Origin of the sequence: Streptomyces sp. NPDC048496 (assembly GCF_043200055.1) — a bacterium.
Lineage (GTDB): Bacteria > Actinomycetota > Actinomycetes > Streptomycetales > Streptomycetaceae > Streptomyces.
This window is the reverse complement of sequence record NZ_JBICXB010000001.1, coordinates 1-57,671: the sequence shown is the minus strand read 5'-3', so window position 1 is coordinate 57,671 and position 57,671 is coordinate 1. Positions and strand designations below refer to the sequence as shown.

General features: G+C 69.6%; 47 protein-coding genes, 4 tRNA genes and 2 pseudogenes (1 of these 53 running past the window's edge). 27 read left to right on the top strand and 26 right to left on the bottom strand.

Going from position 1 to position 57,671, the window contains the following annotated elements:
- The 3 genes from cydB to ACGFSA_RS00255 all read left to right on the top strand — a co-directional run.
- Positions 1-460: the end of a cytochrome d ubiquinol oxidase subunit II gene (gene cydB / locus ACGFSA_RS00265; protein ID WP_393297431.1), read on the top strand. The gene continues 542 nt to the left of window position 1, outside the view; only the last 460 of its 1,002 coding nucleotides appear in the window; the start codon falls outside the window, past its left edge; its stop codon occupies positions 458-460.
- Positions 461-576: 116 nt separating this feature from the next.
- Positions 577-4,077, top strand: a complete 3,501-nt coding sequence (cydD, locus tag ACGFSA_RS00260; RefSeq protein WP_393297428.1) for a thiol reductant ABC exporter subunit CydD — start codon at positions 577-579, stop codon at positions 4,075-4,077.
- Positions 4,078-4,183: 106 nt separating this feature from the next.
- On the top strand, positions 4,184-5,890 hold the full coding sequence (locus tag ACGFSA_RS00255) for a GAF domain-containing sensor histidine kinase (protein WP_393297425.1): 1,707 nt from the start codon (positions 4,184-4,186) through the stop codon (positions 5,888-5,890).
- A 30-nt stretch (positions 5,891-5,920) separates the two neighbouring features.
- Here the strand turns inward: ACGFSA_RS00255 and ACGFSA_RS00250 are convergent, their stop codons facing one another.
- The 7 genes from ACGFSA_RS00250 to ACGFSA_RS00220 form a co-directional block, all read right to left on the bottom strand.
- Positions 5,921-6,787 carry an HAD hydrolase family protein gene (locus ACGFSA_RS00250; protein WP_393297422.1) on the bottom strand — a complete coding sequence of 289 codons (867 nt, stop codon included), beginning with the start codon at positions 6,785-6,787 and terminating at the stop codon, positions 5,921-5,923.
- A gap of 144 nt (positions 6,788-6,931) precedes the next feature.
- Complete coding sequence (locus ACGFSA_RS00245; protein ID WP_393297419.1) at positions 6,932-7,840, bottom strand: LLM class flavin-dependent oxidoreductase; 909 nt, start codon at positions 7,838-7,840, stop codon at positions 6,932-6,934.
- A 30-nt stretch (positions 7,841-7,870) separates the two neighbouring features.
- A complete protein-coding gene (locus tag ACGFSA_RS00240) occupies positions 7,871-8,104 on the bottom strand; it encodes a hypothetical protein (RefSeq protein WP_393297416.1) in 234 nt (77 codons plus the stop codon).
- Positions 8,105-8,198: 94 nt separating this feature from the next.
- Entirely contained in the window at positions 8,199-8,741 is a 543-nt protein-coding gene (locus ACGFSA_RS00235; RefSeq protein ID WP_393297413.1) for an RNA 2'-phosphotransferase, read from the bottom strand.
- Between the two features lie 147 nt (positions 8,742-8,888).
- A complete protein-coding gene (locus ACGFSA_RS00230; RefSeq protein ID WP_393297410.1) occupies positions 8,889-9,863 on the bottom strand; it encodes a MerR family transcriptional regulator in 975 nt (324 codons plus the stop codon).
- Positions 9,860-11,641, bottom strand: coding sequence for an SDR family oxidoreductase (locus ACGFSA_RS00225; RefSeq protein ID WP_393297407.1), 1,782 nt, complete (start codon positions 11,639-11,641; stop codon positions 9,860-9,862). Before ACGFSA_RS00225 ends, ACGFSA_RS00230 begins: the two co-directional genes overlap by 4 nt.
- Positions 11,638-12,489, bottom strand: a complete 852-nt coding sequence (locus ACGFSA_RS00220) for a M24 family metallopeptidase (RefSeq protein WP_393297404.1) — start codon at positions 12,487-12,489, stop codon at positions 11,638-11,640. The genes ACGFSA_RS00225 and ACGFSA_RS00220 overlap by 4 nt, the downstream gene beginning before the upstream one ends.
- 313 nt (positions 12,490-12,802) lie before the next feature.
- Between ACGFSA_RS00220 and ACGFSA_RS00215 the strand changes: the two genes are divergently transcribed.
- From ACGFSA_RS00215 to ACGFSA_RS00190, 6 genes and pseudogenes are all read left to right on the top strand, one after another.
- Positions 12,803-13,777 carry an ABC transporter ATP-binding protein gene (locus ACGFSA_RS00215; protein ID WP_393298333.1) on the top strand — a complete coding sequence of 325 codons (975 nt, stop codon included), beginning with the start codon at positions 12,803-12,805 and terminating at the stop codon, positions 13,775-13,777.
- The gene (locus ACGFSA_RS00210; protein ID WP_393297401.1) at positions 13,767-14,675 is read left to right on the top strand and encodes an ABC transporter permease; all 909 of its coding nucleotides are present in this window, start codon (positions 13,767-13,769) and stop codon (positions 14,673-14,675) included. Before ACGFSA_RS00215 ends, ACGFSA_RS00210 begins: the two co-directional genes overlap by 11 nt.
- Positions 14,672-15,583, top strand: coding sequence for an ABC transporter ATP-binding protein (locus ACGFSA_RS00205; protein ID WP_393297398.1), 912 nt, complete (start codon positions 14,672-14,674; stop codon positions 15,581-15,583). Before ACGFSA_RS00210 ends, ACGFSA_RS00205 begins: the two co-directional genes overlap by 4 nt.
- 30 nt (positions 15,584-15,613) lie before the next feature.
- Positions 15,614-16,333, top strand: coding sequence for an ABC transporter permease (locus tag ACGFSA_RS00200; protein ID WP_393297395.1), 720 nt, complete (start codon positions 15,614-15,616; stop codon positions 16,331-16,333).
- A gap of 293 nt (positions 16,334-16,626) precedes the next feature.
- Positions 16,627-16,936 (top strand): annotated as a pseudogene (locus ACGFSA_RS00195) (hypothetical protein); the annotation flags it as partial.
- A gap of 2 nt (positions 16,937-16,938) precedes the next feature.
- Positions 16,939-17,025, top strand: a tRNA-Ser gene (locus ACGFSA_RS00190).
- Positions 17,026-17,124: 99 nt separating this feature from the next.
- Here the strand turns inward: ACGFSA_RS00190 and ACGFSA_RS00185 are convergent.
- The 9 genes from ACGFSA_RS00185 to ACGFSA_RS00145 form a co-directional block, all read right to left on the bottom strand.
- Positions 17,125-17,922: an HAD family hydrolase gene (locus ACGFSA_RS00185; protein WP_393297392.1), complete on the bottom strand. Its 798-nt coding sequence runs from the start codon at positions 17,920-17,922 to the stop codon at positions 17,125-17,127.
- Positions 17,919-19,208 (bottom strand): serine--tRNA ligase, encoded by a 1,290-nt coding sequence (serS, locus tag ACGFSA_RS00180; RefSeq protein WP_393297389.1) that lies wholly within the window; start codon positions 19,206-19,208, stop codon positions 17,919-17,921. Before serS ends, ACGFSA_RS00185 begins: the two co-directional genes overlap by 4 nt.
- Before the next feature lie 653 nt (positions 19,209-19,861).
- Complete coding sequence (gene pheA / locus ACGFSA_RS00175; RefSeq protein WP_393297386.1) at positions 19,862-20,797, bottom strand: prephenate dehydratase; 936 nt, start codon at positions 20,795-20,797, stop codon at positions 19,862-19,864.
- 27 nt (positions 20,798-20,824) lie between these two features.
- A complete protein-coding gene (efeB, locus tag ACGFSA_RS00170; RefSeq protein WP_393297383.1) occupies positions 20,825-22,135 on the bottom strand; it encodes an iron uptake transporter deferrochelatase/peroxidase subunit in 1,311 nt (436 codons plus the stop codon).
- Positions 22,136-22,143: 8 nt separating this feature from the next.
- Positions 22,144-24,090 carry a copper resistance protein CopC gene (locus tag ACGFSA_RS00165; RefSeq protein WP_393297380.1) on the bottom strand — a complete coding sequence of 649 codons (1,947 nt, stop codon included), beginning with the start codon at positions 24,088-24,090 and terminating at the stop codon, positions 22,144-22,146.
- A 14-nt stretch (positions 24,091-24,104) separates the two neighbouring features.
- Positions 24,105-24,554 carry a copper chaperone PCu(A)C gene (locus tag ACGFSA_RS00160; protein ID WP_393297376.1) on the bottom strand — a complete coding sequence of 150 codons (450 nt, stop codon included), beginning with the start codon at positions 24,552-24,554 and terminating at the stop codon, positions 24,105-24,107.
- Positions 24,551-25,204 (bottom strand): SCO family protein, encoded by a 654-nt coding sequence (locus ACGFSA_RS00155; RefSeq protein WP_393297373.1) that lies wholly within the window; start codon positions 25,202-25,204, stop codon positions 24,551-24,553. Before ACGFSA_RS00155 ends, ACGFSA_RS00160 begins: the two co-directional genes overlap by 4 nt.
- A 143-nt stretch (positions 25,205-25,347) precedes the next feature.
- On the bottom strand, positions 25,348-26,094 hold the full coding sequence (locus ACGFSA_RS00150; protein WP_393297370.1) for a YcnI family protein: 747 nt from the start codon (positions 26,092-26,094) through the stop codon (positions 25,348-25,350).
- A 181-nt stretch (positions 26,095-26,275) separates the two neighbouring features.
- The gene (locus tag ACGFSA_RS00145; protein ID WP_393297367.1) at positions 26,276-27,097 is read right to left on the bottom strand and encodes a hypothetical protein; all 822 of its coding nucleotides are present in this window, start codon (positions 27,095-27,097) and stop codon (positions 26,276-26,278) included.
- A gap of 227 nt (positions 27,098-27,324) precedes the next feature.
- Here ACGFSA_RS00145 and ACGFSA_RS00140 point away from each other — a divergent pair, with 227 nt between their 5' ends.
- Positions 27,325-27,864: an ATP-binding protein gene (locus ACGFSA_RS00140; protein WP_393297365.1), complete on the top strand. Its 540-nt coding sequence runs from the start codon at positions 27,325-27,327 to the stop codon at positions 27,862-27,864.
- A gap of 40 nt (positions 27,865-27,904) precedes the next feature.
- On the opposite strand, the gene ACGFSA_RS00135 is transcribed toward ACGFSA_RS00140, so the two are convergent.
- Positions 27,905-29,368, bottom strand: coding sequence for an aminopeptidase P family protein (locus ACGFSA_RS00135; protein ID WP_393297361.1), 1,464 nt, complete (start codon positions 29,366-29,368; stop codon positions 27,905-27,907).
- A gap of 125 nt (positions 29,369-29,493) precedes the next feature.
- Positions 29,494-30,981 carry a PP2C family protein-serine/threonine phosphatase gene (locus ACGFSA_RS00130; protein WP_393298330.1) on the bottom strand — a complete coding sequence of 496 codons (1,488 nt, stop codon included), beginning with the start codon at positions 30,979-30,981 and terminating at the stop codon, positions 29,494-29,496.
- A gap of 475 nt (positions 30,982-31,456) precedes the next feature.
- Here ACGFSA_RS00130 and ACGFSA_RS00125 point away from each other — a divergent pair, with 475 nt between their 5' ends.
- Positions 31,457-32,140: a bifunctional DNA primase/polymerase gene (locus tag ACGFSA_RS00125; protein WP_393297358.1), complete on the top strand. Its 684-nt coding sequence runs from the start codon at positions 31,457-31,459 to the stop codon at positions 32,138-32,140.
- A 399-nt stretch (positions 32,141-32,539) separates the two neighbouring features.
- A complete protein-coding gene (locus tag ACGFSA_RS00120; protein WP_393297355.1) occupies positions 32,540-33,019 on the top strand; it encodes a hypothetical protein in 480 nt (159 codons plus the stop codon).
- Between the two features lie 250 nt (positions 33,020-33,269).
- Here the strand turns inward: ACGFSA_RS00120 and ACGFSA_RS00115 are convergent, their stop codons facing one another.
- From ACGFSA_RS00115 to ACGFSA_RS00105, 3 genes are all read right to left on the bottom strand, one after another.
- Positions 33,270-34,235 (bottom strand): DUF5926 family protein, encoded by a 966-nt coding sequence (locus tag ACGFSA_RS00115; protein WP_393297352.1) that lies wholly within the window; start codon positions 34,233-34,235, stop codon positions 33,270-33,272.
- 247 nt (positions 34,236-34,482) lie between these two features.
- Entirely contained in the window at positions 34,483-35,082 is a 600-nt protein-coding gene (locus tag ACGFSA_RS00110) for an ATP-binding protein (protein ID WP_393297349.1), read from the bottom strand.
- Positions 35,083-35,135: 53 nt separating this feature from the next.
- Positions 35,136-35,963 (bottom strand): glycerophosphodiester phosphodiesterase, encoded by an 828-nt coding sequence (locus ACGFSA_RS00105; RefSeq protein ID WP_393297345.1) that lies wholly within the window; start codon positions 35,961-35,963, stop codon positions 35,136-35,138.
- Between the two features lie 197 nt (positions 35,964-36,160).
- Here ACGFSA_RS00105 and ACGFSA_RS00100 point away from each other — a divergent pair, with 197 nt between their 5' ends.
- A complete protein-coding gene (locus ACGFSA_RS00100; RefSeq protein ID WP_393297342.1) occupies positions 36,161-37,630 on the top strand; it encodes a S1C family serine protease in 1,470 nt (489 codons plus the stop codon).
- A 315-nt stretch (positions 37,631-37,945) separates the two neighbouring features.
- On the opposite strand, the gene ACGFSA_RS00095 is transcribed toward ACGFSA_RS00100, so the two are convergent.
- Positions 37,946-38,215, bottom strand: coding sequence for a hypothetical protein (locus tag ACGFSA_RS00095; RefSeq protein WP_393297339.1), 270 nt, complete (start codon positions 38,213-38,215; stop codon positions 37,946-37,948).
- 480 nt (positions 38,216-38,695) lie between these two features.
- On the opposite strand from ACGFSA_RS00095, the gene ACGFSA_RS00090 reads away from it, so the two are divergent.
- Positions 38,696-38,780: transfer RNA gene (locus ACGFSA_RS00090), tRNA-Ser, on the top strand.
- Between the two features lie 86 nt (positions 38,781-38,866).
- Here ACGFSA_RS00090 and ACGFSA_RS00085 read toward each other — a convergent pair.
- Positions 38,867-39,742: a bifunctional DNA primase/polymerase gene (locus tag ACGFSA_RS00085; protein WP_393297336.1), complete on the bottom strand. Its 876-nt coding sequence runs from the start codon at positions 39,740-39,742 to the stop codon at positions 38,867-38,869.
- A gap of 367 nt (positions 39,743-40,109) precedes the next feature.
- Here ACGFSA_RS00085 and ACGFSA_RS00080 point away from each other — a divergent pair, with 367 nt between their 5' ends.
- The 8 genes from ACGFSA_RS00080 to ACGFSA_RS00045 all read left to right on the top strand — a co-directional run bounded on the left by ACGFSA_RS00080 (position 40,110) and on the right by ACGFSA_RS00045 (position 48,456).
- Positions 40,110-40,421, top strand: a complete 312-nt coding sequence (locus ACGFSA_RS00080) for a hypothetical protein (protein WP_393297334.1) — start codon at positions 40,110-40,112, stop codon at positions 40,419-40,421.
- Between the two features lie 212 nt (positions 40,422-40,633).
- Positions 40,634-41,905, top strand: a complete 1,272-nt coding sequence (locus ACGFSA_RS00075; RefSeq protein ID WP_393297331.1) for an acyl-CoA dehydrogenase family protein — start codon at positions 40,634-40,636, stop codon at positions 41,903-41,905.
- Positions 41,902-42,855 carry a bifunctional MaoC family dehydratase N-terminal/OB-fold nucleic acid binding domain-containing protein gene (locus ACGFSA_RS00070; protein WP_393297328.1) on the top strand — a complete coding sequence of 318 codons (954 nt, stop codon included), beginning with the start codon at positions 41,902-41,904 and terminating at the stop codon, positions 42,853-42,855. The genes ACGFSA_RS00075 and ACGFSA_RS00070 overlap by 4 nt, the downstream gene beginning before the upstream one ends.
- Position 42,856: 1 nt before the next feature.
- Positions 42,857-43,975, top strand: coding sequence for an acyl-CoA dehydrogenase family protein (locus tag ACGFSA_RS00065; protein ID WP_393297325.1), 1,119 nt, complete (start codon positions 42,857-42,859; stop codon positions 43,973-43,975).
- Complete coding sequence (locus ACGFSA_RS00060; protein WP_393297322.1) at positions 43,972-44,367, top strand: MaoC family dehydratase; 396 nt, start codon at positions 43,972-43,974, stop codon at positions 44,365-44,367. The genes ACGFSA_RS00065 and ACGFSA_RS00060 overlap by 4 nt, the downstream gene beginning before the upstream one ends.
- Positions 44,364-45,530 carry a lipid-transfer protein gene (locus tag ACGFSA_RS00055; RefSeq protein ID WP_393297319.1) on the top strand — a complete coding sequence of 389 codons (1,167 nt, stop codon included), beginning with the start codon at positions 44,364-44,366 and terminating at the stop codon, positions 45,528-45,530. The genes ACGFSA_RS00060 and ACGFSA_RS00055 overlap by 4 nt, the downstream gene beginning before the upstream one ends.
- Before the next feature lie 168 nt (positions 45,531-45,698).
- On the top strand, positions 45,699-46,343 hold the full coding sequence (locus tag ACGFSA_RS00050) for a SigE family RNA polymerase sigma factor (protein ID WP_393297316.1): 645 nt from the start codon (positions 45,699-45,701) through the stop codon (positions 46,341-46,343).
- Between the two features lie 460 nt (positions 46,344-46,803).
- Complete coding sequence (locus ACGFSA_RS00045) at positions 46,804-48,456, top strand: long-chain fatty acid--CoA ligase (RefSeq protein ID WP_393297314.1); 1,653 nt, start codon at positions 46,804-46,806, stop codon at positions 48,454-48,456.
- Between the two features lie 317 nt (positions 48,457-48,773).
- Here ACGFSA_RS00045 and ACGFSA_RS00040 read toward each other — a convergent pair whose 3' ends face one another.
- Together ACGFSA_RS00040 and ACGFSA_RS00035 are read right to left on the bottom strand one after the other, a co-directional pair.
- A complete protein-coding gene (locus ACGFSA_RS00040; RefSeq protein ID WP_393297311.1) occupies positions 48,774-52,820 on the bottom strand; it encodes a PAS domain-containing protein in 4,047 nt (1,348 codons plus the stop codon).
- 206 nt (positions 52,821-53,026) lie between these two features.
- Positions 53,027-53,506 (bottom strand): SSI family serine proteinase inhibitor, encoded by a 480-nt coding sequence (locus tag ACGFSA_RS00035; protein ID WP_393297308.1) that lies wholly within the window; start codon positions 53,504-53,506, stop codon positions 53,027-53,029.
- A gap of 197 nt (positions 53,507-53,703) precedes the next feature.
- Between ACGFSA_RS00035 and ACGFSA_RS00030 the strand changes: the two genes are divergently transcribed.
- The 3 genes from ACGFSA_RS00030 (at position 53,704) to ACGFSA_RS00020 (ending at position 54,774) form a co-directional block, all read left to right on the top strand.
- Positions 53,704-53,794: transfer RNA gene (locus ACGFSA_RS00030), tRNA-Ser, on the top strand.
- Between the two features lie 205 nt (positions 53,795-53,999).
- Positions 54,000-54,072: transfer RNA gene (locus ACGFSA_RS00025), tRNA-Arg, on the top strand.
- A 441-nt stretch (positions 54,073-54,513) separates the two neighbouring features.
- Positions 54,514-54,774, top strand: a complete 261-nt coding sequence (locus tag ACGFSA_RS00020; protein WP_393297306.1) for a hypothetical protein — start codon at positions 54,514-54,516, stop codon at positions 54,772-54,774.
- Here the strand turns inward: ACGFSA_RS00020 and ACGFSA_RS00015 are convergent.
- The gene (locus ACGFSA_RS00015; protein ID WP_393297303.1) at positions 54,765-55,550 is read right to left on the bottom strand and encodes an alpha/beta fold hydrolase; all 786 of its coding nucleotides are present in this window, start codon (positions 55,548-55,550) and stop codon (positions 54,765-54,767) included. The genes ACGFSA_RS00020 and ACGFSA_RS00015 overlap by 10 nt on opposite strands.
- 874 nt (positions 55,551-56,424) lie before the next feature.
- Between ACGFSA_RS00015 and ACGFSA_RS00010 the strand changes: the two genes are divergently transcribed.
- Together ACGFSA_RS00010 and ACGFSA_RS00005 are read left to right on the top strand one after the other, a co-directional pair.
- Entirely contained in the window at positions 56,425-57,288 is an 864-nt protein-coding gene (locus ACGFSA_RS00010) for an SDR family oxidoreductase (protein WP_393297300.1), read from the top strand.
- 57 nt (positions 57,289-57,345) lie between these two features.
- Positions 57,346-57,525: pseudogene (locus ACGFSA_RS00005) on the top strand (transposase family protein); the annotation flags it as partial.
- Positions 57,526-57,671: the final 146 nt, after the last annotated feature.

Sequence of the window (57,671 nt, the reverse complement as noted above, 5' to 3'; positions counted from 1 at the left end):
GCTCAAGACTGTCGGGGACATCAGGGAGCGTGCGCGGAGGCTGGCACTCAAGCTGGGGCTGGTCACCGCGGTGCTTGCCCTCGGCTTCCTGATCTGGACCCAGGCCGACCACGGCGACGGCTGGAGCCTGCTCGCGTTGATCATCGCCGTGGTGGCGCTGGTCGGAGCGATCGGTGCCGTCGCGGCGGGGCGCGAGGGCTGGTCGTTCGCGCTCTCCGGGCTGACCATCACGGCCGCGGTCGCGATGCTCTTCCTGGCGCTCTTCCCGAACGTCATGCCGTCCTCGCTGAACGACGCCTGGAGCCTCACGGTCACCAACGCCTCGTCCACCCCGTACACCCTGAAGATCATGACCTGGTGCGCGGGGATCGCTACTCCCGTGGTGCTGATCTACCAGGGCTGGACATACTGGGTGTTCCGCAAGCGGATCGGTACGCAGCACATCGCCGAAGCGCACTGACGCGCCGAGGACGCGACCCGGCGGATCGCGGCCGAGCCCGATCCGCCGGGACGTCCTGGGGACGGTCCGACACGTCCCGCATGGTCCACCGCCCGAGCTCATTGGGGATGTTTCACGTGAAACCGATCGACCCGCGCCTCCTCCACTACGCCCGTGCCACCCGCCTCTTCCTGGCAGCCGTGGTAGCACTCGGAGTGGTCGGGGCGGCGCTGGTCATCGCCCAGGCCATGCTCATCGCCGAAGTGGTGGTGGGCGGGTTCGAGGACGGACTGACCGTTACCGAGCTGCGGACCCCGCTGATGCTGCTGGCGGTGGTAGCGCTCGGCCGGGGGCTGGTCTCCTGGCTGACCGAGCTCGCCGCGTACCGGGCCAGTGCGGCGGTCAAGTCCGAGCTCCGCGGCCGGCTGCTCGACCGTGCCGCGGCGCTCGGACCGGACTGGCTGAGCGGGCAGCGCACCGGCTCTCTGGTGGCGCTCGCCACCCGCGGTGTCGACGCGCTGGACGACTACTTCGCGCGCTACCTGCCGCAGCTCGGGCTCGCGGTCGTCGTGCCCGTGGCGGTCCTCGCCAGGATCGTTACCGAGGACTGGGTCTCGGCCGCGATCATCGTCATCACGCTGCCGCTCATCCCGCTCTTCATGATCCTGATCGGCTGGGCCACCCAGTCCCGGATGGACCGCCAGTGGTGGCTGCTCTCCCGGCTCTCCGGACACTTCCTCGACGTGGTCGCCGGACTGCCGACACTGAAGGTCTTCGGCCGGGCCAAGGCCCAGGCCGAGTCCATCCGCACCATCACGTCGCAGTACCGCCGGGCCACTCTGCGGACTCTGCGGATCGCGTTCCTGTCCTCCTTCGCCCTGGAACTTCTCGCCACCCTGTCGGTGGCGCTGGTCGCCGTCACCATCGGCATGCGACTCGTGCACGGCGAACTGGACCTCTACATCGGCCTGGTGGTGCTGATCCTCGCGCCCGAGGCATACCTGCCGATCCGGCAGGTCGGGGCGCAGTACCACGCCGCCGCCGAGGGGCTCTCGGCCGCGGAGGAGATCTTTGAGGTCCTGGAGACCGAGGTGCGGGCGGGCGGTACGGCGGATGTCCCCCAGTCGCTGAGGCTGGAGCTGGAGGGGGTGACGGTACGGCACGAGGGCCGTACCGCTCCGTCGCTGGACGGGGCCTCGCTGGTGGTCGAGGAGGGGGAGACCGTCGCCCTGGTCGGCCCGAGCGGTGTCGGGAAGTCCACACTGCTCCACGTGGTGCTGGGGTTCGCGGAGCCCGACGAAGGGCGGGTGCGGGTCGGCGGCGCGGATCTGGCGATACTTGCGCCCGAGCGCTGGCGGGAGCGGATCGCCTGGGTTCCGCAGCGCCCGCATCTCTTCGCGGGCACGATCGCGGAGAACGTACGGCTGGCCCGACCGGACGCGGACGACAGCGCGGTCACGGCGGCGCTGCGGGACGCGGGGGCGTACGACTTCGTGGCGGACCTTCCCGACGGTGCGCAGACACTGCTCGGCGAGGACGGCGCGGGACTCTCCGCCGGCCAGCGGCAACGGCTTGCGCTTGCGCGGGCGTTCCTCGCCGACCGGCCGCTGCTGCTGCTCGACGAGCCGACCGCGAGCCTGGACGGCGAGACGGAGGCCGGGATCGTCGACGCGGTACGGAGGCTGGCAGCGGGGCGGACCGTGCTGCTCGTCGTGCACCGGCCGGCGCTGCTCGCGGTCGCCGACCGGGTGGTGACACTGGAACCGGGCGTGGCACCGGAACACGCGGCGGCCACGGAGCCGGTCGGGGTGGACGGACCGGCGCGCGCCTCCGATGACATACCCAAAGGCGCGCAGGAGCCCGAGACGCTGCGGGAGACCGCGGCACGGTCCGGACAGGTGCTCGCCCGGGTCCGGGAGGCCGCAGGGGCACACCGCGGACAGCTGGCGCTCGCGCTCCTGCTGGGTAGCCTTGCCCTCGGCTCGGCCGTCGGGCTCATGGCCGTCTCCGGCTGGCTGATCTCCCGCGCCTCCGAACAGCCCCCGGTGCTCTATCTGATGGTCGCCGTGACCGCGACCCGTGCTTTCGGGCTCGGCCGCGCCGTCTTCCGCTACGCCGAGCGTCTCGTCTCGCACGACGCGGTGCTCAAGATGCTCGCCGAGCTGCGCGTCGCCGTGTACCGCGGACTGGAACGCATCGCGCCGGCCGGGCTGGCCCGGACCCGGCGCGGAGACCTGCTGTCCCGGCTCGTCGCCGATGTGGACGCGCTGCAGGACTACTGGCTGCGGTGGCTGCTTCCCGCCGGGACCGCGGTGGTCGTGGGGGTGGCGGCAGCCGGGTTCACCGGCTGGATGCTGCCCCAGGCGGGCGTCGTGCTCGCTGTCGGGCTGCTGCTGGCCGGGGTCGGGGTGCCGCTGGTGACCGGCGCCTGCGCCCGCCGCGCGGAACGTCAATTGGCGCCCGCGCGAGCCGATCTGGCCACCCGGATCACCGATCTGCTCGGCGGGACCGCCGAACTGACCGTCGCGGGGGCCCTGCCCGCGCGTTCGGCGCGGACCCGCGAAGCCGACGGCGTTCTGACCCGGATCGCGGCCCGGGCGGCAACGGCCACCGCGCTCGGGGGCGGACTCTCCGCTGCGATCTGCGGTCTGACGGTTGTCGCTGCCGCACTCGTCTCTGTGCCGGCGGTTCTCGACGGGCGGCTCGCGGGAGTGGAGCTGGCGGTGGTGGTGCTCACCCCCCTCGCCGCGTTCGAGGCCGTGACCGGCCTGCCGCTCGCCGTGCAGTACCGGCAGCGGGTCAAGCGGAGTGCCGAGCGGGTGTACGAGGTGCTGGACGCCCCGGTGCCGGTGCTCGAACCCGCCGCCCCGGCCGATCCACCCGCCTCTCCCTTCCCGCTGGAGGTACGTGGGTTGGCGGCCCGGTACGCAGGAGCGTCGCGGGACGCCCTGGACTCCGTCGACCTGACGCTGACCGCCGGGCGGCGCATCGCCCTCGTCGGCCCTTCGGGCTCGGGGAAGACCACCCTCGCGCAGGTCCTGCTCCGCTTCCTGGACGCGCGGTCCGGGACGTACCGGATCGGTGGTGTGGAGGCCTCCGCACTGGACGGCGACGCTGTCCGGCGGTTCGTCGGGCTGTGCGCCCAGGACGCCCATGTCTTCGACAGTTCCATCCGGGAGAACCTGCGGCTGGCCCGCACCGGCGCGACCGACGACGAACTGCGGGGCGCCCTCGCGCAGGCACGGCTGCTCGACTGGGTGCAGGCGCTGCCCGACGGGCTCGACACGCTCGTCGGCGAGCATGGCGCCCGCCTCTCCGGCGGCCAGCGCCAGCGGCTCGCGCTCGCCCGGGCGCTCCTCGCCGACTTCCCCGTACTCGTCCTGGACGAGCCCGCCGAGCATCTCGACCTGGCGACGGCGGATGCCCTGACCGCGGATCTGCTGGCCGCCACCCGTGGCCGCACAACGGTTCTGATCACCCATCGGCTGGCAGGGCTCGAAGCAGTCGACGAGGTGGTCGTGATGGACGCGGGCAGGATCGTGCAGCGCGGTCCGTACACCGATCTCGAGACGGTGGAGGGGCCGTTGAGCCGGATGCTGGAGCGCGAACAGGAGACCGTCGGATCCCGGCTCCCGTAGGACGGGCGTAGAAGCACCCGGGCAGGCCCGTCGGGGAGCGGCCGTAGCGGTTTGCCGGACCATCGGCCGACTTTCCTCACCAAAAGGGACTAACTAGGCTCTGGGTATGTCAGAGCCGGACCCGAAGGACTCGCTCGAAGCCGCGACGCAGGCGACCCGCAGCCTGCAGGGCCTGTCCACCGAGCTCACCGCCCGCGTCCCGCAGCTGCTGGAAGCCATGCGCTCCGTCGGCACCGGTCTCGAACTGCACTCCACCCTCGACCGGATCTGCGAGACGGCTGCCGAACTCGCCCACGCCCGCTACGCCGCCATCGGCGTCGTCGACACCAAGGGCAAGGGACTCTCCGACTTCCTCACGTACGGGGTGCCGGAGGCGGTGGAAACCGAGATCGGACACCGGCCCGACGGTCAGAGGGGACTGCTCGGCGCACTCATTCACGACCCGGCACCGGTGCGGCTAGCAGATCTGACAGCCGATCCGAGGTTCGCCGGATTCCCCGCCGGCCATCCACCGATGCGGACTTTTCTCGGCGTCCCCATCCGCGTACAGGGAGAAATCTTCGGCAACCTCTATCTGGCCGAGAAGGAGGGCGGGGGCGAGTTCAACGATTACGACCTGCACATGGTGCGGGTGCTCGCCACGGAGGCGGGGATCGCCATCGGCAACGCCCGGCTCTACGAGGCGGCGCGCCAGCGCGAGCGGTGGATCGACGGATCGGTGGCCGTGACCACCGCGCTGCTCTCCGGCGGGGACGCGGACGACGCGCTTGCCGTCGTCGCCGAGCAGGCCCGCCATCTCGCTGCCTCCGCTGCCGGGATCGTGCTTCTGCCGGCCGAGGCGGGCGGTCTGGAGATCGTCGCCGTCTCCGCCGACAGCCCGTCCGCCTCGCTCGGGATGATCATCGGTCCGGAGAACCCGGTGGTGGCGAAGCTGCTGGCCGGCGAGGCGGTCTTCATAGACGACTCGGCCACCGACTCCCGCATGATCACCAGGCTGGCCCACCAGTTCGGCCCGAGCATGCTGCTGCCGCTGCACAGCGGTGGGCGGGTGCTCGGCGCGCTCGCCACCCCGCGCGCCCGGGGCGACCGGCCGTTCACCGAGACCGAGCGGACGCTGGCCACACAGTTCGCCTCGCAGGCCGCACTCGCGCTGATGATGGCCGAGGCGCAGCGGGACCGGGAGCGGCTCGCGGTCTACGAGGACCGCGACCGAATCGCCCGCGACCTGCACGACCTGGTCATCCAGCGGCTGTTCGCCACCGGGATGATGCTGGAGAGCGCCCAGCGCCGGTCGGTCGTACCCGAGGTGCAGACCGGGGTGGGGCGGGCCGTGGACGAACTGGACGTGACGATCCAGGAGATCCGCACCGCGATCTTCGCGTTGCAGCAGGAACCGGCCGAGGCGCCGTCCGGGCTGCGGACCCGCGTCCTGCGCGAGATCAACATGGCGGCCGTCCCGCTGGGCTTCAAGCCGTCGCACCGCTTCCTCGGCCCGGTCGACTCGCTGGTCGGCGAGCTGACCGGCAAGAACTTGATCGCGGCGCTGCGGGAGGCGCTCTCCAACGCCTTCCGGCATGCCGAGGCGTCCTTGATCGACGTGGTCGTCGACGCGACCGTCACGCTGCCCGACGGACGCGACGCGGTGCGGCTGTCGGTCGCGGACGACGGGGTGGGCATTGCGGAGGGCGGGCGGCGCAGCGGGCTGCGGAACCTGGCGCGCAGGGCGGAGTCGCTGGGCGGGGCGAGCTGGTTCGGGCCGGGCCTCGGCGAGGACGGGGGCGGCACGACCGTCGTGTGGGAGGCGCCGCTCTGAGGTCCTCGTCGGCGTTCGGGCCCGGACCCTTCAGCTCTGGCTGTGGTACTTCCGGCGCTCGGCCACGAGCCGCTCGATGACGATCGCGACGCCGTCCTCCTCGTTGGTGACGGTCCGCCCGGAGGCGGCGGCCACCGCGGCCGGGTGGGCGTTGCCCATCGCGTACGAGGTGCCCGCCCAGCTCAGCATCTCCACGTCGTTCGGCATGTCCCCGAAGGCGACGACCTCGGCGGGCGAGATGCCGCGCTCGGCGCAGCACAGCGCGAGGGTGCTGGCCTTGGAGACGCCGAGACCGCTGACCTCCAGCAGGGCCGTCGGGCTGGACCGGGTGAGGGACGCCCGGTCACCGGCTGCTGTGTGCGCGACGGCGAGGAAGTCGTCCGGGGCCAGTTCGGCGTGGTGTGCGAGGAGCTTCAGTACAGGGGCTCCGGCGCCCGGCGTCTCTTCGTGGAGGAGCTTCTCGGCAGTGGCGACGGTGGCGCCCGGGTCGAGATGGAACGGCGGGTAGGCCGGTTCGTAGTGGATGCCGGTGGCCAGCTCGACAGCGAACGACGTGCCCGGAGCGGCCGCGCGCAGGGCGTGGACGACATCGAGGGCGGCGGCGCGTTCCAGCGGGCGGACCTTGAGCAGCCTGCCGCCCGCATGCAGGTCGGCGATCGCGGCACCGTTCGCGCAGATCGCCAGGCCGTGGCCGTGGACATGATCGCTGACGACGTCCATCCAGCGGGCCGGGCGGCCGGTGACGAAGAAGACCTCGATCCCGGCCTCCTCGGCTGCGGCCAGCGCCGCGACCGTGCGGTCCGAGACGGTTTTGTCGTCGCGCAGCAGAGTGCCGTCCAGGTCGGTGGCGATCAGCCGGGGAACGGCAGGCAGAGGCGAGTCGGTAGCTGAGGTCACCGGGCCATTCTCCCGTACAGGGGTGCACGGGTGTGCGGAGGGGCGCGCATGTGAGGACGCACGCCCCTGACCAGGAGGACATGCCTGACGCATATGTCAGGGGTGGTGAGAGGGCAGCCGGTGGTGTGCGCGTGGGTGCGCGGGTCAGCCGAGCTGGGACAGCCCCTCGGTGGCGATCCGCTCGAAGACCTTCTCGTCCGCCGCGAAGTCGGAGTCCGCGATCGGCCAGTGGATGACGATCTCCGTGAAGCCCAGCTCGAAATGGGTGCCCGCGAAGTCCACGAACGCGTCGAAGGACTCCAGAGGGCGGTCCGGGGTGAATCCGGTGAGCAGGATCTTGTCCAGCTCGGTGACATCCCGGCCGATGGCCTCGCAGGCCGTGCCGAGCTTGCTGATCTGCCCGCGGATGGCTGCCACGGACTGCTCCGGGGTACCCGTCTCGAACAGCTTGGGGTCGCCGGTGGTGACCCAGGCCTGACCGTACTCCGCGGCGAGCCTCAGCCCGCGCGGACCGGTCGCGGCCACCGCGAAGGGCAGCCGGGGCAACTGCACACAGCCGGGCACGTTCCGGGCCTCGTTCGCCGCATACAACTCGCCCTCATAGGTGACGGACGGCTCCCGCAGCAGCTGGTCGAGGAGCGGTACGAACTCGGCGAAGTGGTCGGCCCGCTCGCGCGGCGTCCACGGTTCCTCGTCGCTCCTGCGCAGCGTGGTGGCATCGAAACCGTTGCCGCCCGCGCCGATACCGAGGGTGATCCGTCCGTCGGAGACGTCGTCCAGCGTGATGAGGTCCTTGGCCAGGGTGACCGGGTGCCGGAAGTTGGGGGAGGTGACGAGGGTGCCCAGGCGCAGCCGCTCGGTGGCGGCCGCCGCGGCGGTCAGGGTCGGCACCGCGCCGAACCACGGCCCGTCGCGGAAGGTCCGCCAGGCCAGATGGTCATACGTGTACGCGGCGTGGAATCCCAGTTCCTCGGCGTGCTGCCAGACCTTCCGGCCCTCGCTCCAGCGGTGAATCGGCAGAATTACAGTGCTCAGACGCATACACACGACCATACGGCGGAAGAGCTGCGGAGCAGAGGCGTGTCAGCGGACGCTACGGCCGAGCCACGGCGGCCGTGTGCCGCGCGGGACGGGCTTCTTGTACGTCTCACCGCCTGGCAGCGGCACGACGAGCCACGAGCAGGGCGGGAAGATCGTGCCCTTCGCATGGGCCATGCCGGTGTGGACCGACTGCAGGAGGTCGGGTACGGAGTCGCACGGAATGCCGGGGAACTCGATGTCCTCGACGGTGATCTTCGCGTCGTCGTCCGGGAACACCCACGCCGGGACGGGGAGCCGACGCGGATGCCGGGACCGCCGGGAGGGCAGGTGGGACGGGCAGACGATGGCCGGGAAAGCAGACGGGGCGAGTTCAGCCGGGAAAGCGGAGGTACTCCGGCGGTACGGAGTCGGTCAGCCAGACCCCGTTCGCACTGACGTAGAAGAGGTGGCCGGCGCGGTGCATCGCGCCCGCGTCCACCGAGAGGATCACGGGCCTGCCGCGGCGGGCGCCGACGCGGGTAGCCGTCTCGCGGTCGGCCGAGAGGTGGACGTGGAGCCGGTTCATGGGGCGCAGCCCCTCGGTGCGGATCGCGTCGAGGGCGCGGCCCACAGTGCCGTGATAGAGGTACGCGGGCGGCTCGGACGGAGGCAGACCGAGGTCCACCGGGACGGTGTGGCCCTGGCTCGCCCGAATGCGGTCGCCTTCGATGGCGTAGCGCTGTTTGTCATTGGCGGCGACGACATGGTCGAGCTCGGCACGGGTGATGGGGAAGCCGTGCCGAGCCGAGGCCCGGAGCAGCTCGTCGATCGTCACCCAGCCGTTCGGGTCGAGACGGATCCCGATCCGCTCGGGTTGGTGCCGCAGATGCTTTGCGAGGTACTTGGACACCTTGACGGTGCGTCTCTCATCCATCCGGACAGAGTGCCTGCGGCGATCTCGTCGGCGCACCAGGATTTGCTCACGATTCGCACCAACGATTTTCGTTCACAGGTTTGATCCACAAGCAACTGTGGTTATCCACAGGCTAATTGGCAATTCTGTGGACAAGTAGCTTCAAAATTAACCGTTTTGTCCAACTTGCCCTGATTCGCGGTGTGATGTGGCAAGTGCATCCAATGTTCTTGTCTGTACCTCGCGTTCAGCGGCGGCAGCGACAAAGGCGGCGACGTTCTGCGGACCAACCAGGCGCTGTACGGCTCGCATTGTTTCCGGAGGCAGTGGTACGGAACGCGGCTCGCTCGTCGATGGTCCCGGGGTGAGCGGTGTGTCCGCGCCGAGATGGTGCTGCAGATGACGTGTGGCGAACGTCCGCATGGCACGGGCCAGTTCCGCGTCCACCGTCTTCTGGGCGAGCGGGCGGAGCCGACGGACCAGCGAGGCGGCCTCGGCCGCATCCGCGTCCGTCGGTGGACGATGGCCTAGGTAGCGCGCGAACACATGCTCCGTGGTGAACTCCAGGAAACGGGAGGCAATGTGCTCGACCTGTCCGCGAAGCTCCCGCAGATGGCCGGAGATTGCGGTGAGTGGTACCCCCGCCGCGTGCAACTCGACTGCTACAGAAAGCTCTTGTGGACTCGGGACCAGGAACTCGTCGTCCCGTCCCGGGATGCGCTCCAGTACGCCGAGCTCGACCGCCTCGGTCACCGCCCGATCGTCCTGCACGCCACCGAACTTCGCATGCAGCTCGTCCCGGGTGATCCGGTCGGCCTGCTCGTCCGTCCACGGGCCGTGCACCTCGGCGACGAGCCCGAGCACCCCGCCCAGCCCGCGTCCCGCGTCCCACGCCTCCAGCAGTTCCTTGATGCTGGCCAGCGTGTAACCGCGGTCCAGCAGGTCGGCGATCTGCCGGAGCCGGGCGAGATGCGTGTCCCGGTACACATTGGCCCGGCCGCGCCGCTCCGGCGTCGGCAGCAGCCCCCGGTCCTGATAGGCCCGGATCGTGCGGACCGTGGCACCGCTCGCATGCGCCAGGTCCTCGATCCGGTACTCGGCGGCGGAACGCGTCGTTGCCGCGGACGACCCGGCCCCGCTCACAGCGGCGGCTTCAGCCGGGCGATCCCGCGCAGCGCGCCGGGACTGAGCCGGGACAGGAACCGGGCGGCTCGTGCCTCCGGTGTCACCGGCACCACGGCCCGGTTGTGCGCCACGGCCTCGAGAATCGCGTCGGCGACCTTCTCCGGCGGGTAGTTGCGGAGCCCGTACAGCCGGCTGGTCCGCTTCCGCAGACGCTTCTCCTCATCGGCGTCGGCCCCGGCGAAGTGCGCGGTCGCCGTGATGTTGGTGTTGACGATGCCGGGGCAGATGGCGCTGACCCCGATCGACCGCTCGGCCAGTTCGGCCCGCAGGCACTCGCTGAGCATCAGCACGGCCGCCTTGGAGGTGCTGTACGCGGGCAGCACCCGGGACGGCTGATACGCGGCGGCGGAGGCGGTGTTGACGATATGGCCGCCCTGGCCGCGCTCGGCCATCTGCCTGCCGAAGATCCGGCAGCCGTGGATGACGCCCCACAGATTGACGTCCAGGACGTTCTTCCAGTCCTCGCTCGTGGTTTCCAGGAAGGAGCCGGACAGACCGATCCCGGCGTTGTTGACCAGGACGTCGACGATGCCGTACTCAGCGGCGACCTTCTCGGCGAGCTTCTCCATCGCCTGCTCGTCGCTGACGTCGACCGCCTCGCCCCAGGCGGCGGGGGAGCCGATCAGACGGGCCATCTCCGCCGTTCTGGCCGCCCCTTCCGCGTCACGGTCCACGGCCACCACCCGGGCGCCCGCCTCCGCGAACGCGAACGCGGTGGCCCGCCCGATACCGCCGGCCGCGCCCGTCACCAGGACCAGCTGACCGCCGAACCGGTCGGCGTACGCCCCGGTCGGTGCGGTGTCCGGGGCCGGTCGCCCGTCTTCCATCGCCGACTCGTTGGCGGCGACGAACTCGCTGATCCAGGAAGCAAGCTGGTCCGGGCGGGTGCGCGGCACCCAGTGCTTGGCCGGCAGGGAACGCCGTACCAAGTGCGGCACCCACAGCTCCAGTTGGTCGCACAGCTTCTCCGAAAGGAAGATGTCACCCGTCGGCGTGATCAGCTGGACCGGCGCATGCGCGTACGCGTCAGCACGCGGTCTGCGCAGCCGGGCGCGGACGTTGTCCCGGTAGAGCCAGGCGCCGTGCGCCGCGTCGTTCGGCAGGGACGGCGTCGGGTAGTCGCCCGCAGGCATCTTCTCCATCCGCTGGAGTATCCGCGGCCACTGCTTGCCGAGCGGGCCGCGCCAGGCGAGCTCCGGCAGCACCGGCGTGTGCAGCATGTACACGTACCAGGACTTGGCCCCCTGGCCGAGCAGCTGACCGATCCGGCGCGGGGTGGGCCGCGTCATCCGCTGCTTGATCCAGTGGCCGAAGTGGTCCAGGGAGGGACCCGACATCGACGTGAAGGAGGCGATCCGGCCCTCGGTGCGCATGACCGTCGCGAACTCCCACGACTGGACCGAACCCCAGTCGTGCCCGACCAGGTGCACCGGCCGGTCCGGACTCACCGCATCGACGACGGCCAGGAAGTCGTCGGTGAGCTTTTCCAGGGTGAACCCGCCGCGCAGCGGCTCCGGAGCCGTCGACCGGCCGTGGCCGCGCACGTCGTACAGGACGACGTGCCACTGCTCGGCCAACTGCGCCGCGACCTGCGTCCAGACTTCCTTGCTGTCCGGATAGCCGTGCACCAGCACGACCGTCGGACGCGTCTCGGCGCCCAGCTCGGCGACGCACAGCTCGATCCCGCCCGTACGCACCCGGCGTTCGCGGAACCCGGGCACATCCTGCAGACTCACGCCGCCACCCTCTCCTCGGCCCAGCGCCGCACATGCGGCAGATCGTCATCCAGCCAGAAGGCGCTCTGCTCGGGGTCCTTGGAATCCGTGACGACCAGGATCTCCTCGAACTTCGCGCCCGTACCCCGGAATCCGAGATGGGGTTCTACCGCCCACAGCCCCGGCTGCGGCGGGTGGTCGGAGAAGCGGTACGGACTCCACAGCGGAGACCAGCCGTCCCGATGCCCGTGCACCGCATCGCCGACGAGGCCCTTGAGCGACTGCGTACCGAACCCGAACACCCGCGGTGACCAGCGGCGCTCAGCCACGCGGTCGACCTTGTGGGCGATGACGCCGAAGGGATAGGCGCGGTGCCTGTTGGCGTACCCCTGCTTGATCATCAGGCGCTCGACGTCCTCATAGATCTCGCGCAGCGAACGTCGCTCGCGCACCTCGTCCAGGATCAGCGCGCGGTGGACCTCAAGATCGGCAAGGAGCTTGTCGTGCAACGGGTTGAGCCCGAGACAGCCGGAATATCCGATGTCCGCCGTGAACCCGTTGTGCACCGGAGCCATGTCGAGGATGAACGGCATCCCGGGCTCCAGCTTCCGGTGGGTCGGGAAGAACTGCAGCGGCACCTTGAAACCGGCGAACGCCGTGCGGTCCCCGAACCAGGCGAACGGGAGATGGAACCAGTCACGGACCCCGCGCTCGCGCAGCCACTCCCGCTGCATCCGGGCCGCCTCGCGCTCTGTCACCCCCGGTTCGAGCCGTCCGGCGACCGCCTCCGCGCAGTCGTACGCGAGGCGTTGCACCTCTCTGAACCCCTGGAGCTCCTGGGGCAGTCCGTCCTTCACCGGTGAGGCCATGCCACCGTCCGTCCCATGCCGTGTGCGGTAGGTGCTCGTAACGTGACACTGACGAATGTGACAATGCCCGGCGGCTGCGTCAAGGGGCGCGCACGACCTGTGGACAACTCCGGGCTCTCCCCACCGGCCCTGCTCCCGGCCACCATCACTTGCCTTCGTCGTCCTCCCTCGCGGGGTCCCCCCTACGGGGCCGTACGACTGAAGGCTGACGCGGATCCAACCGCCTGGTCTGATGACCGGTGTGGCGCGCGCCACTACCGTCGAAGATGTGACTGTGATCGCGACCGAAAGCCTGAGCAAGCGGTTCCCCCGGGTGACCGCGCTTGACCGGCTCTCCCTGGACATCGGGCCCGGTGTAACCGGCCTGGTGGGCGCCAATGGAGCCGGCAAGTCCACACTGATCAAGATCCTGCTGGGTCTGTCCCCCGCCACCGAAGGCCGGGCCGCGGTGCTCGGGCTGGACGTCGCCACCAGTGGTGCGGCCATCCGGGAACGGGTCGGCTACATGCCCGAGCACGACTGCCTGCCGCCGGACGTCTCGGCCACCGAATTCGTCGTCCACATGGCGCGGATGTCCGGACTGCCGCCGACGGCAGCGCGCGAGCGCACCGCCGACACGCTGCGACACGTCGGTCTGTACGAGGAGCGCTACCGCCCCATCGGCGGCTACTCGACCGGCATGAAGCAGCGCGTGAAGCTGGCCCAGGCGCTGGTCCACGACCCGCAGCTGGTCCTCCTCGACGAGCCGACCAATGGCCTGGACCCGGTCGGCCGCGACGAGATGCTCGGCCTGATCCGCCGCGTCCACACCGACTTCGGCATCTCGGTCCTGGTGACCTCCCACCTTCTGGGAGAACTGGAGCGCACCTGCGACCATGTCGTCGTCATCGACGGCGGCGCGCTGCTGCGCTCCAGCTCCACCAGCGACTTCACCCAGACCACCACGACCCTCGCGGTCGAGGTCACCGACAGCGACGCCCACCCCGACGGCACGGACGCACTGCGCCGGGCGCTCACGGCAGCCGGTGTCAGTCTTCTGGGCCGCGACGGAATCGAGGCGGACGGTCTGCCGGGCGCCGGTCACATCCTGCTGATCGAGGCCACCGGCGAGGAGACGTACGACGTCGTCCGCGACAGCGTCGCCGGGCTCGGACTCGGTCTCGTACGGATGGAACAGCGGCGCCACCACATCGCCGAGGTCTTCCGTACCGAAGGCGCCGCAGAGACCGCGGAGACGGTCCTGGCCGGCGCCGCACAGCAGAAGGGGAGCGGTCGCGATGAGCACTGAGACCGGGGCCGTGACCGGGAGTGACAACACCCGGATCCACAACATCGGGTACCGCTCCTACGACGGCCCGCGCCTGGGCCGCGGCTATGCCCGCCGTTCCCTCTACTCGCAGTCGCTGCGGGGCTCCTTCGGACTGGGCCGTTCCGCCAAGTCCAAGGTGCTGCCGATGCTGCTCTTCGGCGTGATGTGCCTGGTTGCGCTGATCACCGTGGCCGTCGCGATGGCCGCGCCCGACGCGACCAAGCTCATGATGAAGTACACGGACTTCGCGATCTATCTGCAGGCCGTCATCGGTCTCTTCATCGCCTCGCAGGCACCGCAGTCCGTCTCCCGGGACCTTCGCTTCAAGAGTGTCCCGCTGTACTTCTCGCGCCCCATCGAACGGGTCGACTACGTCGTCGCCAAGTACGCCGCCATGGCATCCGCCCTGTTCATCCTCACCGCGACACCGCTGCTGGTGATGTACGTGGGCGCCCTGCTGGCGAAGTTCGACTTCGCCGACCAGACCAAGTGGTTCGGACAGGGGCTGCTGTCGGTGGCGCTGCTCTCCTTGCTCTTCGCCGGACTCGGCCTGGTCATGGCCGCACTGACTCCGCGCCGCGGTTTCGGCGTCGCCGCGGTGATCGCCGTCCTGACCATCTCGTTGGGAGCGGTCTCCACGGTTCAGGCCATCGCCTGGCAGAGGGGCTCGGCGGGCGCCGTGCAGTGGCTGGGGCTCTTCTCGCCCATCACGCTGATCGGCGGCGTCCAGAGCGCGTTCCTCGGTGCCACCTCCGCCTTCCCCGGAGGCGAATCACCGGGCGCCGGGACAGGTGTGGTGTATCTGATCGTTGTTCTCGCGCTCGTCGCCGGCTCGTACGCCGTACTGATGCGCCGCTACCGGAGGGTCGGGCTGTGACCACCATCGAGATCGACCACACCTCGCGCTGGTTCGGCAATGTGGTCGCCGTCAACGACGTGAGCATGACCGTGGGCCCCGGCGTGACCGGACTGCTCGGCCCCAACGGTGCGGGAAAGTCCACGTTGATCAACATGATGGCCGGGTTCCTCGCGCCGTCGACCGGCAAGGTCACCCTCGACGGCGCGCTGATCTGGCGCAACGAGGAGGTGTACCGGCAGATCGGCATCGTTCCGGAGCGGGAGGCGATGTACGACTTCCTCACCGGCCGCGAATTCGTCGTCGCCAACGCGGAACTGCAGGGACTCGACGACGCTGCCGCGCAGAAGGCGCTGGCCACGGTCGAGATGGAGTACGCGCAGGACCGTAAGATCGCCACGTACAGCAAGGGCATGCGGCAGCGCGTGAAGATGGCGTCCGCGCTGGTCCACGAGCCGTCCGTGCTGCTGCTCGACGAACCGTTCAACGGGATGGACCCCCGCCAGCGGATGCAGCTGATGGAGCTGCTGCGGCGGATGGGCGCCGAGGGCCGTACGGTCCTTTTCTCCTCCCACATCCTCGAAGAGGTCGAGCAACTCGCCTCGCACATCGAGGTGATCGTGGCCGGACGGCATGCGGCGTCCGGTGACTTCCGGAAGATCCGCCGGCTGATGACGGACCGTCCGCACCGCTATCTCGTACGGTCGAGCAACGACCGCGCCCTCGCCGCCGCGCTCGTCGCGGACCCGTCGACGGCCGGGATCGAAGTCGACCTGAGCGAGCAGGCGCTGCGTATCCAGGCGGTCGACTTCGGACGGTTCACCACGCTGCTGCCGAAGGTCGCGCGGGAACACGGCATCCGTCTGCTGACTGTCTCGCCGTCCGACGAGTCCCTCGAATCGGTCTTTTCCTATCTCGTAGCGGCCTGAGTAGCGGCCTGAAAGGAGCTGTGAAGCGTCATGTACAACCCCACAGTCGCCCGGCTCACCTACCGGGCCCTGCTCGGCCGGCGCAGGGCCGCGATCCTCTTCGTCCTGCCCGCGCTGCTGATCGTCATCGCCGTCGCGGTACGGGCGTTCGCCGGGGCCGATGACCAGGTCGCCACCGATGTGCTGGGCGGTTTCGCCATCGCCACGATGGTGCCGCTGATCGGTGTGATCGCCGGTACGGGGGCCATCGGCCCCGAGATCGACGACGGTTCGATCGTCTATCTGCTGGCCAAGCCGGTGAAACGGCCGACGATCATCTTCACCAAGCTGATCGTGGCGATCGCCGTGACCATGGTCTTCTCCGCCCTGCCGACATTCGTCGCGGGCCTGATCCTCAACGGCAACGGCCAGCAGATCGCGGTGGCGTACACGATCGCGGCGCTGGTCGCCTCCATCGCGTACAGCGCGCTGTTCCTGCTGCTCGGCACGATCAGCAGGCATGCGGTGGTCTTCGGCCTGGTCTACGCGCTGGTGTGGGAGGCGCTCTTCGGCAGCTTCGTGCCCGGGGCGCGCACGCTCAGCGTGCAGCAGTGGTCGCTCGCGCTTGCCGAAAAGGTCGGCGGGGAAGGTGCGATCACCTCAGAGGTCGGACTGCCGCTCGCGACGGTTCTGCTGGCGGCTGTCACGGTGCTCGCCACTTGGTACGCGGGTCAGAAACTGCGCACGCTGAAGCTCGCCGGCGAGGAGTGAGCCGAAGGGCTCTGCTGCCCCTTGTGTCCGTCAACCCCTGCCCTTCGGGCGGGGGTTGACGCATGAACGGACGGTCGTACGCGTAACTGTACGGTTATCGGTTCGTTGTTCAGGGTGCGTGGAGGCAATTGGGATCCGTGGCGTCGTAGCGTTCGTGAAATTGGGGATTGCCGACTCCGGCTAGGCAGCGCCGGCCGGGTCGGTCATTGGGTGAGTGGCACCGTGAGCGACCTCCGTCCCTGAAGCCCGGGGAGAGGGCCCCATCGTCCTTTTCGCGAACGGAAGGCATGCTCATGCCCACGGAAGTCGCCCTGCTCGAATCGCGCGCGCTGCGCGTCGAGCAAATGGGGCGCGTCGATGTCCTCGACAAGGTGAAAAAGCCTTGTCATGCTCCCTGACGGAATTCACGTCCGCACAGAGGACGTGGCTCGTTACTTCGAAGTATCCACAGAAGTCATCAAGAAGGTGATCCAGCGCCATCGAGGTGAGATGGAAGAGAACGGCCTGACGCTGCTGCGAGGCGCTGAGCTGCGGAGATTCCATGGGGACATGATGTCCCTATGGAGTGGTGAAGAGGGTGAAAGTTATCCACAGGCGGCCACCCCGGAGGATTGGCCGAGTGGTAAGGCAGCGGCTTGCTAAGCCGTGGTCGGGCTGTTGACCCCGCGCGCGTTCGATCCGCGCATCCTCCGCACAGACAACCCCGCGCCGGGGCCGCACACGATCACGGGCCGGGCGCATGCCTGCACCCGGCCCGTGATTCTCCGCCTTCGCGGGGTCTGCGGAGCCGTCTAGAGCAGCTGCTCCAGCACCACAGCGATGCCGTCGTCCTCGTTCGAGGCGGTGATCTCGTGCGCGACGGCCTTCAGGTCGTCATGCGCGTTGGCCATCGCGACCCCGTGCTGCGCCCAGGCGAACATCGGGATGTCGTTCGGCATGTCACCAAAGGCGAGTGTGTCCGCCGCCTTCACACCCAGCCGGCGCGCCGCCAGCGAGAGCCCGGTCGCCTTGCTCAGCCCCAGCGGCAGGATCTCCACCACGCCCGGGCCTGCCATGACCACGTCCACCAGGTTGCCGACGGCCCCACGCGCTGCGTCCGCCAGTGCGTCGTCGTCGATTTCCGGGTGCTGGATGTAGACCTTGTTCAGGGGCGCGGACCACATCTCGGTCGCGTCCTTCACGAAGACGGCCGGCAGGGGCCCTTCCTGTCCGCGGAAGCCGGGACCGACCAGCACCTCGCCGTCGAGCCCGTCGCGGCTCACCGCCAGCGCCAGCGGCCCGACCTCCGCCTCGATCTTGGAGAGCGCGAGGCCGGCGAGCTGGCGATCCAGCGTCAGCGACGTCAGCAGCTTGTGCTCGCCCGCGTGGTAGACCTGCGCGCCCTGGCCGCAGACCGCGATGCCCTGGTAGCCCAGGTCGTCCAGGATGTGCCGGGTCCACGGGACAGCCCGCCCGGTGACGATGATGTGCGCGGCACCGGCCGCGGTGACGGCGGCCAGTGCCTCGCGGGTGCGCTCGGAGACCGTGTCGTCGTTACGCAGCAGCGTCCCGTCGAGGTCGGTGGCGACGAGCTTGTACGGGAAGGTCACTTGGCGACCGGTTCCAGGACCTCGCGCCCGCCCAGGTACGGACGGAGCACCTCGGGCACCCGGACCGAACCGTCTGCCAGCTGGTGGTTCTCCAGGATCGCCACGATCGTGCGCGGTACGGCGCAGAGCGTGCCGTTCAGCGTGGCGAGCGGCTGGAGGACCTTCTTGCCGTCGCGGGTGTCGCGCATCCGGACGGAGAGGCGGCGCGCCTGGAAACCGTCGCAGTTCGATGCGGACGTCAGCTCGCGATACTTGCCCTGGGTCGGGATCCACGCCTCGCAGTCGAACTTCCGGGAGGCCGAGGCCCCCAGGTCGCCGGTGGCGACGTCGATCACCTGGAACGGCAGCTCGAGGCCGGTGAGCCACTGCTTCTCCCAGTCCAGGAGACGCCGGTGCTCCGCCTCGGCGTCCGCCGGGTCGACGTACGAGAACATCTCCACCTTGTCGAACTGGTGGACGCGGAAGATGCCCCGGGTGTCCTTGCCGTACGTACCGGCCTCGCGGCGGAAGCACGGCGAGAAGCCCGCGTAGCGGAGCGGCAGCTTGTCCGCGTCGATGATCTCGTCCATGTGGTAAGCGGCGAGCGGGACCTCGGAGGTGCCGACCAGGTAGTAGTCGTCCTTCTCCAGGTGGTACACGTTCTCCGCGGCCTGGCCGAGGAAACCGGTGCCCTCCATGGCGCGCGGGCGGACCAGCGCGGGGGTCAGCATCGGGATGAACCCGGCCTCGGTGGCCTGCGCGATCGCGGCGTTGACGAGGGCGAGCTCCAGCAGCGCGCCGACACCCGTCAGGTAGTAGAAGCGCGAGCCGGACACCTTGGCGCCGCGTTCCATGTCGATCGCGCCGAGCGCCTCGCCGAGCTCCAGGTGGTCCTTGGGTTCGAAGCCTTCGGCGCCGAAGTCGCGGATGGTGCCGTGCGTCTCCAGGACGACGAAGTCCTCCTCGCCGCCGACCGGCACGTCCTCGTGGACGATGTTGCCGAGCTGAAGCAGCAGGCTCTTGGCCTCCGCGTCGGCTTCGTCCTGCGCCGCGTCGGCCGCCTTGACATCGGCCTTCAGCTGCTCGGCCCTCTTGAGCAGTTCGAGGCGCTCCTCGGGAGAAGCCTTGGGGATGAGCTTTCCGAGCGATTTCTGCTCGGAACGGAGTTCGTCGAAGCGGACACCGGACGACCTGCGCCGCTCGTCGGCGGAGAGAAGGGCGTCGACGAGCGCGACGTCCTCTCCACGGGCGCGCTGGGAGGCGCGAACACGGTCGGGGTCCTCACGGAGCAGGCGAAGGTCAATCACCCCTCCAGGCTACCGGTGTGCGCTTCCGTAGCTCGAACCGATATTGCCAAGCGTGTCACTTTGCCCGAATTGCCCGAATTGGTAAAAGGGGGGAGGTTTATTGCCCGCGATCGGTCCCGGCTGTCAATAAGGAGCCCCTATTCCCCCAAGTGGGGCAGAAAGGGCTTTCGCCCTTGACGTATCAGTCATGCGCGCAGGGGGAGTTGAGGATGCTTGTCCACAGGGGTGGGAAGTCCTCCAGGGTTATCCACAGGCTGTGGGGGAGATCTGTGGACACGGGAAGAGATCATTCCGAAAGCCGCATGACGGCTCATGGATTCTCCGTTCAAACTCACTTCACACACTCATCCGGGTGGGAATTCCTCGCCCTAAGGAGTTGATCAATGGAATTGAGATGACACGGGCAGCCTGTAGCCGTGTGGGTGGATGTGGGGCGAGTGGGGCGATTTGTCGACCATGTCATGCTTGGGTGTCAACTTGTCCCCAGGTTGAGAACCAGCCCTGTGGATAACTCTTGTGGATTGTGAAAATCGGCAAGTAATACCCGGCGATGTGCGCACGTGCCGTTGCAGGGAACCCAACCCCGCCATCGGCCCAGGGCTTCGGCGCCGGCCGTCACCCCAGGCCATCAGGCCCGATCCTCCGGTTCCCGATCAGGCGCGGCCGTCCTGGACCCGGGCCAGCCAGTCCGAGGCGTCCGTGAACTCCCTGTCCGACGTCCCGTCGCGCAGCGGCCGCACGTCCTTCGGCACCACCCCCGCACGCGGATACGAACCGAGGAACCGCACCTTCGGGCAGATCCGCTTCAGCCCCATCAGCGCCTCCCCGACGCGACGGTCCGCGATGTGTCCCTCGGCGTCGACCGCAAAGCAGTAGTTCCCGATGCCCGCCCCGGTCGGCCGCGACTGGATCAGCATCAGGTTCACCCCGCGCACCATGAATTCCTGGAGGAGTTCGAGCAGTGCGCCGGGGTGGTCGTCGCCCAGCCAGATGACCACCGACGTCTTGTCCGCGCCGGTCGGCGCTGCGGGCCGGGCAGGGCGCCCCACCAGCACGAAGCGCGTCTGCGCGTTCTCCGCGTCGTGGATCTCCGTCACCAGCGGTTCGAGGCCGTAGGTGGCCGCCGCGAACTCACCGGCGAAGGCGGCGTCGTACCGCCCTTCCTGCACCAGCCGCGCACCGTCCGCGTTGGACGCGGCCGACTCCCATACGGCCTCCGGCAGATGGGCCGCCATCCAGTTGCGTACCTGTGGCTGTGCCGCCGGGTGCGCGGTGACGGTCTTGATGTCGTGCAGCTTGGTGCCGGGCCGCACGAGCAGCGCGAAGGTGATGGAGAGCAGCACCTCGCGGTAGATCATCAGTGGTTCGCCGGTGGTCAGCTCGTCGATGGTCGCGGTGATGCCGCCCTCGACGGAGTTCTCGATCGGTACGAGGGCGGCCGCGGCAGCCCCGCTCCGTACCGCGTCCAGAGCCGCCGGTACGGAGACCATCGGGACGAGTTCCCGAGTGGCGGCTTCCGGGAGCGTACGGAGGGCGACCTCGGTGAAGGTGCCTTCGGGACCGAGATAGGCGTAGCGCGTGGCGGACATACCGTCACCCTAGTGCGCCTTGCCCGCTCAGGACTCCAGGAGCCGCTGCCCCACGTATTCCCCTTGCGCCGCACCGCCCGGCACTGCGAAGAGGCCGCTCGCCTCGTGCCGGACGAACGGCGACAGTGCATCGCCCCGGTCGAGTTTGCGCTGCACCGGTACGAATCCCTTCAGTGGATCCGCCTGCCAGCAGATGAACAGCAGCCCGGCGTCGGGAGTGCCGTCGGCCGCGATGCCGTCGTGGTAAGAGAAGGGGCGCCGCAGCATCGCAGCCCCGCTGTTCCGCTCGGGGGAAGAGATCCGGGCGTGGGCGTTGTCCGGGATCAGTAGCCTGCCGTCGGGGCCCGCCTTGTCGAGGTCCATCGGGGTGGTCTCGGTGCCACCGCTCAGCGGCGCGCCGTCCGACTTGCGCCGCCCTATGACCCGCTCCTGCTGCGTCACCGGGAGTTTCTCCCAGTCGTCGAGCAGCATCCGGATCCGCCGTACGACCGCGTAGGAGCCACCGGCCAGCCAGGCGTACTTCGCCTCGTCGCCCGCCTTCGGCTGAGACGGTACGAAGATGCGCCGGTCGAAGTCGCTCTCCGAGGGTTTCGGGTTCCCGGTGCCGTCGATCTGCCCCATCAGATTGCGGGCGGTTGCCGGCGCGGTTGTGGCACCGGGGGTGCGGTTGAAACCGTTCATCTGCCAGCGGACCCGGGCCGTCGTGGCGGCCTCCTTCTGGATGGCGCGCAGGGCGTGGAAAGCGACGAGCGCGTCGTCGGCGCCGATCTGCACCCAGAGGTCGCCGTGGGAGCGCTTGGCGTCGAGCCGGTCGGCGGAGAACGGCGGCAGGGGATCCAGCCCGGGCGGCCGGTGGTCCGCCAGGCCCGTGTGTTCGAAGAAGGTGTGCCCGAAGCCGAAGGTGATGGTCAGCGAGGAGGGTCCGGCGTCCAGCGCTATCCCGGTGTCGTGTTCCGTGCCGTCCGCGCTGCCCCCACGGGTGGGTTCGCCGGCCATCAGGCGCTGGGCCACGGCCGACCAGCGGCGCATCAGGGCGGCGGCTTCCTTCCGCCCGGTGCCGGGTGTCAGGTCGAAGGCGATGAGATGCCCACGTGCTTGAAGCGGAGTGGTGATCCCCGGTTGATGTTTCCCGTGAAACATTTCCTCGGTCGAGCCGACCGTCGTCAGCGCTGTCGGCTCGTCGGGGCGGGCTGCGGCGTAACCGATCGCACCGCTTGCCGCGCCCAGCACCACTCCGGTCGCCCCGGCCGCACCCACGGTACCGAGCAACCGCCGCCGGGAGATCTCGCCGGTGGAGCTCTCCCCGTTGTTTCCGCTCTTCTTGCTGTCTGTGCTCACGATCCCGCTCAGCCGATCTTCACGTTCTTGCCAATGGTGGTCTGATCGATGTCCGACGTACGGACCGTCACGGCGACCGTCCAGTCGCCCGCCATCGGGATCTGGATGCCGCTCGCCGTCCAGTGCCCCTCGGTGAACCGGTCGGGGAGGACGGGCAGCGGCCCGATGTCCTTGGACTTCAGGGTGAAGGCGAGCTTCACCTCGGGGACGTCCATGGGCTGTCCGTCGGGTCCGTCGATCCAGAGGTGAAGCCCGTTGGTGCCGGTACGGCCGGGGTCGATGTCCATCCGGACCGTGCCCTTGCCGTTCTGGCCTCCGGTGTCGAACGGCAGGCTCAGCGTGACGGGTCCTTCGGCCGCGGGCGCGGATGTGCCGGTCGAGGCCCGGGCCGCTTCCTCCTCGGTACGTCCCGGCTCGGTCGAGGTCAGCACGGTCGTCACTGCCAACAGCGCCACCGCGACGCCCACTTCCGCCAGCACGGAGCGGCGGAGTCCGGACCGCTCGGGGTCGGCATCGCGGATCCGCTTCTTCGTGGCGGTTGCCACAGCGGCTTTCTGCCGGGCGAGCTGGGCGGCCCGTGACGGGTCCTCGGACTTGTCCGCAGGTTCGCTCTCCACCTTGGCGGAGGCATTCGCGTCCATCTGGGGGGCCACCGCGGTCCCGACCTCGGTGGGGGCCGCCGTCAGCCGAGCCGTCCATCGCCGCGAGATCCACGCGATCCCGACCAGTACGGCGACGAGTCCCACCTTCACGAGCAGCAACTGCCCGTACCCCGTGCCCGTGAGCGCCGACCAGGAGCCCACCTGGCGCCAGGACTGGTAGAGCCCGGTCGCGGTGAGTACGAGCACGCTGCCGAACGCGATACGGGAGAAGCGCCGTACCGCCGTGGCTCCGATGTCCGGCGTCCGGTACAGCGCGACCAGGAGCGCTGCGAGTCCGCCCAGCCAGGCGGCGACGGCGAGCAGATGCAGCACGTCGACCGGCATGGCGATACCGGGCTGGATCCCGGTCGAGGCGTGCTCGGCGAGCGCCCACGTTCCGGCGATCCCGGCGGCGATGACCGCGCCGCCGATGGCCAGTCCGAACGTGAGGTCCTTCTTCTCCCGCTCGTCCTCGCGCTTCGCGTACGCCCCGAACAGGACGGCGATGAAGAGTGCGGCGGCCCCGAGCAGCAGCAGCCGTGAGACCAACGCGGCCCCGGGCTTGGTGTCGAGCACGGCCTTCAGGCCGTCCAGGTCGAAGGCGTCCGCGAGCTTCCCGGAGCCGGTGTACGGGCTCCGCAGGAACAGCATGGCCAGGGTGGCCGCGGTGAGGGTCAGCCAGCCGCGCACGACCAGACGCTGCAGCGGGCGCGCGCCCGCCCCGCGCTGCCAGCAGGCCAGGACGAAGGCCACGCCACCGGCCAGCACGATGAACCCGGCGTACGCGGCGTACCGCGCGATGTCGTAGAGCGTGCCGACCAGGCCACCGCCGGCCTTGTCCGACGGGAGGGCGACGGTGGTCTCGGAGGGGGCCCCGATGGAGAAGGTGAAGGCACCGGAGACCGGGTGGCTGTCCGCGGAGACCGCCTGCCAGGCCACGGTGTACGTACCGTCGGGCAGCCCGGAGTGGAGCGTGACGCCGTACTTCACGGTGGAGCCGCTCTGCAGATCACGCGGAGCCGCACCGGTGTCGGCGCGCTTGCCACCGGGGTCCAGGACCCGGATGGAACCGTCGCCCATGGCGACCTGCTCGGAGAAGGTGAGCGTGACCTCCTTGGGTGCGGTGGCGACCACCGCCCCGTCCTGCGGATCGCTCCCGGTGAGCGCGGCATGTGCGGACGCGGGTGCCGCACTGCCCAGCAGCAGGCCCGCCACCATGGTGACGAGCGCGGCGAGGAGTGCGGCCGCGGCGAGTGGCCGGCGCATCGGGGGCACGGACGGGGACGGCCCGAAGTGCGGGGCGGTGGCTGTCATGGTGTGTCAGTCCCTCACTGCTTCTTCGGGTTGTGGGTGGTCTCCTTCACAGGAAGGTCGACCGTTATCGGGTCGGCCTTCTCGAAGTGCAGTTCCACGGTCACCGTCTCGCCCTGCTTGGGCCGCTCCTTGAGCGCGGTGAACATGATGTGGCTCCCGCCGCGCTCCAGATCCAGCTCGCCGTCGGCGGGCACCTCGAAGGACGTCACCATGCGCATCGTCTGGTTCTTCGTCTCGTGGATCGTGACGTGGTCCGAGATTGGGCTGGTGACCGACGTGAGCCGGTCGGAGCTGCCGCCGGTGTTCCGCACGACGAGGAAGCCCGCCGCCATGTCGCTGACGGGCTGCGGCATGAACGCGCCGGTCACCTTCAGCTCGGGCTTGCTGTCCGAGGCCGAGCATCCCGCAAGCGCCAGCCCGGTGGTGAGGGCGAGGGCGCCGGCGAGGGTGGTGCGGCGGTTCACGGAGTCTCCCCCTTGATGATCTTGGGGAGGTCCTTGGTGTAGTCGTCGGGCGAGGTGTCCTCGCTGTACAGCACGTACCCCTTGTCGGTCTTCGGGGAGAACGCGATGACCTGCGACCCGTGCATCGAGACGACCGTGCCGTCCTTCTCCTTCTTCGGCGGGTCGATGCCGATGCCGATCTGGCGTGCGCCCGCCTGGATAGTCGGGAAGTCGCCGGTGAGGCCGATGAAGGAGGCGTCCTGGGCCTTGAGCCAGCTGCCCAGCGAGGACGGGGTGTCCCGCTCGGGGTCGGTGGTGACGAAGACGACCCGCAGCTTGTCCTGGTCGGCCTTGGGCAGGGACTTTTTGGCGATGGCGATGTTGCTCATGATCAGCGGGCAGACATCGGGACAGTTGGTGTAGCCGAAGTAGATGAGCGTCGGCCTGCCCTTGGTCTGCTCACGCAGGTCGTACTTCTTGCCATGGGTGTCGGTCAGGACGAGATTCGGCTTGGTGAACGGCTGGTCGAGCACCGTCGCGGCCTTGGTCTTCGCCTCGGCGGAGACGTCGGCGATGGGCTTTTTGGCGCTGTCGTCGCTGCTGCCGCAGGCCGACAACGTGAGTGCTGCCGCGGCGACGAACGCCGCGACCAGCACAGTCTTCTTACGCATGGATCGCTGATTCCTGATGGGTCGGTGAAAACGGTGGGGCTCGGGGCCCTCTTCCGGATCAGGCCGGGCTCCTGGGCCCGGGACCGCGTGTCGGCGGCCCGATCCGGAAGAGCGGCCTGATTCGAAAGAGAGGGCCGGGGGTCTCAGACGCTGCGGCGGCGGCCTGCGAGGAAGCCGAAGGCCACCCCCGCGATGCCGATGGCGATGCCGACCACTCCGAGGACACGAGCGGTGGTGTCACTGGAGGACGAGGCGGAAGCAGCCTCCGTGTGCTTGTCCTTCGCCTCGTCGGCGTTCGCCGCACCGCTCTTGTCGTCGGCGGTGCTGCCGTGCTCGTCGGTGGTCGCGGCGGTCAGCTTGAGGACCGGCGCCGGGCTCTCGGGCTCCTCGGCGCCGTCCTTCTGCTCCTCGATCCAGCGGACGACTTCCTTGTTGTCGTACGTCTGGATGGCCTTGAAGACCAGTTGGTCGGCGTCCTCGGGGAGCTGGCCGACGGAGAGCGGGAACTGCTGGAACTCGCCCGGGCGGATACCGAGGTCGTTCTTGCTGCCCTCGGCGGTCCAGGTGACCTTGGAAACGGCCTCGTTGATCTTCTGGCCGTGCATGTCCAGCGGTTTCGCCAGCTTGCTCTTGGTGACGTCGATCTTCCAGCCGGGCACCGGCTGCGGCATCACGGAGGCCAGCGGGTGGTCGGTCGGGAAGTTGACCTCGAGCTTGGTCGTCGAGGCGTCGTCGCGCTCGTTGGGGACCTTGAAGTTGATCGTGGCGTAGCCGCCCTTGGCTGCCTCTCCCTGTGGTTGCACGCTGACGTGCGCGGAGGCCGTACCGGCGAGGATCAGCACGGTGGAGGCGGCGACGCCGCCGGCCAGGGCGATGCGGGAAATGTTCATGGCAGGAATCACTCCACAGAAGCACGAAGGAAGGGTGGTCCGCCGCACAGGTGCGCGACGGCATCGCGACACCTCTTCCTCACGTGCGGCGTGCGTGCACCGTGCCGGGCGGGCGCCACCGGGCATGGGCCGGGTGATCACCGCGAACGGTTCGTGCGTGCTACGAGCGGAGGGCGTCGCGTCAGGCTGCGAGGGTGAATACGGACGGCGGCCCGCGCCTGATCACCTGGTGCTGCAGTGGGTCGCCGGTGACCGGAGCCGGTGCGTCGGCTGCGGTACGGGGGGCGCGCGGCCCGGTCGCGGCCTCAACCGGGAGACCGGCCCGCAGTGCTCGTACGAGAACGAGTGCGGCCCGCAGCGCGCGCAACCGGGTCTCGGCCGCGAGCTGCTGGGCGCCGTGCGCGGACAGCCTGGCCAGCTTGAACAAGGCGATCTCGCCGCGCCGCAGCAGCCAGCCCGTGGCCAGCGCGGCCAGCAGATGGCCGAGCAGCATGGGCAGGCTGGGCAGCAGACCCGTGAGCAGCCCGGCGAGGGTGGTCGGGTCGGTTCCGGCGGCGGCCATGGACTGATGGTCCATGCCTGTCACCGTCGCCGGATCGATGCCCGCGTCGCTGACGATGCGGTGGGCTTCGGCGGCGTTCAGCTGTGCCGGTCCGGCGCCGCACATCACGCTTGCGGCGAACCGGACCAGGGAGCCGTCGTCCGCCGCTGCCTGCGTCGGCGTACCGGACGCGCTGTGCGTGCCCAGCCCGAACAGGGTGTGCAGGGCGAGCTGCCCACCGGCCAGGGCGGCGGCGATGGACGGCAGGGAACGCTCGCGTCCGGCGAGCGCCACCACCACCGTGAAGACTCCGAGGAAGCCTGCGAGCAGCGTCCACCAGGGGACGTCGGCGCAGGAGGCCAGTGCATGCCCTGCCGCGGACAGCGCGACACAGACCGCGGTGAACACCGCGGCCCTCAGAAGCCGCAGACCGGCTCCGGCGCGTGCGACAGGCGTAGACATGGCCGGGCCATCATCGCACTGCGCCCCGGGAATCGGTATGGCAGGCCCGGAAGGTCGCCTTCCGCCCGATTGGGTGCGCGGCGTTCTTGCTGTCGGGCCTGGCATACACGGGTGCTCCAAGTGCGGGTATCCGCCGAATGAGCGGTTTCACATCAGGTCTGTGCTTACGAACCGCCCGGTGCGGCAATACGTATCGGTATGTCGAGCCGCAGCCAGGAGGCTGGAGCATGAGCATGTGGTGGTCACTCCATCTGCGGCGCGAAGCTGCGAGCGTTCCGCTCGCCCGTCGTTTTTTGCTCGGCACCATGGAGACCGCCGGCGTGGATCCGGACATCTCCTTCGATCTTTCGGTCGCGCTCAGTGAAGCCTGTGCGAATGCCGTCGAGCACGGCGGGGACCGGAGAGACGTCGACGCCCCCGGGGCCCCATGGGACACATGGGACGCCTGGGACGAGCAGTCCGGTTCGGCCTCCGGGCAGTACCGGGTCACCGCGTATCTGGACGGCGAGAAATGCCGGATCGAAGTCGCCGACTCGGGGCCCGGTTTCCCCGCGCGGTGCGCGCTTCGCACTGCTGATCAGCCGCAGTCGGATCAACATCAGCAGCAGTTCCTGCCGCCCGTCGGCGCCGAGGACGGCCGGGGGCTCTGTCTGATCGAGCAGCTCGCCGACCACGTCCACTTCGGCAACCGCCCGGGCCGTGGCGCGGTGGTGAGCTTCGACAAGGTTCTGAAATGGCGGGAGGGCGCCCTGCTCATGGTGTCCTGAGCAGGGGGCCCTCCGGCGCACGGGTGCGGATTCCCGGTGGTCAGCCCCTGAGCTGGGCCATCCAGGCCTCGATCTCGTCGGCCTGGCGCGGCAGCTTGTCGGAGAGGTTCCGGTTGCCGTCCTCGGTGACGAGGATGTCGTCCTCGATCCGGACGCCGATGCCGCGGTACTCCTCCGGCACGGTCAGGTCGTCGGCCTGGAAGTACAGGCCAGGTTCGACGGTGAGGCACATGCCGGCCTCCAGCGTCCCGTTGACGTACGTGTCCGTGCGCGCGGTGGCGCAGTCGTGGACGTCCATGCCGAGCATGTGTCCCGTGCCGTGCAGGGTCCAGCGGCGCTGGAGACCCAGCTCCAGGACCTTCTCCACGGAGAGGTCGCCCAGCAGGCCCCAGGCGACGAGCTTCTCGGCGAGCACGCGCTGCGCGGCGTCGTGGAAGTCGCGGAAGGCCGCGCCCGGCTTGACGGCGGCGATGCCCGCCTCCTGGGCCTCGTACACGGCGTCGTAGATCTTCCGCTGCAGCGGCGTGAACGTGCCGTTGATGGGAAGGGTCCGGGTCACGTCGGCGGTGTAGAGGTCGTTGGTCTCGACGCCGGCGTCGAGGAGCAGCAGCTCGCCGGAGCGCACGGGGCCGTCGTTGCGCACCCAGTGCAGGGTGGTGGCGTGCGGGCCGGCCGCGCAGATCGAGCCGTAGCCGATGTCGTTGCCCTCGACGCGGGCGCGCAGGAAGAACGTTCCCTCGATGTAGCGCTCGCTGGTGGCCTCGGCCCTGTCGAGGACCTTCACGACGTCCTCGAAGCCGCGCGCCGTGGCGTCGCAGGCCTTCTGCAGCTCTGCCGTCTCGAAGGCGTCCTTGATCAGTCGCGCCTCGGAGAGGTAGATCTTCAGTTCCTCGTCGCGCTCCGCGGTGACCTTGTCGGTGAGCGCGGCGTCGATGCCCGCGTCGTGGCCGCGGAGGTTGCGGACCGGGCCGGTGGCCTCGGCCAGCACGGCCGGGAGCTCGCGCACATCCTTCGCCGGGATGCCCAGCAGCTGCTCTGCCTCGGTGAGGGAATGGCGGCGGCCGACCCACAGCTCGCCCTGGCCGTCGAGCCAGAACTCGCCGTTCTCCCGGTTGGAGCGCGGCAGCAGGTAGATCGTCGCCTCGTGGCCGCCGTCCTTCGGCTCCAGGACGAGCACACCGTCCTGGGTCTGGTCGCCGGTGAGGTACGCGTACTCGGTGGACGCGCGGAAGGCGTACTCGGTGTCGTTGGCGCGGGTCTTCAGCTTGCCTGCGGGAATGACCAGACGCTCGCCGGGGAAGCGGGCGGACAGTGCGGCGCGGCGGTCGGCGGTGTGACCGGCCTGCGCGATCGGCTCGAGGCCGTGCAGCTCGGTGTCGGCCCAACCCGACTTCATGCCGGCGGCGAGCTCATCGGAGACGCCCGGGTACAGGCCGTTCTTCCGCTGCTTGACCGTCTCGGTCTCTTCGGTCTCCGGGTTCTCCGGGATGAGCTCCTCAGACACGGCTTGACTCTCCTTGATACGACACTGGATCTCGTCCATCGTACGGGCGCACGGAAGGGGGCCCAGGGCCGTAGGACCTCTTACACGCGGAAGCCGGAAGACACCACTCAGCCGAAATGATCGGTTCAGTCGAAGCGTGCGGCGAGGATCACGACATCCTCTGTGCCGTCGGCCTGGTCGAACCCGTCCGGGAGGACGGTCCGCAGGACATGGTCGGCGACGAACCCGGCGTCATGGCGCAGCGTCCTCGGCACGCTCGCGGCTGCCGAGTGGAGCCGTGCGAACGCGCGGTCCATCGAGTCGCCGGTACGGCGCAACAGCCCGTCGGTGTAGAGCAGCACGGTCTCGCCGGGCGCCGGGGCGATTTCCACGCTCGGCGCTTCCCAGCAGGCAAGCATGCCCAGCGGTGCGGACAACGAGGTCTCGACGAACTCCGTGCGCCGGTCGCCGATCACCAGCGGCGGGGTGTGGCCTGCGCCGGCCAGCAGGATCCTGTGGCGGGCGGGTTCGCAGTAGGCGAAGAGCGCGGTCGCGGACCGGGCGGGTTCGGTCAGCCGCAGCAGCAGTTCCAGATCGGACAGGACGGCGACCGGATCCTCGCCCTCCATCACCGCGTACGCCCGCAGGCCCGCCCGCAGCCGTCCCATGGCGGCCAGGGCGCTCGGCCCGGAACCGCCCACCGAACCGACGGCGAGACCGAGTGCGCCTTCCGGCAGCGTCAGCGCGTCGTACCAGTCACCGCCGCCGAGCGGTGCCGTGCGATGGCAGGCGGCCAACTGTACGCCGGTGACCCGGGGCAGTCGGCTGGGCAGCAGCTCCTCCGTGATGGTGGCGACGTCGGCCCTGGCCCGTTCCAGCTCCAGCAACCGGGCCAGATGCTCACTCGCGTACCCGGCATACAGGCCGACGAGATGACGTTGGCGATCCAGCGGCTCGGCGGGCTCGTCGTACAGCCAGACGGCTGCGCCGAGTCGTCCGGTCGCGTCGGTGGCGATCGGCAGGGCGTAGCTGGCGGCGTATCCGAGCCGGGCGGCGACCTCGCGGTGGCGGGGGTCCACGCTTGCGTCGCCGAGAAGGTCAGGGCTGGTCAGCGGGGTTTCGGTGGCCGGAAGACCGTCCAGGATCCGTCCGTACGAGGTGGCGCTGCGCGGCACCGTCTCGATGTGCCCGAGCTCGGCATGGGCGAGCCCGAGACCGATGGTGGAGACCGGGCCGCGACGGTCGGAGGGTTCGAACACGATCAGTCCGCGGCGGGCGCCGACGAGAGCCGCGCCGACATCCAGAAGTTCGTGCAGTGCGTCGTCGAGGGTGCTCGTTCTGGCCAGCCGCTCGGTGAGTTCATGGAGCGTCGTGAGGTCGGACACCCAGCCGGCCAGACGGTCCTGGATGAAGGCTCCCGGTGCGGCGGCCACATCGGCCAGGGGCCCGGCAGTGTGTGCTGAAACAGGAACCATGGGATCGATTCCAGCCACTTTCGGCAGGTGAGGGGCGCTCATGGCAACCGGCTTTCCGACCAGTGCGTTTCGTCGAATAGCATCGCAAACCCCCATGTCATTCTGCGCCGCTATCAGTGCATCCACATGTACACGCACAAGTGAGCCGATGTCCAGCATTGTCCCTACGGCATTGGTGGTGTCCATGGGACCAGCAAGTTGGCCAAAAAATGCACCCTATGGCGGCCAATTGCGGTCGACTGGGTCCGGCTCGACAGGAGGTGCCCGCGGGGTGAAGTCCCGGCGGGAGCGTCATTCCGGGCCTGCGGGGTACGTAATCGGTGAGGAACCGGGGGTAGTTCCGGTCACCCCGGAACCTGGCAGAGGACCCGGGCGTCCTCAACTACGACGACCGCGCGCCACCCCCGAGTGGCGGGGTTGTGCACCAGCGGACGGCAGGCGCGACGCGCGCTGCCCCTCGCCATGCTTTTGGCTGGACCCGGCTCAGCTCGACTCGGCTCACGCTCGGTACCGACGGGTGACCCGCACCGCAGATATAGAGAGCATGTACGCACGGTGAAGTACCGCATACGTGATGTGACGCACGCGTGATGTGATGTGGCCCTCGGCGTTCAACGGAAAGGAACGAGCGCTCATGCGCGAGATCCTCGGAAGGCGACGCAGGCTCCGGCTCCGGCGCAAGGCAAGGCCCGCCCAGCTCGACGCGGCCCTGACCTGCGCCACTGCATGGCAGTGGCCCGTGCTCCCCGGAGTGGGACTGGACGCAGCCGGTGGTCGCGGTGACCGTGGCCGCGGCTGTGCCTGCCCCGATCCCGAGTGCGCCGTACCCGGCGCACACCCCTTCGACCCCGGTCTCCTCGCGGCGACCACCGACGAGCGCATGGTGCGCTGGTGGTGGAACAACCGGCCGACCGCGCCGATCATGCTGGCCACCGGTGGCCGTGCCCCGTGCGCTCTGAGCCTGCCGGCCGTGGCCGGTGCCCGGGCGCTGGCCGAGCTCGACCGCATGGACATGCGGCTGGGCCCGGTGGTGGCGACACCGACGCGGTGGTCACTGCTGGTCGCCCCGTACACCCTCGAACGGCTGGGTGAGCTGTTGCATGCCAAGGACTGGGTCCCCAGTTCGCTGCGCTTCCACGGCGAGGGCGGCTATCTCGTCCTTCCCCCGTCGGGGGTGGGTGCGGGACAGGTGCGCTGGGCGCGGGCTCCGCTGCCCGGCTCGGCGACGCCCTGGCTGCCGGACGTCGAAGCCGTCCTGGACGCACTGGTCGAAGCGAGCACCAGCGCTCCCGACGGCGGCAGCCGGCTCGCATACTGACGGGCGCGGCTGCCGGGGCCGGCGTACGAGCGGTTCGGTGGACGGCCCGGGGCGGACCGGCTCACCGCTTCGGGTGTGAGCCGGTCCGGGTTCTGCGGTGCGCGGGCGTGCTCCACCCGGGTACCCCCATGACGCCGATATCTTCGGCGCAGTGTCAGGAATTCCCGTCGGCCGACAGGCGGGTCCACCATGAATCGCCGCGTGATCGTTATGGCGAGTGTGGTGGTGTCCGCCGTCGTGCTTCCGCTCGCCGCTTCCGCCGAACCCAAGGAAAGCCCCGATTCCGTACCTGGCCCTGCAAAATCTGATGTCGACGGGCTTTCTGATGCACCTTCCGAAAAAGGTTCGGAGGGTGTTATGGGCACTGCCGCAAAGGGATCTTCGGACGGGAGTTTCGGTATGGGACTTCTGTCCGATACCGGCCGCTCCCGTGAGGCCGGTGAGGCCGGTGAGGCCAGAGTGGTCCCCGGATTCGGCGTCGCCACCGGCCCCGGCACTGTCGGTTTTGCTCCGCGGACCGTTGCCCGCTGCGGCCCCGAGCTGATTTCCCCCGAGGGAGCCGAGGCGCAGACCTGTGTCATGACCGAAGGCCGGGACATCTGGGCGCGCAGCTCCTACCGCAATGCGACGGGTGGCGAACTCCGGTCCGTACTCACCCAGATGGGGCCCGGCGGCCGGACCGTCGAAGTGCGCTGCACAGTGGACGCACAGGATGAGCCGGCGGTCTGCGAAACGCCTCGCCGCTCGTCGCACGGAGGTCCCGACGCGTACACGGCTGTGGCTGAGTACGCGGGTGAGGGGGCGGTCGAGGCGGCGGCCGAGGAGGCGCCGCTCCTGCTGAGGGCCGGTTCCAATCCGGCGTCCCCTGCGGCGGGTTGACGTCGGTCCGCAGGTGCTGTGCGCCGGGCGCCGTCCGCTCCGTGGACCGCGCCGCGCGCCGAGTCCGGGCATGAGAATGCCCGATCGCTGGCGACGGGGGATGCACCAGCGACCGGGCTTCTAGAACCGTAACAAGAGATCTGCCGTTCGCAAATTCGATCTCATGTATTCGGATGGCGATTTACCTGCGGGTACGACAGATGTGACGCGGGTCACCTGGCGGCCCGCAGGGGTCGTCACGTCCGCACGGTCAGCTGAGCGTCACCTGGCGGTTGGTGAGCCCGCCACGGGCCCGGCGCTCCTCGGCGGTGAGCGGGGCGTCCGAGGCGAGCGCTGTTCTCAGCCGCTCCGCGAGCTCGGCTGCGGGCTTCTCGCACTCCTTTGCCCCCATCGCGCTAGGCAGGTCCCAGACCGGAACCATCAGCCCGTGCGCGCGGAAGGAGCCGACCAGCCGGGTCCCTTCGCCGAGCGAGGATGTGCCGGCGGCGTGCAGCCGGGCGAGCGCGTCGAGCAGCTGCTCCTCGGGGTGCGGCATGACCCAGCGCAGGTGGTTCTTTTCCGGAGTCTCGCACCAGTACGCGGCGTCCACCCCGGAGAGCAGAACAGTCGGGATCGCCGCTTCGTTCGCGCGTTCCAGGGACGCGGACACCTCGGGCGTGGCGTTCTCCGCGTCCGGGACCCAGAACTCGAAGCCGGAGTGGACGACCGGCTCGAACGCCGCTTCCGGGTCGAGCAGGTCCTGCAGGCGCGGACCGTCGGCCGGCACGCGGCGGGCGGCGACGGGCGAGCCGGGCTCGGCGGCCAGTGCACGCTGCAGGGTGTCCGCGAGGTCTCGGCTGAGGTCACCGGAGGGGGTGTCGTTCTGCAGCGCGACAAGGACGGAACCGTCGTCGCGGCGCAGTGCCGGCCAGGCCATCGGCAGCACGGTCGCGAGCGTCACGGACGGCACACCCTCGGGCAGCCCGCCCTTGAGTGTCAGCTCGACCGTGGCGGCGGGCACCAGCTCGCGCAGGGCGACCCAGTCGCATTCGCCTGCCAGGCCCTTGAAGGGGCGGTGGACCAGCTCGGTCACGGCCTGGGCGGCGGCGCGGCCGTGACACGCCTTGTAGCGGCGGCCCGAACCGCACGGGCAGGGCTCACGAGCCCCGACCACCGGGATCTCTCCGTCCTTGAGTTGCTGCTTCCCGGCCTTGGTCTGAGGGCGCTTCTTGGCCATGGTGGACTTTCTCCCGATTGCGACAGTGCGGTCTGGGCCGCGAGCCTAGCCGCCCGTGTCGGGTACGGGGCACAGACGCCCGGGCACCTGCGTGTACTACGCCGGAAGGTCGGCCGGGACACCGGCCGGGACGCCGGTCGGCACGCATGCCGGTACGCGGTCCGCCCGCCGGTCCATAGGCGGGTCTGTCCGCCGGGCTACGCCTCTGCCTTGCGTCCGGGTGGCGCGCGCAACGGGTGTGTCGGCGTCAGCTCGCGTCGTCGAAGGTGTCGGCGAAGTCCAGCCCGTCGAGTCCCGGCACGTGTCCATTCCTGGACCCATGACCCTCGCTGACCACCACCCAGACGGTGACCTCGCCGGACGAGCTGTCGCGTACGCCCCACTCCTCGGCGAGCGCGCTGATGATGTTGAGCCCGCGTCCGCCGCGCGCCGTCACCGAAGGAGTGGCCGGAATCGGTCTGGTGGGACCGCCTCCGTCGGTCACTTCGACGGTCAGTCCGCCTGTTCTGTCGACGCGCCATGCGGCGAGGACGTCACCGTCACCCACATCTGTGTGTCGCCCCAGCGGCCTGCCGTGTCGACAGGCATTGCTGAGAAGTTCGGAAAGGATCAACACAGCATCGTCGACGACCGAATCCGACACCCCGTAGCTGCGCAATTGCTTGCGCATCCGGTGCCGCGCCTGGCCCACGCCCGCAGGGCCATGGGGTACGGCCATGCTCGACGACGTGGGCACTTCCTGTGCCACCACCAACGCCACCCCCGAGACCTCCTTTGCCCCACGCCACGGAGTGAATGCCCTCCTGGGCTGGGCCGGAAACCGGCCAATGGTCTGCCAGTGACGCACTCGTAACGGTCGAATACAGGCCGAATGCGCCGGTGTACTCCTTGTAACTGATGCTAAAGATGACCCAGTTGCGATAGGACCTGTTTTGGGCGATTCGTGATGATTGCCTCGACGCCCAGGCGGGTGCAGAGCTCGACGTCCTCCGGTTCATCGACCGTCCAGACGTGCACGCGGTGGCCCGCGCGGTGCAGTCGCTCGATGTAGTCGGGGTTACTGCGTACGATCCGCATGCCCGGACCGGCGATCCGGGCACCGGCGGGCAGCCGCCCGTCGCGCAGCCGCGGCGAGACGAACTGCATCAGATAGACGGTGGGCAGGGTGGGTGAGGCGGCCTGGATGCGATGCAGGGAGCGCGCCGAGAAGCTCATGATCCGTACCGGTGAGGGGCCGTCCGCCGGCGGCGTGTCGAACCCGTACCGCTTCAGGAGGTGCAGCAGCCGTTCTTCCACCTGTCCGGCCCAGCGCGTGGGGTGCTTTGTCTCGATCGCCAGTTGCAGGGGGCGCCCGGCGGCTCGCGTCTCGACGACCAGCTCGAGCAGCCGCTCCAGAGTGAGCACGGAGGTGAGCTCGCCCGGCGCCGGGTCCCAGTCCGGAGACTCCTCGCGGTCCTTCCAGGAGCCGAAGTCGAGTGCGGCGAGTGCGGAGAGCTCCAGGGCGGAGACGGCACCCCGCCCGTTGGACGTGCGGTTCACCCGGCGGTCGTGGACGCAGACGAGGTGGCCGTCGGCGGTGAGGCGTACATCGCACTCCAGGGCGTCGGCGCCGTCCTCGATCGCCTTCCGGTATGCGGCCAGGGTGTGCTCGGGTGCGTCGTCGGACGCTCCGCGGTGTGCGATGACCTGGATGGGGTGGTGCGGGGTGTGCTGCCGTGCGTGGGTCACCACGTCATCGTGTCACCGTGGGGCGACGGGCGCGTGCACCTCGCAACGAGGGACCGTTTTGCCGGATATAAAGATTGGTGTGCGGACGCACAGGTCCTGCTTACAGTGGCCTGACAGGTCATGGGAAAAGCTGGATCCAGGCACGTGTACAGCGGATCTCTTGCCGAAACTGATGAGGAACCGAGGAGTAAAGAGCTGTGAGCACAGAGAACGAGGGCAACGAGGGCACCGCGGCTCAGGCCGTTCCGTCCGTTCCGTCCGCACCTCCCGTGCCGGCCGCTGCTCCTGAGGGCACGCCTGCGTCCCCGCCGGCGCCCGCGAGCCCGGAATCGCCGGAGGCGACGGCAACGGAGCAATTCCAGCAGCCGGAGCAGCCGTCTCAGCAGCCGCAGCGCTCGAATGACTGGCCGCCGCCGCAGCCGCCGCAGTCCCAGCCTGCGGGTACCTGGCCGCCGCCCCCGCCCGCTGTTCCCGCGTACGCCCACGGTGCGGGTGGTGACGGTGGTCCCGTGTGGGGCGCCCCCGGCCAGCTGCAGACGCCCGAAGCCCCGCGCAAGCGGCGAGGTGGCGGCCTGGTGGCGGCGGTGGCAGTGGCGGCGCTCGTGGCGGGCGGTATCGGCGGCGCCCTCGGCTACTGGGCGGCCGACCGGAACGACAACAACTCCTCCGGTTCGACCACGGTCACGGCGTCCAACCCTCAGGTCCTCAAGCGCGATGCCGGTACGGTCGCGGGCGTCGCGGCCAAGGCGCTGCCGAGTGTGGTCACCATCGACGCGCAGAGCGGCGACGGCGAGGGCGGCACGGGCACCGGTTTCGTGTACGACGAGGAAGGCCACATCCTCACGAACAACCACGTGGTGGCCTCCGCGGCGAACAGCGGCCAGCTCACGGCGACGTTCTCCAACGGCAAGAAGTACGACGCCGAGGTGGTCGGCCGCGCGAAGGGTTACGACGTCGCGGTGCTGAAGCTGAAGAACGCACCGTCGGGTCTCACGCCGCTCGCCCTCGGAAACTCGGACCAGGTTGCGGTCGGTGATTCGACGATCGCGATCGGCGCGCCATTCGGTCTGTCCAACACGGTCACGACGGGCATCATCAGCGCCAAGAACCGCCCGGTGGCCTCCGGCGACGGTTCCGGTGGCAGCAACTCGTACATGAGCGCACTGCAGACCGACGCCTCGATCAACCCGGGCAACTCCGGCGGTCCGCTGCTCGACGCGCGCGGTGCGGTCATCGGCATCAACTCGGCGATCCAGTCCACCGGCAGCAGCGCGCAGTCTCAGGCGGGATCCATCGGCCTCGGCTTCGCGATCCCGATCAACCAGGCGAGGAATGTCGCCCAGCAGCTGATCAAGACCGGTCAGCCGGTCTACCCGGTGATCGGTGCCACTGTCACGATGGACGAGCAGACCGGCGGAGCCGTCATCTCGGACCAGGGCTCGGGCGGCACCCCGGCCGTCTCGCCGGACGGTCCGGCGGCCAGGGCCGGTCTCAAGGCGGGCGATGTCATCACGAAGTTCAACGACTCGGTGATCGACAGCGGCCCGACCCTGATCGGCGAGATCTGGACCCACAAGCCGGGCGACAAGGTGACGCTGACGTACAAGCGCGACGGCAAGGTGTCGACCGCCGAAGTCACCCTGGGACAGCGCAAGGGCGACAACTGACCGGACCGGCTGTCCGCAGTCAGGAAAGATGCAGGTGAGGGGGTGCCGGGCGATTCGGCGGCCCCCTCGGAGCGAGTGTCGGGCCATCTCAGGGAGTTCTACGATCAGTTGACCCCGCACAGGCAAGAACCCGTAGCCCTGGCCTTCGAGGCGAGGCTACGGGAACTCCTTCCACCGGTCAGCGGATCGCTTCATCCATGAGCAGGTGCAGGAGACCGACGAGCGATCCGATCGGTTTCCAGGTCAGACCGATGCAGAGCCGGACGGGTTCGGCGCTCTTCGCGTCAGTGTGACGAGATGATCTTACGGAACCGTTCAGTCGGGCAGGTTCATGCGCCTGCGGCGCAAGGTCCTGTGCTGTCCCTTTGCCCCGTCATTGAAGACGAAACGCCAGATGAATCGAGGGGTGACGGCGAGGAGGACAGCGACGGCCGCGACCCCCAGGCCGGCTCCGGCACCGAGGACGCACACGCGACTCAGCCAGATGTGATGGTGGTCGTCGGCCCAGGCGCCAAGCGAGGCGGCCCCGAAGAGGAGCGCAGCGCCAGGGACGGCAGCGAGGGCGAAGAGCAGGCGGACACGCATGGTGATTCACCTCCGCCGCTCTTCGTGCACCAGGCCGCCACGGCGTCCCCGCCACCGCCAGATCACCCCGGCCGGCACCGAGGCGAACACCAGTGGCCCGGCGACACAGCGAATAAGGGCCGCCGGCCGGCCCAGCTCCTGGATGCCCATCCACCCCACCACCGCACGCTTATCCGCTCAGCGCCGGTTGGCAGCCCATCCGGCGCTGATCACCCGCCATGATGACCGCCCGACCGGGCTCGCGCGCCTGACCAGCATGGCAAAGAGGTCACGCCGCTGCCTTCCGGCGCCCGGCAACGAGCCTCACCCGCCCGTCACCTTTGGCCGGACCAAGCCGAAGACCTTGAGCGTATGGGCAGGACTGCGCCCGGCGCGGTGAGGTTCCTTCATTCTCAATGGACCCCGTGTGGACCGCGACGCCCGCGCACCGCGTGAGGCCGGTACGCTGTACCCGCTCCGACCCTGGTGGGCCGGGGCGAGGGTGGGTTGCCCGAGCGGCCTAAGGGAACGGTCTTGAAAACCGTCGTGGCGCGAGTCACCGTGGGTTCAAATCCCACACCCACCGCACCACCTGTGAAGGGGCGTCCGAGGGGGCGCCCCTTCTGCGCGCCTGCCCGGCATGTCCGGTCAAGGCGACCGGTCGGGGCTGCCCTACGGGCCGGCGGGGCGGCCGGAGGCGAGGCGGGCGGCCGAGGCGATGGTGGCGCGGGCTTCGTGTTCGGTGAGGCCGGTGCGGACGGCGGCCCCGGTGAGGGCATCCGCGAGGGCGTCGCCGAAGCCGTGTTCGTAAGCACGGCAAGCTGCCCAGAAGAGGCGGGTGTTGCGCTGTCCTTGGTGTGCCGCGAGGACGAACTGGACCAGGCCCCGGCCGTGGTGGGGGCGGGGCGAGGGGCGGTGAGGGCGCGCGGGGGGTGTGAGCAGCCACAGGAGTGCGCGGGGGCAGGGGGCCGGGGAGCGATCGGCGGCGCCAGGGGCGAGTCGGTAGGTGCCACCGGTGGTGACCGAGCCGGGGCCGACCAGGTAGCCGCCGGCGCCGCGGATGTCGATGCCCGGGGCGAGGCGGCCGGCGGAGTTCGGTACGGGCACCCCGGGCGGACCGGTGAGCCAGATGTGGCGCCCGCCGCTCGGTGTGATGACCGTGACGGTCGGCGGGATGATGAACAGATGGTGCAGGGCCAGCTGCTGGAGGGCTGTCGCGGAGTCGTTGCGGCCAGAGGCATCGATGTCGAGGTCGATGCCGATGAGGTGGTGAGGGGCCCGTCCGCAGGCGATGCCATAGCCGGTGGCCCATGGAGCGGCGGCGAACAGGGCTCGTACGGCGGCAGGGTTCGTGGTGGCGTCATGGACCCCGTGTCCGGGAAGGCCGCAGGCGCCCCGGCAGCTGACCGGCCGGTCGTCGCCGCGGTGGGGGGAGCGCAGGGCCGGGAGCTTGGTGGCGGACAGCGGGATGACAGGGAGCCCGTGCTCGGCGGCGGAGAGCGCGTGGGCGAGGGCCAGGGTGGCGGTCTGCCGGTCGGTGATGGCCATACTCAATTTTCGTACAGGTGTTCGAGAAAAGGAAGGGGTGAGGTGGGATCGGCATGTCGATGGGTGAGCTTGGGGGCACCTGGCGGCCGATGGGGGTGGATCGGCGAAAAATGCGCCGGAACGCTTTTCCTCCGCGGTGCGCGGGATCGCGTGGTGCGGATCCATGCGTGGGGGTGTGAACCGGGGCCTTGAGGGCGTGCGGGAGGTTTATCGGGTGTTCCTCATGCTTGCGGGGGAATCGTGGATCATGGGTGGTTCGTGGGGGATTCGGTGGGCAACTTTGGTCTCGCGACGTCGTGACCAATACCGGGGCGGTCGGCCAACCGCCTTGGGACAAGCTGCACTTCCGGTTCCTGGAGGAATTGACATGGCAAGCATCCGTACCGCCCGCGCCCTCGCCGCTGTTGCCGCACTGCCTCTCGCCGCCGCGCTCTTCAGCGGCGTGGCCCAGGCCGACAACGGCTCGTTCGCGAACGATGGATCGAACGCGGGTGTTGCGACGATCAGCGGCAGCGGAGTCGGTGGGGACAACTTCGGTAATTCGTCCACGTCGCAGCAGCAGGCCACCGGCTCCGGGGCGTCGAATCGGAGCAACTCGGCGCAGGTGAACGGCTCGGCCTTCACCGTGATCGATCAGTCCAATAGGAGCATCGCGGTGAACTTCACCAAACTCTGGTGAGCCGGGGCAGCCGCGGGCCGGTCGGGGGTCGGGGTGCGGCGGGGTGAACAGCAGCCTGTGCGAGGACACTTCGGTCTCCTTGCGCAGGCCGTTCGCGTTTCGGAGGGTGCGGGCGGAAGTGTTCGGGCTCCGCCGGCCTTGACAGCGATCAGGAGTCTGACGGACAGTCAGAAAATCCTGATCCGTACGCCCACGTCCGGGAGGCCGCCGCCGTGCACCTCGCCCCGACAGAACGTCAGCAGCAACTGCGCGCCGAACTCCGCGCGTATTTCCGCGATGTGATCTCCGGTACGGATCCGGCCGCTCGAGCCGACGCGGCCCCCGGGACGGACGGAACCCCTGGGGCGGAGGGGAAGTTCAGGCCCAGGACGACGCGTGAGGACCCGGTCGAGCAGCGTCGGCTGTTGCGGCGTATCGGTGCCGACGGGATGCTCGGGCTCGGCTGGCCCGTCGAGTACGGAGGGCGGGGCCGCGGACCCGACGAGCAGTTCGTCTTCTTCGACGAGGCGTACCGGGCGGGCGCACCCGTGTCCATGGTCACGCTCAACACCGTCGGCCCGACGCTGATGAGGTACGGGACCGAGGCGCAGAAGGAGTATTTCCTCCCGCGGATCCTGAGCGGGGACCTCGTTTTCGCGATCGGCTACAGCGAATCCGAGGCCGGCACGGACCTGGCCGCACTGCGGACCAGGGCGGTACGGGACGGAGGGGGCACCTCCCGCTCGAGCGAAGCCGGGAGTGGGGGCGACTGGGTGATCCACGGGCAGAAGATCTTCACCAGCAATGCGCAGAACGCGGACTGGATCTGGCTCGCCTGCCGTACGGATCCGGAGGCGCCCAAACACAAGGGCATCTCGATCGTCCTGGTTCCGACGGACGCGCCGGGCTTTTCCTGGACCCCGATCGAGACCGTGGGCGGACTGACCACGACGGCCACCTATTACGACGGGATCCGGGTGCCCGCCACGAACCTGGTCGGCGAGGAGAACGGCGGCTGGGGACTGATCACCAACCAGCTGAACCACGAGCGGGTGGCGCTCGCGGCGATCGGGATGCAGGCCGAGGATTTCTACGAGGCGGCGCTCGCCTTCGCCCGTACCCCCGATCCGGCGACGGGGCGGTGTCCGATTGACGAGCCCTGGGTGCGGTCCCGGCTGGCCGAGGCGTATGCCCGGCTGGCGGCAACCCGCCTGCTCAACTGGCGTCTGGTGGGGGACGTCGGGGCGGGCTCGGTGGCCCCCGGGGACGCGAGCGGCGTGAAATTCGTGGGAACCGAATCGGCCGTCGAGGTGTATCGAATGTGCCAGGAAATCACGGGCGAGGCCGGGATGGTCAGGGGCGGATCGCCCGGCTCCTTCGGGGACGGGGAGCTGGAGCGGATGAACAGGGCGGCGCAGATCAACACCTTCGGGGGCGGGGTGAGCGAGGTGCAGCGGGAGATCGTCGCGACGATGCGGCTCGGCATGAAGAGGGGGAAGCGGTGACGGACGCAGGGGACCAGTTGTACGGCAGGCTCAAGGCGTACGAAGGGCGCGCGGCCGCCACGGCCGGCGTTGGCAAGGACCTGGTCAACGAGGCGATGATCAGGCACTGGTGCGAGGCGATGGGGGACGGGAATCCCGCGTACGTGGGGCCGGGGGCGATCGCGCCGCCGACGATGCTGCAGGCGTGGACGATGGGTGGCCTGTCGGGGCACCCCGACCGGTCCGGGGCGTACGACGAGCTGTTCGGCCTGCTCGACGGTGCCGGGTACACCTCGGTGGTCGCGACCGACTGTGAGCAGGAGTACCTGCGGCCGCTGCGGCCTGGGGACCGGATCACTTTCGATGCGGTGATCGAGGCGGTGTCGGAGCGGAAGACGACGAAGCTGGGGACGGGCTATTTCATCACGACGCGGATGGACGTCCGAGCGGCCGGTGTACCGGCCGGGACGCATCGCTTCCGGATCCTGAAGTACACGCCCGCAGGGGGGAAAGGGGGGCAGCGGGGTGGAGGACGAGGGTTGAGGCAGAGTGGCCGGAGCCTGCGGCCGAGACCGGTGATCAACCGGGACAACGCCGGTTTCTGGCAGGGCGTCGCCGAGCACAGACTGCTCATCCAGCGGTGCTGGGAGTGCGAGACCCTGCGTTTTCCCTGGCTCCCCGGGTGCAATGAGTGCGGCTGCCAGGAGTGGGACACGGTCGAGGCGAGCGGCGAGGGCACGGTCTTCAGTCACGTCGTGATGCATCACCCGCCCTTCCCCGCGTTCAGCACCTCCGACGACGCCGGGCCGTACGCGGTGGCGCTGATCGAGCTGGCGGAGGGCGTGCGGATGGTCAGCAATGTGGTCGGTGTGCCCTACGACAAGGTGCGGGCGGGGATGTCGGTGAGACTGGAATTCCTGCGTACGGACCCCGAGTTGGAACTGCCGGTTTTCCGGGGGAGCGAGGGCTGACATGGACTTCACGCCCACGGAGGAGCAGGGCACGGCGCAGGGGCTCGCCGCGCAGATCTTCAGTGACCTGGCCACGCACGAGCGACTGGCCGCCGCAGGGTCGGGGTCGGATGCCGAGCTGTGGAAGGAGCTGTGCGCAGCCGGGCTCACCGCCGCCGTCGAGGAGGTCGGGCTGCTGGGCCTGGTGCTGCTGTTGGAGGAACAGGGCAGGACGACCGCGCAGGTGCCGTTCGCCGCGAGCTGTGTGTACGGGCTGCTCGCCGTCGCCGACCACGGTACGGACGAGCAGCGGGAGCGACTGCTGCCACCCCTGCGGGACGGCACGGCCGTGGCCACCGGAGCGTTTCCGGCACGCTCCGGTCCACGGACCGACGGGGAAGGACGGCTGAGCGGCGTCGTGCCCTATGTGCCCTGGCTGCGGGACGCCACCCTGGTGCTCGTGGCGGATGCGGACCGGGTGCTGTGGGTCGTGCGGACTGCCGATCCGGGCGTGGTGGTCGTGCCGGTGGAGACCACGGCGCCGTGGTCGGCGGCGCGGCTCGTCCTGGACCGGGCTCCCGGCGAGCGGCTCGGCGGGCAGGGGCCGGAGCTGAGCCCGGAACCAGAAGCAGAAGGGGGAACGGGCCGGGAGCCGGAAGCGGAGACAGGAGAGGCAGCGGCAGCAGGGATGTACGGGGCGGTGCTGGCCGCGAGCCGGACGGCGTTCGCGGGATTGCAGGCCGGGGTGTGCGCCGGGTCGCTGGCCCGAGCGGTCGCTCACACCACCACTCGGGAGCAGTTCGGGCGCCCGCTCTCCACCAACCAGGGGGTGCTGCTGCGCGCAGCCGACGCCCATATGGACACCGAGGCGATACGGGTCACGGCGTACGAGGCGGCATGGCGCCACGACCAGGGTCTGGCCTATGGCGCCCAGGCGCTCACTGCGGCCTGGTGGGCCTCGGAGGCCGGCAAGAGAGTCGTACACGCCGGACAGCATCTGCACGGTGGTACGGGCGCCGATCTCGACCACCCCGTCCACCGCCACTTCCTCTGGGGCCGTCAGCTCGACTCCTATCTGGGATGCGGCAGTGAAGTGCTCGAGGAACTGGGTGAGTTGCTGGTGAAGGAGGGATCGCAATGAAGGTCGGCGAGGAGCTGGCACCGTTGGAGATCGCGGTGACCCGCACCCTCATCGTCGCGGGTGCCGTCGCCTCCCGCGACTACCAGGACGTGCACCATGACGCGGAGCTCGCGCAGCAGAAGGGTTCCCCGGACATCTTCATGAACATCCTGACGACCAATGGCCTGGTGGGACGGTACGTCACAGACCACTTCGGGTCGTCTGCGGTGCTCCGCAAGGTCGCCATCAGGCTGGGGGCACCCAACTACCCCGGAGACACCATGGTGTTGAGTGGCGCCATCACGGCCCTCGATGACGCCGGGACGGCCGAGGTGACGGTCGTCGGCGCCAGCGGGCTCGGCAGGCATGTCACCGGCACGGTGACCGTCAGCGTCCCGGAGGGATCGGCATGAGCGTGCGCAGGGCCGATTCGCTCGGCGGCCGGGCAGCAATCGTCGGGATCGGGGCGACCGAGTTCTCCAAGGATTCCGGGCGCAGTGAACTCAAGCTGGCCGTCGAGGCGGTGCGAACCGCCCTGGACGACGCCGGGCTGACCCCCGCCGATGTCGACGGTCTGGTCACCTTCACCATGGACACCAGCCCCGAGATCACGGTGGCCCAGGCGGCCGGCATCGGAGAGCTGTCGTTCTTCTCGCGCATCCACTACGGCGGAGGGGCGGCCTGCGCCACCGTGCAGCAGGCGGCGCTCGCCGTGGCGAGCGGGGTGGCCGATGTCGTGGTCTGCTACCGCGCCTTCAACGAACGCTCGGGGCGGCGTTTCGGATCCGGGGTGCAGCACCGGGAACCCACCGCCGAGGGGACGGCGCTCGGCTGGAACATCCCCTTCGGGCTCCTCACCCCCGCCTCCTGGGTGGCCATGGCCGCCCAGCGTTATCTGCACACCTACAACCTGACCCCGGAGGCCTTCGGTCATGTCGCGGTCACCGACCGGCGCCATGCGGCGCGCAACCCGGCGGCGTACTTCTACGAGAAGCCGATCACCCTCGCCGACCACGCCGCGTCGCGCTGGATCGTCGAACCGCTGCGGCTGCTCGACTGCTGCCAGGAGACCGACGGCGGACAGGCGATCGTCGTGACCAGCGCCGAGCGGGCCAGGGACCTTCCGCGCCCGCCTGCGGTGATCGTCGCCGCCGCACAGGGCGCAGGACGGGCGCAGGAGCAGATGACCAGCTTCTACCGTGACGGGCTGACCGGGCTGCCGGAGATGGACGTCGTCGCCAGGCAGCTCTGGCGTACCTCCGGACTCACCCCTTCCGACATTGATGTGGGCATTCTCTACGACCACTTCACCCCGTTCGTGCTGATGCAGCTGGAGGAGTTCGGCTTCTGCGGGCCGGGCGAGGCCGCCGACTTCGTGGCGGACGACGCGCTGCCCCTGAACACGCATGGAGGTCAGCTGGGGGAGGCGTATCTGCACGGGACGAACGGCATCGCGGAGGCGGTCCGGCAGATCCGGGGCACGTCGGTGAACCAGATATCCGGGGCGGCCAGAACCCTGGTCACAGCGGGCACAGGGGTGCCTACCTCCGGACTGATTCTGGGCACCGACGATTGACCGTGGCGGAGGAACGGGCCTGTTGCCTCAGGGGGCGACCCTGAGTCCTGATGACGAGCTCTACTCCTCCAGGAGGTGGGGCCGGCCCTACCCCTACAACCTGAGGCGGACGTGGCTTCGGGACCTGGGGCCGATCCCCCGGGTAGCACCCGCTCCTAGCGTGGACCTATGACCACGCCAGTCTGCACGGGCGCCTCCAGGGGAGCCACTGCCGCCACCGGACACGCGCCGCTCACCTCGCCGGCGTCGCACACGCAGCATGCGTCGCATGGTTCACCGGGATCGCACGGTTCGTATGCAGGGCGGGTGCCCTATGCTCCCTACCCGTCGTTCTCGTCGTTCGTGCGGGCGCGGGGGCCCGTGCTGCTGCGTACCGCGCGCTCGCTGACCGCGAACCCGAGCGATGCCGAGGATCTGCTGCAGACCGCGCTCACCAAGACGTACGTCGCGTGGGAACGGATCGAGGATCACCGGGCGCTCGACGGCTATGTCCGCCGGACCCTGGTGAACACCCGCACCTCGCAGTGGCGCAAGCGGAAGGTGGACGAATTCGCCTGCGACGAGCTGCCCGAGCAGGAGACGGCTCCGGCGCCCGATCCGGCCGAGCAGCAGTCGTTGCACGATGCGATGTGGCGAGCCGTGCTGAAGCTCCCGGACCGGCAGCGGGCGATGGTCGTCCTGCGCTATTACGAGGATCTCAGCGAGGCGCAGACGGCCGAGGTGCTCGGCGTGTCCATCGGCACGGTCAAGAGCGCGGTGTCCCGGGCGCTCGGCAAGCTGCGCGAAGACCCGGAGCTGACCCCCGTCCGCTGACCCCGCGATCCCGTCCGTTTGTGATCCGGCTCAAGCCCGCGAGACCGCCGGCCTGTGAGCCCCTGTGGGTTCCTCTGAGCCCGCATACGCCGGTGAGCCCGCACGCGCCGGTGAGCCCGCGTGAGCCCGCGTGAGCCCGCGTGAGCCCGCGTGAGCCCGCGTGAGCCCGCGTGAGCCCGCGTGAGCCCGCGTGAGCCCGCGATCCCGCCAGTCCGTGAGCTCGTGACCCCGCTCGTCGGCGACCAGGCCGTCGAAGTTGAAGAGTGCATGAAAGACGTCCAGGTCACCGGCCGATTCCGGTCCTCAATCCCGGGATTCCGTGTCACGGGCGCTCCGCCGATGCATGCAGGAGAAGTCGACAGACGCCGATTCGTATCCCCGGGACTAGTGACATACCGCTCGGTATGTGCGCAGAATCGGCGGAACCTTACTGCCGCGTAGCGCCCACCGGGAGGACGCCGTGCTGAGCACCATGCAGGACGTACCGCTGACTGTCACCCGCATCCTGACGCATGGGATGACGATCCACGGGAAGTCGCAGGTCACGACCTGGACCGGCGAGCCCGAGCCGCAGCGGCGAAGCTTCGCCGAGCTGGGGCGCCGTGCCACGCAGCTCGCCCACGCCCTGCGCGACGAGCTCGGTGTCATCGGCGACCAGAGGGTCGCGACCCTCATGTGGAACAACGCCGAGCATGTCGAGGCGTACCTGGCGATCCCCTCCATGGGCGCCGTGCTCCACACGCTCAACCTGCGGCTCCCCGCCGAGCAGCTGATCTGGATCGTCAAGCACGCCGACGACAAGGTCGTCATCGTGAACGGCTCGCTGCTGCCGCTCCTCGCGCCGCTCCTCCCGCAGCTGACATCGATCGAGCACGTCGTCGTCGCCGGGCCCGGTGACCGTTCCGTGCTCGACGGCGCCGTGCCGCGGGTGCACGACTACGAGGAACTGATCGCCGGCCGCCCGACCAGCTACGACTGGCCGGAGCTGGACGAACGTCAGGCCGCCGCCATGTGCTACACCTCCGGCACCACCGGCGACCCCAAGGGCGTCGTCTACTCCCACCGCTCCGTCTACCTGCACTCCATGCAGGTCAACATGTCGGAGTCGATGGGGCTGACCGACAAGGACACCACGCTGGTGGTCGTCCCCCAGTTCCACGTCAACGCGTGGGGCCTGCCGCATGCGACGTTCATGTCCGGCGTCAACATGCTGATGCCGGACCGGTTCCTGCAGCCCGCCCCGCTCGCGGACATGATCGAGCGCGAGAAGCCGAGCCACGCCGCCGCCGTTCCCACCATCTGGCAGGGTCTGCTCGCCGAGGTCACCGCCAACCCGCGCGATCTGACCTCGATGGCCCGCGTCACCATCGGCGGCGCCGCCTGTCCGCCCTCCCTCATGGCGGCGTACGACAAGCTGGGCGTCCGCCTCTGCCACGCCTGGGGCATGACCGAGACGTCGCCGCTCGGCACGATGGCCAACCCGCCCGCCGGGCTGACCACGGAGCAGGAGTGGCCGTACCGCATCACCCAGGGACGATTCCCGGCCGGAGTCGAGGCGCGACTGGTCGGCCCCGGCGGCGAGCATCTGCCCTGGGACGGGGAGTCGGCCGGTGAGCTGGAGGTCCGCGGTCCCTGGATCGCCGGTGCGTACTACGGCGGCGCGGACGGCGAGGCGCTGCGCCCCGAGGACAAGTTCAGCGAGGACGGCTGGCTGAAGACCGGTGATGTCGGCGTCATCAGCGAGGACGGCTTCCTCACCCTCACCGACCGCGCCAAGGACGTCATCAAGTCCGGCGGCGAGTGGATTTCCAGCTTTGCGTTGGAAAATGCCCTGATGGCGCACCCGGATGTGGCCGAGGCCGCCGTCGTTGCGGTCCCGGACGAGAAGTGGGGCGAGCGTCCGCTGGCGACCGTTGTTCTCAAGGACGGCGCGATCGCGGAATACGAGGCGCTGAAGGCGTTCCTCGCCGAGTCCGGCATAGCCAAGTGGCAGCTGCCGGAGCGCTGGTCGATCATTCCGGCGGTGCCGAAGACCAGCGTCGGGAAGTTCGACAAGAAGGTTATCCGTGAAGCATATAGATTGGGTGAGCTTGACGTGACCAGGGTCGACTGACCTCGGTCGAGCCCCTGCACACCCTGACGCACCCCTGCTGGCCTGTGCTGGCAGGGGTGTTGCGCTGCCCCCCGAAGCAGCCCGTACCGCGTCTTCCGCACCCGCCATCGCTCAGAGGGAGCGTGGGGCACCCCAGGGGCGTACACGGTCGTCTGCGCCCCGCCGAGGATCGGCCGCCGCGCTTTCCCGTAACGGAAACTCGAACCCCTTGCGGCTTGCTACGTACCCCCGAGAGCATCAACGCGACACCGTCACTGACTGAGGCGGTGCGGGAAGTCCCGTACCGCCCCCGTCCGTCGTCGGCGACGACAACTGCCTCAGTTCGTGCCGATCTTCGCCAGCAGGTCGACGATGCGGGACTGGACCTCTTCGCTCGTCGAGCGTTCCGCCAGGAAGAGCACAGTCTCGCCGGAGCTGAGTCTCGGCAGCTCCGCCCGGTTGATGTCGGCCGAGGTGTAGACGACCAGCGGGGTCCGGTTGAGCTGGCCGTTCGCGCGCAGCCAGTCGACGATCCCGGCTCGGCGGCGGCGTACCTGCATCAGGTCCATCACCACCAGATTCGGCCGCATCCGGGTGGCGAGGGAGACCGCCTCGCTGTCGGTCGAGGCGCACGCGACCTGCATGCCGCGGCGTTCCAGCGTCGCCGTCAGCGCCACCGCGATTTCCTCGTGCTCCTCGATCAGCAGTACCCGCGGCGGGTGCTGCTCGCTGTCGCGGGGGGCGAGCGCCTTGAGGAGCACCGCGGGGTCGGCACCGTACGCCGCTTCCCGCGATGCCTGTCCCAGACCGGCCGTCACAAGAACCGGAACCTCGGCCGCCACGGCCGCCTGGCGCAGCGACTGCAGCGCCGTACGCGTGATCGGCCCGGTCAGCGGGTCCACGAAGAGCGCGGCGGGGAACGCCGCGATCTGGGCGTCCACCTCCTCGCGGGAGTGCACGATCACCGGCCGGTAGCCGCGGTCGCTCAGCGCCTGCTGGGTGGAGACGTCGGGCGCGGGCCAGACGAGCAGTCGGCGCGGGTTGTCCAGCGGTTCCGGGGGGAGCTCGTCGTCGACCGGCTGCGGCGATGGACGGTTGGCGACCTCGACCGCGCCGCCCGGGCCGTCCAGCGGCTCCGGACCCTCGGCGCCCTCGTCGGGTGCCCCTATGGCGTACGAACGCCCCTCGGCGGCCGGGGCGGAGAGGAGTTGCCCGGAGGCATTGGTGGTGGGCGCGGTGCCGGGCTGGGGGGCGGCGGCCGGTGCGATGGCCGACTGCGGCAGGGCGGGCTCCGCGGCGAGCTCGTCCTCGGGCGGGGCGGCGAGCTTACGCCGACGACCGGCACCGCCGAGCGTCTGGTTCTGCTGGTGCGCGAGGTGCTGGGCGAACGGCACGCCCTGTCCGAGGGTCCGCACGCTGAACGCGCGCCCCTGCGTCGAGTCGGGGGAGGCGGGTGCGGCAGCAGACACCGGCGCCGACGCGGGCATCGGTGCCTCGGCGGGCAGCGGCTGTCGCCGGGGGTCTGGCGCGGGCTCGGCCACGGGAGCGGGCTCGGGCGCGATGGTGACCGGACGGCTCTCCGCCGGGCCGGCCGGGGCAGTGGTGGCCGTGGTACCGGCGGTGTGCCCCGTTCCGGGCCGGGTCAGGTCGTCGCCGGGCGCGTTCGGGGCGGCCAGGCCCTGTCCCGAGGTGCCGTTCTCCGGCCGGCCGCCGGGCTGCAGGGGCCGCTGCGCGGGTTCCGGCTGTTCAGGCTGCTGCTGGGGCGCGTCCGGGGCGTGACGGGCACGGCGGCGGCCGGTCGGTGCGGGGTGTTCCTGCGGCGGTGTGTGGTGGTTGTCCTGGGGCGCTCCCGCGGCGTCATGGCGTCCGGGCAGCGAGGCGTCCGCATCACCGGCCGTGGGCGGGATCCGGTCGGCGTCGGCGGGCGGGAGGGCGAATGCGGTACGCGGCCCCACCGGTTCGGCCGCGGCGGCTCGGTCCTGCGCGGCCGCCAGCGCCCGGCGGGCCCGTCGCCCGGTCGGCTGCTGCTGTACCTGATGCTGGGTCTGCTCGGTCTGCTGACTCTGTGGTGTCTGCGGTCGGCCGGTCCGGGACACCGTCCGGTCTTGCGCCGGGGCAGATGCGAGGGCTGGGAGGGCCAGCTGGTTCTCGTTGCCCTGACGCGCCAGTCCACCGCCCGCGGGCACCGGCACGGGCGCCTCGGCGGGCACGCCCTGCGGCGGCACGGTCTGCCCACGCTGCGGACGGTTGCCCACGCCCTGAGCGCCCTCGGCCGCCGTCACCACCGACCCCTCGGACGGCGCTGCGGCCGCGGGCAGCGCCAACGCCTGCCCCGGCCGCTCCACGGGCTGACCGGTGCCCGTCTCGGCCGGGCTGGGCCGTCCCCGCCTGCGACCGGATCCCTCGCCCCGCTGGGCCGGGACGAGCTCGTGGGGCGACTGCTGGGGCTGCTGTGCGGACGACTGCTGAGCCTGCTGCCCGCCGTGCTCGTCCTGCGCCGCCGCTTCACGACGCGCCCTGCGCCGCCCCGTCGGCTCCGCCGCAGCGGTGTCACCGGACTCGGCCCCCGAAGCGGCCGTCCCACCGCCCACCGGGCTCTCCAGGAAGGCGTCCGTCGACGCGCGTCGCGCCCTGCGCCGTCCGCCGCCCGGCGTCCCCTGCTGCTGCCCGGTCTCCTCGGGCGCAGCCGGAACGGGGGGCATCTGCGGCGGCAGTACGGTCCCCGCCCCCGCGCCCAGCGGCACTTCGAGGACGTACGCGCTGCCGCTCATCCCCGGCATCTCGTGCGTCTGCAGCACGCCGCCGTGCGCCCGTACGATCCCGCGCACGATCGGCTCGTGCACCGGGTCTCCCCCGGCGAACGGTCCGCGCACCTCGATCCGTACGACCTCACCGCGCTGAGCCGCCGCCACGACCACTGTCGAGTCGACGTAGCCGCCGCCCGGCGCCACCCGCGTCCTGCCGGTCGAGTCGACCCCGGCGACGTCCGCGACCAGGTGGGCGAGCGCCGTCACCAGCCGCCCCGCGTCCACCTCGGCCTCGATCGGCGGCGCGTGCACAGCGAACTGCGCGCGCCCCGGACCGATCAGTTCCACAGCGCCGTCGATACCGGCCGTCACGACCGAGTCGAGCAGCACCTTCTCCTTGACCAGCGTCTCCGCCCCGTTGTCGAGACGCTGGTAGCCGAGCACGTTGTCGACGAGCGTCGTCATCCGGGCGTAGCCGGCGGCCAGGTGGTGCAGGATCTGGTTGGCCTCGGGCCACAGCTGGCCCGCCGGGTCGGCGGCGAGCGTCGAGAGCTCGCCGCGCAGCTCCTCCAGCGGCCCGCGCAGCGACTCGCCGAGGACGGCGGTCAGCTGTGCGTGCCGGGCGGTCAGTTGTGCGAGCCGCTCGGTCAGCTCCTCCGACTCGACCGCGGACCGCTCGGTCCGGTCGGCCAGCTCGGCGGCATGCCGTTCGGCCAGCCCGGTGACCTCGGCGGTGTGCTGCTCGGTCAGCCGGGTGACCTCGGCGGTGTGGCTCTCGGTCAGCTCGGTCAGCCGCGCCGTGTGCTCGTTGGTGAGTTCCTCGTACGGCCGGCGGTCGGTGAACGTCATCACCGCACCGACCAGCTGGTCCCCGTCCCGGACGGGCGCGGTCGTCAGATCGACCGGCACCTGCGCCCCGCTCTTGGACCACAGCACCTGCCCGCGCACCCGGTGCTTGCGACCGGACTTGAGCGTGTCGGCGAGCGGCGACTCCTCGTACGGGAACGGCTCGCCCTCCGCACGCGAGTGCAGGATCAGCGGATGCAGCTCCTGGCCGCCCAGGTCGCTGGCGCGGAAGCCGAGAATCTGCGCGGCTGCGGGGTTGACCAGGACGACCCGGCCGTCGGTGTCCGTGCCGACGACCCCCTCGGCCGCGGCCCGCAGGATCATCTCGGTCTGCCGCTGCGAACGGGCCAGCTCGGCCTCGGTGTCGACGGTGCCCGACAGATCCCGTACAACGAGCATCAGCAGCTCGTCGCCCGTGTAGCTGCCGTTGTAGCCGGCCTGGAAGTCGTTGTACGCGGCCTGCCCGTCCTCCAGGCTGGCGCTGGTGACCTCGACGGGGTACTCGTTGCCGTCGGTCCGCCGCGCGATCATCCGTGTCGGCTTCGTCCGGCCCCGCTCGTCCGCCGCCTCGGGCCTGCGCATCGACCCCGGGATCAGCTTGGAGTCGAACTCCGGAAGCAGATCGAGGAGTCCGCGACCGACGAGCGCGGTGCCCGGCGTCTCGAACATTTCGAGGGCGATGGTGTTGGCGTTGACGACCGTGCCGTTGCAATTGACGAGCAGCAGCCCGTCAGGGAGAGCGTCGAGTATGGCTGCGAGGCGAGCAGCGCCTCGGGATGGCCTGCTGCTCACGACGACGCTTCCTCCCTGGTTACCGCACCTTGCCGGACAGCGGGCCCCATCTTGCCCCTCGGGCCGCAGGCTGTCACTGGAGGAGTCTAAAGGCAGGGGAGGGGCATCCGGTGGCGGATACGCGCGGAGCTCTCACCAAGGTTCTGTGCATACCGCGTACGACCCCTGCCCCCGACATGTCCCGTGACGGCCCCGGCCACCCCGGGTCACCGGACATTCGGCAGCACTGGCCGCAGGTTGTTCCAGCGTGCGATCTCGCATCCGTTGCTCCGGTCGAAGGCGGCGTCGACACGCTGCCCGTGCCAGGTTCCGGTGACCCGGGCCGTGGCCGATCCGCCGAACTGCTGGGCGCACAGGGTGTCGGCGGGCACCGGACGGAAGGGGTTTCTGCCGTCGCCCGTGGACTCTCCCAGCTCCGCGAGCCGGTCGCACGCCTGTTGCGCCACCGGGTGGCTGCCACCGGCGGGGAGGCACTTCAGTTCGTACACGCCGTCGGCGGCGCGGTATCCGGAATCCGAGACCGTGACCGTCAGCTGGGTCTTTTGGGCGCCGTCGTCGCCCTGGAGCGCCGGTACCGGCAGCGGGAGGGGCAGCGGAAGGTGGCCGGTGGCAGCGGTCGCGGCCGGTGCGGCGGCGGACAGCACGGCGAAGGACGTGACAGCGGTGAGGGCGAGACGGCGCAGCATGCGGGCTCCTGTGGACGTGTGGAAGGCGGATGAGGCGGTACCCCGTCATCACTAACGCTCCGCATGCCCCGGCGTTGCGCAACCCGAAGGCTTTGCCCTGGCGGCCGTAGGCCTAGTACCGTAGGCGGCGATTGGTGAGGCAGTGCTCAGCTGTGTCATCATCTGCACGCACCACTCGCGTTCGCGCGGGGTGTGCTGGAGGCGTCGCCTAGTCCGGTCTATGGCGCCGCACTGCTAATGCGGTTTGGGTCTTAAAGCCCATCGAGGGTTCAAATCCCTCCGCCTCCGCTTGATCACTGAAGCCCCGTGCCACTGGCCGGGGCTTCAGTCGTATCCGGATGGGGCGCGCGACCGCGACGGCGCGTGCAGAGATGGCCCAACATGGCGTTTCCGCAGGTCAGGGGCGGTTTGGGTAATGGATTTCGCGTGACGGCGCAGGTCATGTAATGTTGTTCCCGCAACGCCGACCAGGCAGAAAAGCCCGGAACGCCAAGCACTCGTAGCTTAACGGATAGAGCATCTGACTACGGATCAGAAGGTTGCAGGTTCGAATCCTGCCGAGTGCACAGCAGACCAGAGGCCCTGTGGAGTAATCCACAGGGCCTCTGGCTTATGTCTTGACGGCAACCGCGTGCGGGAGTGCATGAGGGGTGTCCGGTGGATCTTGGCACGGCGGCCCTGATCTGCCTGACACCCCCTGGCTAGGGTCCCTCCTCATGGACACCGGGGCGGGGATTCCTCACATCAGGACACGGACCGCGGTACGGCCGTGGAGTTCGTCCACCGGCCGACACCGCGGACTTCGAGGAGGCACTCCGTGCGCGAGCCCGTCGGACACCCGCGGGTCGAGCCCAGGCGCTCATGGCGCCGCTGATGGCGGCAATCGCCGTGGTCGTCGTCTCGGCCCTCAGCGATGCCACGCTGCCCGTGTGGATCATCTCGCTGGTGGTCTCCGTGGCAATCGCGTCCTGGGTCACTGTGCGAGGGCTGCGCCCATGGCCCGCTGGATGTTCAGCGTTGTAGACCCGTACGGGCAGTACCGCATGGCGGCCGACGAACGCGGCGTGGCCACCACCGGTGAGCGGGTGTCCTTGACCATGGACTGGACGGTGTTCCGGGAGTATCTGGAGACGCCGAGGCTCTTCGTGCTGCTGGGCGGCGACCGCGCGGCCGGAGTCGCGCTACTGCACAAGCGGGGCGCCCAGGACCCCGCGGATGTGGCCCCTCGCCGCCTGTGCTCGGGGTGCTGCCTGTTCGCCTACTGGTGACTGGTGTCGCGGGCCGCGCTCACGATGAGATCGGTGACCGCCTGAGGGTGGGAGATCAGGGACACGTGCGAGGAGTTGATCTCCACCGTCTTGCGCGCGTGTGCGCGCTTGGCCTCGTACCGCTCGAGGCTCGGGTCTATGGCCCGGTCCTGCGTGCCGACGAGCACGTAGACCGGCTTGTCCCGCCAGGCCGCTGCGGTGAGCTTGTCGGCGAACGCCGACTGCGCGATCGGGCGCTGCGTCGACGCCATGACGGACGCCTGCTGCTGCGGGAGGTCCTGGGCGAAGGTCGCGTGGAGCTTGGCGGCCTGGATGTACACGTCTGTGCCCGTGGTGCCGTCGCCGTTGCGGAACGGCACTTGCTTGAGCGCCTTGGTGAGCGGGGCGGCCGGGAACTTGCCGGAGAGGCTGGCGAACGACTCACCCTTGTCCGGCATGATCGCGTTGACGTACACCAGCGCCTTGACGTTGTCGAGCCCGGCGGCCGCCTGCGAGATCACCCCGCCGCCGTAGGAGTGTCCGACGAGGACGATCGGCCCCTTGATGGTCTTCAGGAGGCTGTTCAGGTACGTCGAGTCCTGGGGTATGCCGCGCAGCGTGTTGGGCGGGGCGATGACCTGGTAGCCGCCCCGCTGCAGGCGCTGCACCACTCCGTTCCAGCTGGACCCGTCGGCGAATGCTCCGTGTACGAGCACCACGGTCGGCTTCTGGCCCCCCGGGGCCGTGCCGAGGTCGTCTGCGGCGTGAGCCGGCACCACGGTCAGGGCGGAGAACATCGCCACTCCGAGGGCCAGTCTTCCCCCGCCTGATTTCAAGATCCCAGAGATGGTCATGTGCTTCCATTTCGTCGGCGTACAAGGTGAACTCAGCCTTTTCGGCGAATGGGAACAGTAAGGATCGTGCGAAAGGAGTTGGCCATAGCCGCCGCGATTGCCGTATCCGGTCGGCGACGCGAACCCGGACGGGAGCCTCCGGCGCAGAAAGCGGAGAGTCGGCGTTACGTGCTAGATCAGCGTAGCCATGAATCGCCGGCGGGCAAGCCGAGCGGTTACCCAGAGATCGGTGAATGGCACCCACAACCCGGGCGCTCGTTAGCCGCCCGTCCACCTGTGGGTGCAGAAAGCCGAACCCGCCACACCGACGGCCGTCCCTCAGGCCTGCCCCTGGAGCGCCTTCTGGCACGCTGCCCGCAGCGGTGCCGTCGCGGACCACTCGACTGGACGCAACAGAGGTGCAGATTGAAGCTCTCGGATTGACTCTGGGCCAGGGGACTGCAAACCAATACAGGCAACCGGCACGAGGGCGTCCACCAGGCCCGAAAAGGTCTGGATCACGTGCCATTTCAGGTGGATGATCTTTCCGACCTGGAAGCGCGGATGGCATAGCTGGACGAGTCGGGGATCGAGCATACTCCGATCAGGGCACACTCCGATCAGGGACGAAACGGAACCGTTCGTATACTCGACGGTCGAATTCCGCGACCCGGACAACGTCCAACTTGAGTTCGTCGCCGTGGGCTAGAGGATGGAACTGCAGGAGGCGGGCCCCACTCAACGGTCAGCGTGCCCCAGTCCGCTCCACGTGGAGCTCACTCCGCGGCCAGAGCCTCAATGACCGCTGAACCAGCAATATGAAAGGACGCACATCAACATGGCGAGTGCAGCACTCAAGAAGGTCCTCATCACAGGGGCGGGTACCGGCTTCGGGTATGAAGCCGCCATGCGCTTGGCGGAAAAGGGATTCGTCGTGATCGCCGCGGTGGAGATCTATGCCCAGGTCCAGACGCTGAAGCGGCTGGCGGCCGAGCGAGGGGTAAGCCTGCAGGTCGAGAAGCTCGATGTCACCGACGACGGTGATCGTCGCAAAGCTCTCAACTGGGGTGTGGAGATCCTCGTGAACAACGCAGGAGTCGGCGAAGGTGGCTCAACAGTTGACATTCCCGCACCGAACATCCGGCACCAGTTCGAGGTCAACGTCACCGGACCGCTGCTCCTCACTCAGGGGGTCGCCAAGCAAATGGTCAAGCGCGGCGCCGGAAGAATCGTTTGGGTCTCATCCCGAGAGGGCCTGAACGTCAACCCCTTCACCGGCATCTACTCCGCTTCCAAGCACGCGGTCGAGGCGATCGCCGAAACCATGGCCTACGAGCTGCAGGAGCACAACATTGAAGTCGCCACGGTCAACCCCGGGCCATTCCTGACCGGCTTCAACGACCGGATGTTCCAGACCTGGGAGAGCTGGGAGGACGACCCGTCTCAGCGGCTCTTTGACTACTCCAAGCTCGCCTTCCCCCGAGCACAGTTCGATCCTGAAGCGGTCTATGCGACGTTGACGTCCGTCGCGGCCGGAGAGGTCGACAGTTTCCGTAATCTGGAGCCCAAATCGATGATCGAAGAGACCAAGCACCTCCAGCAGGTTCCCTGGGAGCGCAAGGTCACGGATGGCCTCGGGACCCGGCATCAGGCCATCCAGCACTCATACGAGATGCAGCCGGAGACTCCCGTCGCTGGCTGACCGCTTCCCAACGGACGTAAGCAGTCCGGCCTGAGATGCGCTGGAGCAGATCACAGCCGGACGACGGTGATCGCAGACGGCGGCTACCGAGGCACCAGCCTGGTCATCCCGCGCGGCCGCTAGATAGGCCAGGACGAAACTGCCGCCCTGACAAGAGGAACACAACGCCTCCCACCGCAGGGTCCACGCACGCGTTGAACACGTTTTGTCCGCGTGAAGAACTGGAGGATCCTCCGGCCACAGGTTGCGGCCTCCAAGACGCCCGCTCACACTTTCTGTATACGTTTAACCTCGATTCGTCTGCGACCTGATGGGTCCCGCTGGTCCGGCGTCTTGCCCTGATTTGTCCGTCCGGCCGGTGCAGGGGCCTTCGCATGCGCTGC

Excerpts from the sequence above, each read along its gene's own strand:
- ACGFSA_RS00150 (WP_393297370.1), bottom strand. The coding sequence starts at position 26,094 with ATGAACATTTCCCGCATCGCCCTGGCCGGCGGCGTCGCCGCCTCCACC.
- ACGFSA_RS00080 (WP_393297334.1), top strand. The coding sequence starts at position 40,110 with ATGGCAAGCATCCGTACCGCCCGCGCCCTCGCCGCTGTTGCCGCACTG.
- ACGFSA_RS00130 (WP_393298330.1), bottom strand. The coding sequence starts at position 30,981 with ATGCTGGACATCGGCTCACTTGTGCGTGTACATGTGGATGCACTGATA.
- pheA (WP_393297386.1), bottom strand. The coding sequence starts at position 20,797 with ATGTCCGCCACGCGCTACGCCTATCTCGGTCCCGAAGGCACCTTCACC.
- ACGFSA_RS00015 (WP_393297303.1), bottom strand. The coding sequence starts at position 55,550 with ATGTTCTCCGCCCTGACCGTGGTGCCGGCTCACGCCGCAGACGACCTC.
- ACGFSA_RS00255 (WP_393297425.1), top strand. The coding sequence starts at position 4,184 with ATGTCAGAGCCGGACCCGAAGGACTCGCTCGAAGCCGCGACGCAGGCG.
- ACGFSA_RS00140 (WP_393297365.1), top strand. The coding sequence starts at position 27,325 with ATGAGCATGTGGTGGTCACTCCATCTGCGGCGCGAAGCTGCGAGCGTT.
- ACGFSA_RS00245 (WP_393297419.1), bottom strand. The coding sequence starts at position 7,840 with ATGGTCGTGTGTATGCGTCTGAGCACTGTAATTCTGCCGATTCACCGC.
- ACGFSA_RS00155 (WP_393297373.1), bottom strand. The coding sequence starts at position 25,204 with ATGCGTAAGAAGACTGTGCTGGTCGCGGCGTTCGTCGCCGCGGCAGCA.
- ACGFSA_RS00115 (WP_393297352.1), bottom strand. The coding sequence starts at position 34,235 with ATGGCCAAGAAGCGCCCTCAGACCAAGGCCGGGAAGCAGCAACTCAAG.
- ACGFSA_RS00035 (WP_393297308.1), bottom strand. The coding sequence starts at position 53,506 with ATGCTGCGCCGTCTCGCCCTCACCGCTGTCACGTCCTTCGCCGTGCTG.
- ACGFSA_RS00120 (WP_393297355.1), top strand. The coding sequence starts at position 32,540 with ATGGGACTTCTGTCCGATACCGGCCGCTCCCGTGAGGCCGGTGAGGCC.
- ACGFSA_RS00165 (WP_393297380.1), bottom strand. The coding sequence starts at position 24,090 with ATGACAGCCACCGCCCCGCACTTCGGGCCGTCCCCGTCCGTGCCCCCG.
- ACGFSA_RS00010 (WP_393297300.1), top strand. The coding sequence starts at position 56,425 with ATGGCGAGTGCAGCACTCAAGAAGGTCCTCATCACAGGGGCGGGTACC.
- ACGFSA_RS00200 (WP_393297395.1), top strand. The coding sequence starts at position 15,614 with ATGTACAACCCCACAGTCGCCCGGCTCACCTACCGGGCCCTGCTCGGC.
- ACGFSA_RS00085 (WP_393297336.1), bottom strand. The coding sequence starts at position 39,742 with ATGGCCATCACCGACCGGCAGACCGCCACCCTGGCCCTCGCCCACGCG.
- ACGFSA_RS00145 (WP_393297367.1), bottom strand. The coding sequence starts at position 27,097 with ATGTCTACGCCTGTCGCACGCGCCGGAGCCGGTCTGCGGCTTCTGAGG.
- ACGFSA_RS00125 (WP_393297358.1), top strand. The coding sequence starts at position 31,457 with ATGCGCGAGATCCTCGGAAGGCGACGCAGGCTCCGGCTCCGGCGCAAG.
- ACGFSA_RS00220 (WP_393297404.1), bottom strand. The coding sequence starts at position 12,489 with ATGGCCTCACCGGTGAAGGACGGACTGCCCCAGGAGCTCCAGGGGTTC.
- ACGFSA_RS00210 (WP_393297401.1), top strand. The coding sequence starts at position 13,767 with ATGAGCACTGAGACCGGGGCCGTGACCGGGAGTGACAACACCCGGATC.
- ACGFSA_RS00095 (WP_393297339.1), bottom strand. The coding sequence starts at position 38,215 with ATGCGTGTCCGCCTGCTCTTCGCCCTCGCTGCCGTCCCTGGCGCTGCG.
- ACGFSA_RS00050 (WP_393297316.1), top strand. The coding sequence starts at position 45,699 with ATGACCACGCCAGTCTGCACGGGCGCCTCCAGGGGAGCCACTGCCGCC.
- ACGFSA_RS00065 (WP_393297325.1), top strand. The coding sequence starts at position 42,857 with ATGGACTTCACGCCCACGGAGGAGCAGGGCACGGCGCAGGGGCTCGCC.
- ACGFSA_RS00060 (WP_393297322.1), top strand. The coding sequence starts at position 43,972 with ATGAAGGTCGGCGAGGAGCTGGCACCGTTGGAGATCGCGGTGACCCGC.
- ACGFSA_RS00235 (WP_393297413.1), bottom strand. The coding sequence starts at position 8,741 with ATGGATGAGAGACGCACCGTCAAGGTGTCCAAGTACCTCGCAAAGCAT.
- ACGFSA_RS00020 (WP_393297306.1), top strand. The coding sequence starts at position 54,514 with ATGTTCAGCGTTGTAGACCCGTACGGGCAGTACCGCATGGCGGCCGAC.
- ACGFSA_RS00055 (WP_393297319.1), top strand. The coding sequence starts at position 44,364 with ATGAGCGTGCGCAGGGCCGATTCGCTCGGCGGCCGGGCAGCAATCGTC.